The following is a 42,442-nucleotide window of genomic DNA, read 5'->3' on the forward strand; positions in this document are numbered from 1 at the left end:
TCGAAAATCGTGAAGTAGGTAACTTCAACGGTACGTATGACTTCTCATATCAGAACGCCTACACAGGCAACCCAGAAGATGCCGCTTATGACGCAGTACGTTACACGACAGCGCTGTATGTAGAAGATACTTTCTACCCAACAACTGACCTTGAGTTGACAGCCGGTGTTCGTTACGAGCGTTTGTCATCAGATGACAAGCCAACTTTGAACCAAAACTTTGTTGATACCTACGGTTTCTCTAACCAAGAAAACCTAGACGGTATGGACATCGTATTGCCACGCGTGAGCTTCAAGTACTACTTGAACGACGACGTTACTTTACGTGGTGGTTTAGGTCGTTTCTACGGCGGTGTGCCTAACGTTTGGTACAGTAACCCGTTCACTAAAGACGGTATCACGCTGGTAGCGGCAAACAGCGATTTCATCAACGATTACTTCGCTAACAGCTCAGATCCTGCGGACTTCACACAAGTACCACAAGCGATCCAAGACTCACTGCAGCAAGGCGCAGGTAGCACCAACTACATCGACCCTAACTTTGAATTGCCAAGCGACTGGCGTGCACAGTTAGCAGCTGACTACAGCTTCGATATCCCAATGGTGGGTGACGACTTCCGCGCAACAACGTCATTCTTGTACGTGCGTAAGCAAGACGAGTCAGTATGGTTGAACACTGCGTTGACGCCTGTTGATACAACAGCAGACGGTGAGCGTGTTATCTACGAAAGCATCTACAGCGGCAACCGCTCAGATAACTTCGATATCATGATGACCAACGCAGAAGAGCATGGTCGCAGCTATATCTTCACTCAGTCTTTGGCTAAGCAGTGGGATAACGGTCTTAACTTGACCATGAGCTACACGAACCAAGACGTTGAAGAAGTATCACCAGGTTCTTCATCACAAGCAGAAAGTAACTACAAGCACTACGTAGTTAAAACACGTAACCAGCCGTTCTCTGCACGTGGTGATTACGAGATCGAACACAGCTTCAAAGTAACCTTAGGTTACGAAAAAGAATTCTTTGATGGTTACAAAACTAACATCAACTTATTCTATGAGCGTCGTTCAGGCCGTCCATTCAGCTACACTATGAGCATGTACCAAGATGGCGACTTCGGCGATACCGTTGACTTCTACTCGCAGTCAGCTTACCTCGCTTACATCCCATCAGGTCCAAACGATCCAAATGTAGATTGGGCGAACTCAGTATCTTGGGACGAGTTGAGCGCAGTACTTGACCGTGCCGGTATCGCACCAGGCGGTTACATCATGGACCGTAACAGCGGTACTCAGCCATGGATTACTGATATCGACTTAAGCATCAAGCAACAGATCCCAGGTTTTGCTGAAGGTCACCGTGGTACCTTGTACTTCACCATCGACAACTTCGCTAACTTGCTGAACAGCGACTGGGGTGTTGAAGAGCGTTTAGGTTACCCGCAGGTCAACCTGTATGACTTCGGTGGATTATCGGATGATGGTAAATACCAAATCGATCGTCTGTTCAATGGTTATGCTCCGCAGAACTATGACCAGTACGACATTGGCGCATCATCATGGTCTGTCAAACTCGGCGTACGTTACGAGTTCTAAGGCTCAGAGCCCCTCAATTTTGTTGAGGGGCTTTTTTTTAGTCATGTCACAGAACTGACATGATCGAGATTTACACTTCACGGACTGAATCACATAACAACAGTGTTGAACTAACGGGGATGAACACACATGTTTAATTCAACTTTTAAGCGCACCGCATTGGCAGCCGCCATTGCAATGACTGTATCAGGTGCCGCGCTTGCACAAGACACCTCATCGAGCATTCGTGGTGTTGTCACTGCAGAATCAGGCACCATCATTAGCGGTGCAACTATTCAGTTGCGTGATGAACGCACTGGCTCAGTCAAAACCTTAACGACTAACGCACAAGGCACGTTCTCATCACGTGGTTTGCCTGTCGGTGGTCCATACACTTTGATGGTTAAAGGTCCTAACGGCCAAAGCCAAGTCATCGAAAACGTTTACCTCACGTTGGGTGACTCAGAGACCGTGAATGTGGTACTTGAACCGCAAGATATCGAAACAATCAGCGTGACCGGTACAGCACCGACTAACGCGTTGTACGGTAGCAACAGCCCTGCGGCAAACTTCAACCTCGAAGATTTGCAAGACGCCCCGGCTGCTAACCGTGACCTAAAAGACGTAGTACGTATCGACCCACGTATCTACATCAACGAAACCAACGCAGGCGACATCCAGTGTGGTGGCGCAAACCCGCGTTTCAACAGCTTGACTGTTGACGGTGTGCGTATGAACGATAACTTCGGCTTGAACTCAAGCGGTTATCCAACAGAGCGTATGCCTTTCTCTTATGATGCAATCGAACAGGTTGCAGTAGAATTCGCACCGTTTGATGTGCAGTACGGTGGTTTCACCGCATGTAACATCAACGCTGTTACCAAATCAGGTGACAACGAAATGTTCGGTGGTGTGTTCTTTGACTACACCAACGATTCATTACAAGGTAGTGAGCTTGAAGGCGATACTATTAACGTAGGCGCATTCAACGAAAAACGTTACGGCTTTAATGTCGGCGGCGCTATCTTAGAAGACAAATTGTTCTTCTTTACCTCATACGAAAAACTTGAAGGTTCTGACACCTTTGACCGCGGCCCAGAAGGCACCGGCGTAGCATCACCTGTATTGGGTGTGTCTGCAGCAGACGCAGAACGTATTCGTCAAATCGCGATCAACAACTACAACTATGACCCAGGCACGTTCCCTGCGAGCTTGCCAGTTGAAGACGAGAAGTTCCTTGCTAAGTTAGATTGGTACATCAATGACGCGCACCGTGCATCATTCACGTACAACTACAACGACGGCTTCTCAATTGCCGAATCAGACGGCGATGCTGATGAGCTTGAGTTCTCAAACCACTTCTATGAGCGTGGTTCTAAGTTCACTTCATATGTCGGTGAGTTCTTCTCTGACTGGACGGATAACTTCTCAACCGAAGTACGTGTCGGTTACTCAGAGTTAGACGCACGTGTTAACCCATTAGGCGGCACCGAGTTTGGTGAAGTTCAAATCGGCGTTAACGATGCAACCGTATACTTGGGTGCAGATGACTCGCGTCATGCAAACAAATTGAAGTACGACACGACGTTCTTCAAATTAAAAGGTACTTACCTTGCGGGCGACCACATCATCTCTGCCGGTATCGAGCAAGAGAAATACGACGTTTACAACTTGTTCGTACAAGAAGCACAAGGTGAATACCGCTTCGGTTCTATCGATGCGTTTGAAGCCGGTACACCAAGCCGCGTAATTTATGAAAGCGCAGCAGGTACCAACAACCCAACGGACGCGGCAGCAGAATTCTCTTACGCTGTAAACACGGCGTACGTTCAGGATGAGTACTACTACGCACCAATGGACATCACCTTTACTTACGGTTTGCGTTATGACTGGTACACCAGCAGCGATAACCCAGTAAACAACCCATTGGTAGAGGACCTTTATGGTTTCTCTAACCAGCAAAACATGGACGGCCAGGACTTACTGCAACCACGTTTTGGTTTCAACTGGTTTGTGAGCCCACAGTTAGAAGTACGTGGTGGCGTTGGCTTGTATTCAGGCGGCAACCCGAACGTATGGATCTCTAACAATTACTCTAACAACGGTGTCACTCAGTACGAAGCGAACCTATTTGATGATTTCTTCGCAGGCGGTAACACCTTATTCAACATTCCTCACACAGGTGAAGGTCGTCCAATCTACGACATTCCACAAAACCTGTTTGACGAAGTGGCCAATGCGAACGGTGAAGGTCCAATCAACACCATGGATCCTAACTTCGAATTGCCAAACGAGTGGAAATACGCGTTGGGTGCAACTTACACGTTCGATAACGACTACGTGTTATTGGTTGACTTCTTACACACCGAGAAGAAAGACGCAGCGGTCATCTACAACCTTGGTTTAGAGCAAACGGGCACCGCACCAGATGGTCGTCCTATCTTCAGCGAACTGTCTACTGACGGTCGTGACCAAGGCGATGACTTCTTGTTGACCAATGTTAAAGGCGATTCAGGTTCACAAACGACCGTGTCATTGGCATTGAACAAGTCATACGACTTCGGTTTAGACTGGAGCTTCGCATACGCTTACAACCGTGCAGAAGACGTGAACCCAATGACCAGCTCAGTGGCGTTCTCTAACTACACTAACTTAGCAACAGCGAATCCACAGAACCCAGGCGTGTCGACCTCTAACTACGAGATCCCACACCGTTTCACGTTCCGTGCAACGTACACTTCAGAAATCATGGGTTACGAGAACACCATGACCTTATTCGCAACGCGTAACGAAGGTCGTCCATACTCGTTCACGATGTCTGACGGTGCATTTGGTGATGTTGCTTACCAAGGTCGCCAGTTACTGTACGTACCAACCGGTGCTGATGATCCTAACTTCGTAGCAGGCATGGATGACGACGGCAACCCGTTTGATACTCAAGCGTTCTTTGACTTCATCAACTCACAAGGATTAGGTGAGTACGCAGGTGGTATCGCACCACGCAACGAGTTCAACTCGAAGTGGTGGACCAAAGTTGATTTCCGTATGGAACAACAATTACCAGCATTCAGCAGCGACCACGAAGCGTCAGCCTTCTTCGTTGTTGAAAACCTCGGTAACTTGTTGAACGACGACTGGGGTGTATTGTACGAAGCAAGCTTCCCACGCGCTGTGACAGTGGCTGATGTCAGCATCAACGACCAAGGTCAGTACGTATTTGAAAGCTTCCGTGACCCACGTGTTCAATCACGTGCAGGTGCGCCTTCATTGTGGTCAGTACGTGTAGGCTTCGAATACAAATTCTAAGCACGCGTTATAAAACAGCTAAAAAGGCCGCTCATTTGAGCGGCCTTTTTCTTTTCATATCTTGCCGCCTACCGCTAATTCCGCTAACCTCGCTCAATCACTTATTAGATAAAAGCCACTATGGAACTGAGCTGGACCAGTTTACTACCCTCACTACTTGCCATCATTTTTGCCATAGTGACGCGACGCGTTCTATTGGCACTGATTGGCGGTATCTTACTCGCTAATATCATTTTATTTTGGCCGTCCATCCAAAGTATGGCGCAAGGGATCGGGTGGTCGAGCTGGAGTACCCTGACCGACAGCAGCAACATGCTGGTGTGGTTCTTTACATTGGGTATTGGTGCCTTATTTGGCGTGCTAGAAAAGGGCGGTACCTTTAAGCAGTTTGTGCAAAAACTGGAACAGCGTCAGTGGGTTGAAAACAAACGCCGCGCACGCATGATGACGTGGGTACTGGGTGTCGTAGTATTTATCGAATCCAACGTCACAATCATGATTGCTGGCACGACCTCGCGTCCGCTCTACGATCGCCTGGGTATTTCGCGCGAAAAACTCGCCTACATCGTGGATTCCACCTGTGCTGCAATTTGTATTTTGATTCCACTCAACGCATGGGGCGCCTTTAATCTCACACTGATCGCTAAACAAGGCGTTGAAGAACCCTTATGGGTATTTATTCAGTCGTTAGGCTTTAGCTTCTACGCTATCTTCGCAGTCCTGTTGGCGCTTTTAGTGGCGTGGTTTGACTGGAACATCGGTCCGATGAAAGCGTTCGAGCGTAATGCACAGCCCGACCGCGTATCTAAACATAATTGGGGTGAAGAAGGTAAAAGCAAACCGAGCTATGGTAAAGGCACGGCTGTCGTATTAACGTCGCTGTTGAGCCTCGTGGTGATGGTACCGGTGATGTTATTAATTACGGGTAACGGCGTTCTGGTTAAAGGCGATGGCACCTTAAGCGTGTTTATTGCTATCTATACTGCGCTGGCGATTGCCATCGTGGGTACAAAATGGGTACGTAAAACGTCGCTACTCACCATCATCAAAGCTGCCTTGCAGGGCGCATGGAACATCTTGCCACTCGCGGTAATTTTGTGGCTGTCCATTACCTTAGGTGGTCTAACGCGTGATATGGGAACGGGCGAGTTTTTAGCCTCGATTCTGGATGGCAGCATACAGGTTTGGATGTTGTTACCGCTGATATTCGTGCTGGCGGCATTAACGGGCTTTTCTATTGGTTCAAGCTGGGGTACCTTCGCCATCATGTTGCCATTGGCGATTCCTATCGCAATGTCGCTCAATTTGCCGTTGGCACCGTTTATCGCGGCAGCGATATCGGGTGGTATTTTCGGTGATCATGCATCGCCGATTTCGGACACCACCATCATTGCCTCCATGGCATCTGGCACCGAGCATATCGACCACGTACGTACGCAACTACCTTATGCGTTACTGGCGGGCGGTGCGTCAATCGTTGCCTTTGCTATCACCGGCGCTGCTATCGGTTGAGGCCTTCTTTCGGCGAGCTCTGAAAAACTGGCGCAGAATATCGCCGCAGGGCTCCGCTAACACGCCCGACGTTATCTCAACGCGGTGGTTCATTGAGGCATGATTAAGGACTTCAATCGCCGTGCCTGCTGCGCCGGTGCGCGGATCGGGCGCACCATAAACCAAGCGTCTAACGCGCGCATGAGTAATGAGTCCCGCACACATTGCACAGGGCTCTAGGGTAACGTATAAGGACGAGTCGACCAGACGGTAGTTGTCGACGTTTTTACCTGCCGCACGAATTGCTTGCGCCTCGGCATGGGCACTGGGGTCCGATAATGTGATGACCTGGTTGTAGCCCTCGCCAATAATCGTGTCATCAAGCACCAGTACCGCACCGACTGGCACTTCATCCTCGTCAGCGGCTTTTTGCGCCAACTCAAGGGCGCGTTGCATGTAGATTTCATCAGTTGTCATGGCAGCGATTTTAGCGCAGACTAAGGTTAAAGACATCCAAATTTTGCGGCCAACCCCCATCACAGGGAGAACAACAATGAAGAACTGGGCATTTGCACTGACAACGGCAGCGGTAATAAGCGCTTGGGCGCTACCAACGCACGCACAACAGCAATCACCGGTGATGATTGATAGTAACCTGGAGCAACAAGTGATTGATTGGCGTCGTCATATTCACGCCAATCCTGAATTGAGTAACCGTGAATACGAAACGGCTAAGATGGTGGCTAACCATCTGCGCGAACTTGGATTAGAAGTTAAAACCGATATCGCTCACACCGGTGTGGTGGGTCTATTAAAAGGCAGTGGTGATGGCCCCACGGTGGCATTACGGGCTGATATGGATGCCTTACCGGTCACTGAAAAAACCGATGTGCCATTTAAATCAACCGTGAAGTCAACCTATCGCGGCAAGGAAGTCGGTGTTATGCACGCGTGTGGACACGATACCCATGTCGCTATGTTGATGGGAGCAGCCGAGAAGCTCACCAGTATGCGTGATGAGCTTAACGGCAATGTATTGTTCATTTTCCAGCCCGCAGAAGAGGGTGCGCCCGAGGGCGAGGAAGGCGGCGCTGAGTTAATGCTAAAACAAGGCCTGTTCAGTGATGTATTTCCTGACTATAAGCCTGAGCGTGTATTCGGTATTCATGTTTGGGCGGGTTTCCCGACCGGGCATATTGGTTATCGTAAAGGCCCATTAATGGCGTCATCGGATAAATTTGAAATTACCGTCAAAGGCAAACAAACCCACGGCTCGCGTCCATGGGCAGGGGTTGATCCCATTGTGACGTCAGCACAGATTATTAATAGTGCGCAAACGATTATCAGCCGCCAAACGGATATCACTAAAGCACCTGCCGTCGTATCCTTTGGTATTGTCGAAGGGGGCGTGCGCAATAACATCATTCCCGATGACGTCACCTTAATAGGTACCATCCGTAATTTCGACATGGATATTCGTGCGGATATTCACAAGCGTCTGACGCACACTGCGGAAACTATTGCCGAGGCGAATGGTGCTGAAGCGGACGTAGAAATCGATTTAGGCTATCCTGTCACGGTGAACAACCCTGACCTCGTTGACGAAATGCTACCGATTACTCGCGAAATTGCTGGCGCAGACAACGTGAAAGAAGTGCCATTGGTTACCGGCGCAGAGGATTTCTCATACTATGCGTTAGAAGTCCCAGGGATGTTTGTATTCTTAGGCGTAACGCCCGAAGATCGGGATATGGCGTCGGAGCCGAGTAATCACTCGCCGTATTTTTATGCCGACGAAGATGCATTAAAAACCGGCGTTAACCTATACGTTAACTGGACACTTGAGTCACTGTAGATGAAGTCAGTGGTAGTAAAGTGGTGTGGTGCGGCGCTGTTAGTAACCTTTTTACTTGGGTTGCAAGGCTGTACGCCGCAGCCTACGCCCAACCAACTGCAAATCGTTAAAGAGCGACAGGTGTTGCGGGTGGGTACACTGATGAACCCCACCAGCTTCTATTACGATCATGAAGTCGAGCAGGGGTTCGAGTACGAACTCGCACAACGGTTTGCTCGTCGCATGGGCGTTGAAGTGCGCATGGTGCCTCGCTTTGATGTCGCCGATCTGTTTGCGCTATTGCAGCGTGGCGAGGTCGATATCGTCGCCGCAGGGCTTGATGAAACCGCTAACCGACGTGAGCTATTTAGATTTGGGCCACCCTACGATGAAATCAGTCATAAACTCATATTTAAACAAGGCTCAAGGCAACGGCCACGCGACTGGGCGCAAGTCGACGATGGCGAGATAGTGGTCGTACAGGGCAGTTCCCATGAAGAGTTTTTACGTTCCATTGAAGATGAGTTCCCCGAGCTAAACTGGCGCTCGACCAGTGACCATGATGCCGTTGAACTGATGCGCATGGTTGATCGCGAGGAAATCGACTACACCATCGCTGATAGCAACCAACTCGAAGTACAACGACGTGCGCATCCGGGACTGAGCGTGGCATTCACCACGCAACGTGAGTTACAAGTCGCTTGGGCATTAAAAAATGCACCCGACGACTCACTGTATGCCGCAGTCATTGAATATTTTGGTGAAGTGCGTGATAGCGGGCGTTTAGCGTACCTGAAAGAAAAGCACTTTGGTCATGTAAAACAGTTTAATTACGTCACCACGAGCTTATTTATTGATGCAGTCGAGCAGCAGCTTCCAAAATACATCGATCTGTTTAAGCAACATTCGGGCGATCTCGACTGGCGTTTGTTAGCGGCAATCTCGTATCAAGAGTCGTTGTGGAATCCTCGCGCGGTATCGCCCACCGGTGTGCGCGGTATGATGATGCTGACACTGCCAACTGCTAAAGCGATGGGCGTTAAGAGTCGGCTCAATGCAGAACAAAGCATTCGAGGTGGAGCGCGTTATTTTGAGCGTATGCTGCAGCGAATTCCTGCTCGCATTCCAGAGCCCGATAGAACCTGGTTTGCCTTAGCGGCTTATAACATTGGTTTTGGTCATCTTGAGGATGCGCGAGTGTTAACAGAGCGACAAGGCGGCAACCCCGATCGTTGGCTAGATGTGAAACAGCGCTTGCCATTATTAAGACAAAAGCAGTTTTATCGCCAAACCAAATTTGGCTTTGCACGGGGTGATGAACCGGTTACGTATGTAGGAAATATACGCCGTTTTTACGACACACTTAAATGGTTAGATGATCAAGGGCGTTTATAAACGTATTAATGCAGTTGCAGCTCATTGTAGGATAGCGAGGCTTTCACTTCCTTTTGCATCCACTCGAGTAAGACAAAACAGCGTGACTCGCCATCGAGGCCAATGACTTTTGCCATAAATCCTTTAAACGGACCTTCGTTGATCTCCACCTGATCGCCAATTTTAGGTGCTCGAGTTTCCGCCAAGGCATCCTTGCCTTTAAAGGTGTCTATCCATGACTGCGGAAGCTTTGGGATTCTGTCGCCAAACCGCACGAGCGAGTGTACCCCATACGTACTGCGCAGTTTATAAAACTGTTCAGCTAGCTCGTCAGATTGCACAAAAACATATCCAGGGAAGAGTGGCTCCGTGCGCAAGCTGCGCTTGCCACGAACAATGCGTTCGACATTTAACTTAGGTCCGAAACATTTAAAGCCTTGGCGGTTGAGATTTTCCAGTGCCCGGTCTTCCTGACGCGGTTTCGTTTTAAGCACATACCAACCACCGAATGTCTGCGTGTCCATACGAGACGCCCCGGTTGCTTAATCTGACGAAAGGAAGTTTATCGCTGTAACAAGTGAATTTACAAAAATTTAGAGTAGATATTCTTTAACGTGAAAAATTGACGTCAAAGACTGTAAAAAATACATTTTGAATGTAGTATAAATTCTATTAATAACACTTCACGATGTGAAATGTTGAAAATGCTATAACTTTCTTCATATAAAAACGTAAAAAGCTAAGCCGAAGCTTAGCTTTCTATCTTGGGTGAGCCTTCCTTTTTCACCAAGCGGAACCATTTTTCTCGGCGCTCGATAATTCGTTTACGGCGAGCACGGACAACAGCACGGCGACGAGCGTCATTGGCGGTCTTATTAATTCGGCGTTGTGACATAAAAGACTCCTTTGCAGGTGGAACTTGATCCTAGCAGATCAGTTCCTAAGCTGTCACTTAAAAAGCCAAAGTCAAACATGGCAGGCAGAGGGATTTTTCGATATAATCGCCGCGCAAATTTTACACAAGCGTTGGAGACTGTTGTCGTGGAAATCTTTCGTGGTTCACCTGCCTTATCGGCGTTCAAAATTACAAAAAAGCTTGAACAACTCAAACATGCGGGGATCCCCATAAAGAGTTTATATGCGGAGTATCAGCACTTTATTCACCTTCGCAACACACTCTCCGACGCGCATCACGACATTCTCAAGCAACTGCTAACCTACGGCCCCACCGCTCAACAACAATCACCCAGCGAATCCAGTACGCTTATTTTGGTCGTCCCACGCCTTGGCACTATTTCGCCTTGGGCATCAAAAGCAACCAACATTGCCCATAACTGCGACATTAAAGAAGTCCATCGTATTGAACGCGGCGTTGCGTACTATCTGGAAGGTGATTTATCAGCGGAAGAGCAAAAGCAAGCCGCATTACTACTGCATGACCGCATGACCGAGAGCGTGCTGTATCACATGAGTGATGCTGAAAAGCTGTTTCAACAAGCTGAGCCAGCCCCCTTATCCAACGTTGATATTCTGGCCGAAGGCCGTTCAGCGCTAGAAGACGCCAACGTATCGCTCGGTCTGGCGCTCGCGGATGACGAAATCGATTATCTATTAGAAAACTTCAAGAAGTTAGGGCGTAACCCCAACGACATCGAGTTGTATATGTTTGCCCAAGCAAACTCGGAGCACTGTCGCCATAAGATCTTTAACGCAGACTGGACTATTGATGGCGAAGCACAGCCAAAGTCGCTATTTAAGATGATCAAAAACACCTTTGAAGTGACGCCAGACTATGTGTTGTCGGCATACAAAGACAACGCCGCGGTGATGGAAGGGCACGAAGCAGGGCGCTTTTATCCGTCACCTGAATCAACCACCTACAGCTATAGCCACGAACCGATTCATATTTTGATGAAGGTCGAGACGCACAATCACCCGACAGCGATTGCCCCTTATGCCGGCGCAGCGACCGGTTCGGGTGGGGAAATCCGTGATGAAGGCGCCACCGGTATCGGCTCAAAACCCAAAGCGGGTTTGGTGGGCTTTAGCGTATCCAACTTAAATATTCCAGGCTTCAAACAACCGTGGGAAGAAAACTACGGCAAGCCTGCGCGTATCGTCAGTGCACTCGATATTATGCTCGAGGGGCCACTCGGCGGGGCCGCATTTAACAATGAATTTGGTCGTCCAGCGCTAACGGGTTACTTCCGTACTTACGAGCAAACCGTGAACAGTCATAACGGCCGAGAGGTACGCGGTTATCATAAGCCGATCATGATTGCCGGTGGCTTGGGTAATATCCGCGAAGCCCACGTGCAAAAAGACGACATCCCTGTGGGTGCCAAACTGGTGGTGTTAGGTGGCCCGGCGATGAACATCGGTCTGGGTGGCGGCGCTGCGTCGTCGATGGCATCGGGCGAGTCAGCAGAAGACCTTGATTTTGCCTCAGTACAGCGCGATAACCCTGAAATGGAACGGCGTTGCCAAGAGGTCATCGATCGCTGTTGGCAACTCGGCTCAGATAACCCGATTGCCTTTATTCACGACGTAGGCGCGGGTGGCTTATCCAACGCCATGCCAGAGCTTGTCAGTGACGGGGGGCGAGGCGGTCGTTTCGAACTGCGTGACATACCCAATGACGAACCGGGTATGACACCGCTGGAAATCTGGTGTAACGAATCACAAGAGCGTTACGTGATCGCCATCGCGCCAGAAAACATGGCGCGTTTCGAGCAAATCTGTGAGCGCGAGCGTGCCGAGTACGCCGTGATTGGTGAAGCGACCGAAGAACTCACCATCTTGTTAAATGACGCCAAATTCAATAACCAGCCGATTGATCTACCACTCGACGTGCTACTCGGTAAACCACCGAAAATGCACCGTGACGTCAAACGTCAGCAAGCGGCTGGCGAAGCGCTTAAACTCAACAGCATCGATGCTAACGAAGCTGCAGAACGCTTGATGCGCTTACCAAGCATCGCCGAGAAGACGTTCTTAATTACTATTGGTGATCGCTCGGTCACCGGCTTGGTCGCACGCGATCAAATGGTCGGTCCGTGGCAGGTGCCGGTCGCCGATGTAGCGGTAACCGCGGCCTCATACGATACCTATCATGGTGAAGCCATGGCGATGGGCGAACGCACGCCATTAGCCTTGCTAAACTACGGCGCTTCTGCGCGCATGGCGGTCGCTGAGGCATTAACTAACCTTGCAGCCGCCGACGTTGGTGAACTAAAACGCGTTAAATTGTCCGCGAACTGGATGGCCGCCGCCGGTCACCCCGGTGAGGACGCTGGTTTATACGAGGCGGTAAAAGCCATCGGTGAAGAACTTTGTCCTGCATTGGAAATTACCATTCCGGTAGGAAAAGACTCCATGTCGATGAAAACCCAGTGGCAAGATGAGGGCGAAGACAAAGCCGTAACCGCACCACTGTCACTGGTGATTACCGCCTTTGCTCGAGTTAACGACGTACGTAACACCGTGACGCCGCAACTGCGTCTAGATAAAGGTGATACCCACCTGATTGCTATCGATTTAGGTCAAGGTAAGAATCGGTTAGGCGGTTCTGCGCTGGCACAAGTGTATAAGCAACTGGGTGAGCAAACACCTGACTTAGACGACGCAGCGCAGTTCAAAGCATTTTTCGAAACACTGCAACAGCTGATAGCCGAAGGACGTATTCTTGCGTATCACGACCGCTCTGACGGCGGTTTAATGACGACCTTGGCTGAGATGGCGTTTGCCGGCCACTGTGGTGTCCATGCAGATTTGAGCGACTTAGGTGATAACGCGTTAGCGGCACTGTTCAGTGAGGAGCTCGGCGCGGTCATACAAGTGACGGACGATCAGCGTAAAAACGTGCTCTCAGCATTCCAAAAAGCAGGGCTCGAGAATGCTATCCATGTCATCGGTCAGCCCACCGAGCGAGATGAGATTAAACTGACTTTTAACGGTGACACCGTTATTGACTCATCGCGCACGCATTACCGTACGTTGTGGGCTGAAACCACGCATCAAATGCAGCGGTTACGTGATAACCCAGTCTGTGCTGATGAGGAGTTCCAGCTTAAACAACGGGTCGACGATCCAGGCTTGCAAGCCGATTTAAGCTTTGATGTGCATGAAGATATCGCAGCCCCCTACATTGCTAAAGGCAGCGCCCCGAAAGTGGCTATCTTACGTGAGCAGGGTGTGAACTCGCATTATGAAATGGCCGCGGCTTTTGACCGTGCTGGTTTTGAAGCTGTAGACGTGCACATGAGCGATATTTTAACAGGCCGTGTCACCTTAGATGAGATGCAGGCACTGGCCGCCTGTGGTGGATTCTCCTATGGCGACGTGCTGGGTGCCGGTGAAGGTTGGGCTAAATCCATCCTATTTAATCAACGCGCACGTGATCAGTTCGAAGCGTTCTTTAACCGCGACAATACGCTAGCTTTAGGCGTGTGTAATGGTTGTCAGATGCTTTCAACACTGAAAAGTCTGATTCCGGGTACTGAACATTGGCCGCGTTTTGTCACCAACCGCAGCGAACGTTTTGAAGCGCGCTTTAGTTTGGTCGAAGTACAAACGACCAATTCGGCGTTCTTTGACGGGATGCAAGGTTCGAAAATGCCGATTGCCGTCTCTCACGGTGAAGGGCGTGCTGAATTTGCCGCAGTCGACCAGCAAGCACAACTTGAGCAAGCCGGTCAGGTAGCACTGCGCTATATCGACAACTGGGGCGACGTGGCAGAGCAATATCCTGCCAACCCGAACGGCTCGCCGAATGGCATTACCGCTGTCAGCAGCCGCGATGGCCGTGTGACGGCGATGATGCCACACCCAGAGCGTGTATTCCGCACTGTTGCGAACAGCTGGCATCCCGATGAGTGGGGCGAGGATAGCCCATGGATGCGCATGTTCCGTAATGCACGTACACGCTTCTAACGTGTACGTTGAGAAAAAAGAGCAAGCCATTGAGCTTGCTCTTTTTTTTGCCTTTTCAAAACCTTTACGCCTGCGAGTCTAGCCAAATATCTGAGGAACCGCATAATAGAATTAAGACTCAACAGGAGGCAGTATGATGAAACGTATTATAGCACTCACAGGTATCCTAGCCGCATCGGTTGCGCTCACTGCACACGCAGAAGATCGTAACTATGTCAGCGGTGGTTACAACGATTTTGGTGATTCAGACTTTTACATTAAAGCATCACGTCAAATCGATTCACATTGGGTGATTGAAGGTGAGGCGTTTGATATTGGTGATTTTGGTACGCGTTTAGGCGGCCAGTATTTGCTGAGCAACAGCCCGTTGTTCTTGAAAGGCGGCATGAGCCATTACGATTTTGGTAACACCGACGACACGGGCGGCTACGTCGGCATCGGTACTGAAATTGGTTTGAGCACGCAAGCAACAGCCATGTTTGATGCGACCTACGACTCAGCACTAGACGGTTATGCGTCAGTGGGCGCCAAAGTACGTTATAACTTCGATCAGCGTTTCGCTGCCGATATCGGTTTCCGTGGCAACTTCGACGATATCGACAACGAATTTCGCGTAGGTATTACCTACAAATTCTAAGGTTTCCACTCCGAGCAAGGTGGTTTGCGGGGCTTAACGGCCCCGCTTTTTTATCCAACCTTGTTTGATTCCACCTAAGCCTGCCAGCAATAGCAGCATCAACCAACCGGTACTACCACCACTGCTGCCGCCACCTGAACTACCACCCGTTGTGGTCGTTGGTGCCGCAGCAACATCGATAGTCTCCTCAAAGGTATCCGTGTTACCGGCGGTATCAGTGACGGTGACCGACACGGTATAAGTGCCTTGCTCACTAAAGCTTAAGCGTGCAGAGGTGAGGTCCTCGTTACTAATAGTGACGGAGCTATCATCCACTGACCAATCAGTGGTAGCTAAATCCAAGTTACCCGAGGTCGTAATCGTAGCTGTCGTTGCACCTCCTGCGCGCACGCTCGAAGGCGAGAAACTCATCGCATCAACGACAATCGGCTCGATCGCTTCAACCGAGATACTGATGGTATCCATGACCGAATTACCGTTGCCATCGTTAACACTGGCAACAAAGTCATAAGCGCCCGAGGCTTGCCCCGGAATATCAAACTCAAACACGTTGCCATCGCTACGAGTCGGCTCGAACACCACATTATCGCGGCCTGGTAAACGCTGCTCTACGGTCAGCGTATCGTAGAACGAGGTATCGCTCGGCTCATTCAGCGTGACGGTCAAAGTAAACGGCTCATCCTCAAGAATGGTGTCGCTACTTGCGGTAAAGCTTAAAATCGCAGGCTGGTTGTTACTATACGCACGAATCGGAATCGTCACATTCGGTGCACCTTGAACGCCTAAGTCAGCAACAATAGTCACTGTACCGGTATCGGTGATGCTTGTTGCATCGCCTTCAACACTGAGGGTAATGACGTCACCTTGCGGTGTCGTGGTGCGGTTGGTTTGAGTCACCACTAGGTTATCAATACTGACATCACCACCGATAGAATAGGCCGGCGTGACATCTGCAGGAACATTGACTAACTCAGCAGATAGGCTAACCGACTCGTCCGATATAATTTCATATCCCTGCGTAAGGTAGCCGGTGACAGGCGTCTGACTATTCGCTGGACCTTCCCACCAAATCATGCTCGATACGCTGAATTCAGAGAAGTTAGTGTTCACTACACGCAGCGGAAGCTGAAACACGTTGCGTTGGTCGGTATCCGCCAACTCAGCCGCAATCGCCGCCTGAGAACGCTTCGGTGTAATAGTCAGCGTACGTTCAGCACCGCTGCCCGATACTGACACATCAAACCATTCACTCGCCTGGGCAATGCCTTCATTGATACTCGGGCGACCCATTGACTCATCAAAGTACGTCGCGAGCTCAATGTTTGAGTTAAGAATACTATCGTCGCTGAGCAATACCGTGAACGATTGTGCATCACCCACATCGGCGGTTAACACGTTGCTATCGGTAAAGATAAAGGCGTCATTGCCACCGCTTGATGAGACAGAAGCAGAAAACTCACCAATGAGCTGGTAACCGTTATCGTCAGAAGGGACTAATACACAAATACCCAAGTTGCCCGGTTCAATAGTGCCCGTGAGTGTCGAGCCGGTAATGGTCTCGCCGTTCTCGATCTGTTGCTGAGTGAAATAACGGTTACTATGACAATTACGGTTAACAACAAGATACTCACTGACAGAGTCATCCGGTAGTTGCAATTGAACGCTACCGCCGTCCAGTGCAACACCGACATTTAAATAATCATTCCAACGTTGGAAACGGCGCGTCCACGGCGTGGTTAAGGTCGTCGCTTTAGCCGCATTAGCCGCATCAACTTCCGCTTCGGACTTACCCGCAGGTGTGCCGTTGATATCTAAGTCGGGGCTGGAATAAAGCGCCTCGCGACTACAGGTGCCGTTAGGTGCTACTTCGCGACAGCTCGAGCCATACGCCATAATGGTGTAAAACTCACCATCAGGGTCAACATAGCCGTAAGGGATATGGTTATCGATTTGTGAGCCAGAGCCTTGCTCATTATTGTCCAACGTGTAGCGGTCGTGCAGCAAACCAATGTTGTGGCCTAACTCGTGAGGGAAAGTCCCGGTCCCCAAACATTGGTAGGTGGTAAACGCGACGTGGAAGTCCGGCGAAATGCCAAAAAAGGTATTATCAGCAGCGATATCCGAGGCAACATAGGCTTGTCCACACACATCATCGCTCACGCCAATATAGTGAATGACGTCAGCGTTATATTGATCACGCAAGCGACTCGCCATACCACTATTAACTAATTCATCTAAGATATCGGTCGAAGGCGCACCCACAAAATCATTTTCAGTGCTTGGCAACATGATAGGATGAGCGCCGACAATACGATGGGCGAGTGATAATTCTGACTGCTCGTAAACAAAGTTGGTGACGGCATCGGCATACTCAATATCTTCGTCAAATACGGCATCGTTCTCAGCCATATAGGCGGGTAAACGAGGGTCAAACAAAATCAAAGTATCAATACTAGAATCGGAAGCCGTATCAGTAGTTATCGCATCGGCCTGCATTCGTGGTGTTGATGGTTCACCGCGCCACTGAATCGCTTGCGTCATATCGACTGACTTTGCAGTCGCCGGCATGCGCAGCGGCTCAGGGTATTTATTATTGACTAACACAGTCTTGGTGCGATTGCCGGTCTGATAAACCTTTACCCAGTTGCCCTCGGCATTTTGCAAAGTATAAATAGTATGTTCAGGCGTATGGTAAATACTGCCTGCAAAGCGCTGTACCTTGCCATTACTAAGTGGCTTGTCCAGTACGTAAAACCCTTGCGTTGGTTGACTGCCTTCAGCAATAACATATTCAGCCGATATGTTATCCGAGCCACTATCAAAGGGTAGCGCAACCGATTGACCCAGCGAAAACTGCTGTGTTTGTAATTGGTTATGCAGCGTAGGCTGAGGTTCAACGGTTTGCGCCAGAGCACTGTTCAAAGCCAGTGACGCCACAATAGCGGATGTCAAAGATAGTATTTTCATATAATCAACTCTAAACGTTTAGATTATGTTAGTGTCGCCTAACTCAGGCTTATGATCAATGTTGTGAAAAAATCGTGTTAAAACAGTAAAATAATTTGCAAACTAAAAGAAACCTGATAACGTATTAAGCAATCATGAATGCGTTTTTTAACAACGCAAGATTGATTGGCCAATCGATTGAATTTTGTAGAACGTGTACACAGAGGTGTAATTATGAAAAAACTTTCAGCTTTGTTTGCTGCAGCTGCTTTAGCAGCGGCGCCAGGCTTGGCTTCTGCGCAAGACGCGGAACCAACTGGCTCTGAAGCTTCTGGTATTGGCGGCGTTAGCGCAACCACTATCGGTGTGGGCGCTGTTGCAGCGGGTATCGCAGTAGCTGTCGCTGCTGACGGTGGCGATGATGAAGATCCAGGTACAACCAATCCTCCAGGCACGGGTACTGAAACCGCGACTGGTACAGGCACTGGTACAGGCACCGGTACTACAACAGGTACTGGCCAGTAATTGGTTAACACTTAACTAAGTGTTTACAAAGCCGCCCTCAACATGGGCGGCTTTTTCGTTTATAGTTGTTTACCCATAGATAATTCCTCGGCGTCGAATGACAACAAAAACAATGCACCACAGCCGTTTATTTCTGCCCAGTCTTGCAGCAGCCGTCCTGCTGTCAGGATGTATGAACCGCGTTGAGTCGATGAAAGAGACACTGGCGTTTGCTTGGTCAGGCAATCAAGATGTGACGGTCACGCAAGAGCGATTGGACGAAATTAATTACCCCATGATGTATGCACGCTTTAATCAACAGCGGCGTATTGCGTTAGGGCTTGGCTTTGATGATAACGACCAATACAAATGGTTGTCAGGCGATCAAGAAGTGGTCGTCACGCGTCATGGTCGCGTGGTACAAACGCAGGGCGTCTCGGGTAATTTAAATGAACTGGCATGGGTCAGTAATCTTCGCAATGATCCGCTTAAATGTCTCACGCAACTAAATAGTCAGTGCTCACTCACATGGCAAGCTCAAGTGCAGTCAGGCGTTGCACAAGAGGCATCTATTCACGCGATTACCTCGCAATTTTCACGTATCGGCTCAGAAACGCTAGAGCTCCCCATTAATCGTTCAGTTAATACGGTGCATTGGCGCGAACAAATAGCCCAAGATAACGGTACCACGTGGACCAACGATTATTGGTTATCCACCGAAACCGGACGGGTGGTGAAGTCGTCGCAACAACTGACCGACGCATTACCACGCGTGGTGACCGAAGAGCTCAAACCCTACAAAAAAGATCTACAAAAGCCGGGCAATTCGAACAGAGGGGCAAACTAATGCGCGTATTCGTTGGATTGCTTTTTGTTGTATTTATGAGTGTTAGTCAGATTGCTGCAGCGCAGGTTAAAGTAAACGTTTACTTGCATCAGAATCCAGAACAGCCGGGCGATGTCAGTTGGCAAAAAAGCTATGAACTGAGCCAACCCGAGCGTATTTCGCAAGTCTATGAGCGTATTTTAAGCGATATCAATGCTGACGAACTCGCCCAAATTAACTGGTCAGCGAGCCGCCTATCCAGCGACTTTTTACAAGCCAGGCTGGAGCGTCACCGCGAGCGCATGGTTGAACAGCTCGATCAGCTGGCGCGTCACTGGAGTCGCCAAGATGAACAACAGGTTGCCGATAGCATTAAGCGTCTGGCAGCGCAGGTGAGCCGTTGGCCACTGCAAGCCACCTACAGCTTTAATTTAACACCGGACCAAACGCGTCTTATTCTGCAGCAGAACCCACTGTTAACACGTGCCGATGGCCGCGTGTTTAACTGGCATCTCTACAGCTTTCCTCATAAAGCGCTGACATTCGGTCTACCTGAGGATTTAGCGGGTGTCGATAATGATTTCTTATGGAATGTGCTACCTAATGGCACCGTAGCAAAGCAGCCCGTTGCTTATTACAACCAGCGTTTGCCCGCTGCGTGTTACCCACACGATGAACGCAGCCCGATGCAAACTGTCAACGCTGACCAAGCTCAGCGCTGCGCCATTAAGGGCAACCTAATTCACAGCGTGCGCTTACTTTCAGAGTATTGGCTTACCGACGAAACCGAGCAGTTGGATCTCGAACTCATGTTATTGGCAAAATTTATTCTGCCTAACGGAGGTCAGTCATGAAAAAGTTGAGTGTTTATACACTGACCATGGCTGCGTTAGGTTATTTATCCAACGTGTCTGCGCAAGATATCAGTGCCGATCGTATCTATCAGCCTACGCAATCCGATATCGGTGGTGCGGGTTTAATGCAAACCCCGACCGGGCGTATGAACCGCGATGGTGAGTTCTCGGTACTTTACTACGACAACGACGAATACCGTCGCATGGCGTTGAGTCTCCAGTTGTTCCCGTGGCTGGAGTCAACCATTCGCTACACCGATGTGCGAACGCGCCTATACAGTGACTCAGAAGGTTTTAGTGGCGACCAAACCTATAAAGACCGTGGGCTTGATGTAAAGTTTAGATTGTTAGAAGAAAGCCGTTGGCTGCCCGAAACCAGTTTAGGCTTACGTGATATCGCCGGAACTGGACAATTTGCATCCGAGTACATTGCGGCAAGTAAGCGCTTTGGCCCTGTCGATGTGACGTTAGGTATCGGTTGGGGTTACTTAGGTCGCTCAGGCAATATCGACAACCCGTTGTGCGACATTGCGGATCGTTTTTGTGATCGCGCCAACGAGCTCAGCGGGCAAGGCGGTGAGTTCGAAATTGGCGACTGGTTTACCGGTAACGCAGGCGTATTTGGTGGGATTGCGTACCAAACGCCCTGGGATCCGCTTATTGTCAAAGTTGAATACGATGCCAACGACTTCTCGCGTGAGTCTTCGCGCACGCCAATCATTCAGGACTCCCACTGGAATTATGGCCTGCACTATCGGATGAACGATAACGTCAACCTCAAACTGAGTTACGAACGGGGCAATACCTGGATGTTCGGGTTTAGCTTCCGTACGAACTTTGACGATATGACGCAATACAAGCGTACCGATCCGGTACCGGCACCCACCGAGCCGCAACTCACCTCAATGGATCAGCTGGACACCGATGAGTTGCGCAGCAAGTTGCGTAAAGCCAGTGGCTTTTATCTCAAGCGCTTTTACCTCAGCGACAACGGCAAAAAAGTCACGTTGGTGGGTAACCAAAGTCGCTATCGCTATGAAACGATGAGTTTGGATAGAGCCGCAGCGGTGCTGGCTAATTATTTACCGGCTTCGGTCACCCAGTATCAATTTGTCGATGATGTGCTCGGCATGCCTATCGCACAGGTGAATGTCGATGCGCCCACCTTTAAACGGGCATTTTACCGCGCCGACTTTACCACGCGCTACAAAGATAGCTACAAACTGGTTAACGTTAATCAAGATGATGACGACCAACTGTTGTTTGAGCGCACCAGTGAACTGGGACTACCCGATATTGGTTTCCGTCCTTTCTTAGAGCAGTCGTTTGGTGGGCCCGAAGCGTTCTATATGTACAAGCTGCGCATGGACGGTTATTTTAATTGGGTGCCGACCGAGAACTTCTTAGTCAATGGTGTAATCAGTGGCACCATCGTCGATAATTACGATAAATTTAATTATCTCGTTGAGGACGGCGAAGCACCGTTGCCGCGCGTGCGAACCTATGTGCGTGAATATTCAACGCAATCGGACATTGTACTCACACGTGCACAGGGTACCTATGTCAAAGAGTGGCAAGACAATCTTTACAGCTCCTTTTACGGTGGGTATCTTGAGCGCATGTTTGGCGGTATCGGGACCGAATGGCTCTATCGCCCGCTCGATAAACCGTGGGCGGTGGGTGTCGATATCAATTATGCGCGCCAACGTAGCTTCGAAAATCACCTCGGATTTAGAGATTACGACGTGCTAACCGGGCATTTAACGGGTTATCTGCGCACGGATTATTTCTTTGACAACACACTGTTGACCGTGTCGGCAGGGCGTTTCCTTGCAAAAGACTGGGGTGTAAACGTCAAATTTGAGAAGAAATTTGATTCAGGTATTATCGTCGGCGCTTTTGCGGCGAAGACAAACGTATCAGCGGAAGAGTTTGGTGAGGGGAGCTTCAATAAAGGCTTCTTTATCAGTATCCCGTTTGATCTATTACAAATTAACCACAGCACCGGTCGCGGCGCCATTGGATGGACGCCGCTCACCCGTGATGGTGGACAAATGTTGCAACGCGCAGCGCATTTATATGGTATTACCGATGCGCGTAGCCGATTTTATAATGAGTGGTAAGGACAAATAAGGTAGCACATGAATAAGTTAGCGCTAATAGGGGTGCTCGTTTTTGGTATGAGCGGCTGTGCAAGCCAACCCGAAAAAGATAATAACAGTGACTGGCAGGGCACGCACCAAAGTGTCGATTATATTTTATCACCTAACTATGATGCCATCGCTAGCGCCGTGCCAGGACAGTCACTCAGTTTAACTACGCGCAGCCAACGCAACTATAACGTAACTATCGTTAAACGATATTTCGCAGCGAGCGGACGCGAGTGCCTCGAGGCCGAGACGCAAACCAATACGGTGGTGTTGTGTGACTACCGCACTGAATGGGGTTTGAGTCGTGCTTTTGAGCAGTTTTAGCAGCGCTTTAACTAGTTTCTAAAGCACGGTGCGAGTGGTAAACTACAAAAAGTTTAACGAGTGAATAATGAATACGATAGATAGTATGGTTAACAGGGGCAGCAAATGAAAGGAACAAAACAAGGCATCGCAGCGCTGCTTTTGTCGTTAGTGAGCGTAACCGCTTCGGCTCAGAGCATTTCAGATCTCTCTCCAGAACAAAGAGAACAGCTTGAACAAAGAATGGGAGCGAGCGGCTCAGATTCTACTCAAGCTCCAGCAAATAGTATGTCGCAGAGCCAAGTGTTTGGTGATGTCGATCCGCGTTCACCGCTTTCGACCCAATTTGCCGAACAGCAAGTGCGTAGTAGTTGGAGCACAGGCACTTACGGTCCGGTGATGGAAGAAATGCTGTCGCCCGAAGAACGCAACCAAATTCGTCCGTTCGGTGCTGAAGTGTTTGATGGGGGCTTTCGTGTAAAACGCTCAGATGGCCTTAATCCACAGTACCGCATTTTGCCCGGTGATCAAATTACCTTGCGTGTATGGGGAGCGACGGAGGTCGACTCGGTACTTTCTGTCGATGCGCAAGGCTTTGTTTTTATTCCATCAGTCGGGCCCGTACAAGTTCAGGGTGTCACGGTCGCTCAGCTTAATTCAGTGATAACATCTGCGATTAAAACGACCTACCCCAAGAATGTGAACGTCTATACTAATGTACAAGGTGTTCAACCTGTTGGTGTGATGGTCTCGGGTTTTGTCGAACGTCCCGGCAAATATGCAGGTGTACCCAGTGATTCAATTCTTTACTTTTTAGACCAAGCGTCAGGTATCGATAACAAACTGGGGTCGTTTCGTAACATCGATTTAATCCGCAATGGCGAAGTGATCAAAACCTTCGACCTGTACGATTTCCTCATTGACGGTGAGCTTAACCAGCCACAACTGCAAGAAGGTGACACCCTGTTAGTCAAATCGCGCGGTCCGCAAGTCACTGTTTATGGTGATGTTGGGCGTGCTTACCATTACGAGTTAAAATCCGAAGGCGTTAAAGGCAGTAAAATAGAGTCACTAGCCCGCTTAAACCCAGGCGTATCGCATGCACTCGTGGTGGGCACACGCATGGGTAACCCCGTAGCAGACTACGTCACCATTGATCAGTTCGCCGATGAGTCACTAGCCGATGGTGATGAGGTTGCATTCTTCGCCGATAAGCGCGCCGACCAAATCGTGGTGCAAGTCGAGGGTAAATACTTAGGTCAGTCGTATTTTGTGCTACCTAAAAACGCGCGACTGATGGAATTTTTGAATACAGTCGCCGTTGACCCACAAGAAACCGACTACAAAAATATCTCGATTCGTCGCCAAAGCGTCGCAGAACGTCAAAAGAAAGCGCTAGAGGAAAGCTTAGATCGCTTAGAGCAAACCTACTTAGGGGCGCCATCATCCACCGCCGAGGAAGCGGCAGTGCGCGCACAAGAAGCGGAGCTTATCAGCCAGTTTGTGCAAAAAGCGCGTAACGTGAAACCCAGCGGACGCTTGGTTGTTAGTAACGACAACCAACTCGTGGATATTCGCTTACAACACGGCGACGTTGTGACGTTACCTGCTAAAACCGACTCAGTACTCGTGAGTGGCGAAGTCTACGTGCCGCAATCAGCCGTGTATGTTGATGGCAAGTCGGTTGAGGAGTACATCAATGGAGCGGGTGGATTTACTCAGCGTGCGAACGAAGATCGCATATTGATCGTCCGCCAAAACGGTGAAGTGATTGAATCAAATAACACCGATTTGCGACCGGGGGATGAGGTGCTGGTGCTGCCTGCAGTCAGCTCGAAGAACTTACAAGTCGCGCAGTCGATTACACAAATCATTTACCAGATTGCTGTAGCAACCAAGGTGGCGTTGGATCTCTAGATGAAAGACCAGAATCCAGCAAGCTCGGTGCGCAGCCCCTATTTAGTAGCATGGCACGTTTGGTCAGCGTTGTTTATGCGTGAGTTTGTCTCGCGCATGACAACGGACCGATTTGCGCCGGTGTGGCTGTTCCTGCAACCTGTTTTACATGTGGTTATTTTGGTTGGAGTCCGTGACTTTATCGGTAGCGGGCGTTTGATACCCGGGGCTGAGTTTATTCCGTGGTTGGTAATAGGTATCTCTACTTATATCATGTTCCGCACTCTGTGGATGCAAGGTATGAACGCGATTCAAGCAAATAAGGCGTTGTTTGCCTACCGCCAAGTACACCCTGCTGATACTGTATTGGTGCGCTGCGCGATGGAGGCGAAATTACAATCTTTTGTGCTGATGATTATGGTGTTTCTATTCACCGGGCTAGGCTACGATATGATTCCCGATGCGCCCCTCGAAGCTTTGGAAGTATTACTGGCAATGAGCTTTATTGGGTTGGGTATGGGGTTAATCACTTCCGTATTAGTCAGCTTTTTCCCAGAGTCGTCCAAAATAGTTAATCTGATTGCGTTTCCACTTTATTTTTTGTCGGGGGTTATTTTACCGATTCAATTTATGCCACACGGTATTCAGGAGTATTTGCTTTACAACCCATTACTACATGCGGTCGAGCTTATTCGAGCAGAATTTTTCAGCACCTATCACCCTGTCCGAGGCGTCAGTCTCTGGTACGTCTATCAGTGGGCGATCTGTACAGTGTTATTTGGTCTAGCACTGCACGTAAAATTTAAGGTAAGAATGGTGGCGCAGTGATAAATAAACAAAGTGAACCCGCCATGATCGAGGCAAAAGATGTCTGGAAGCGCTACCACGGCCCGTTTGGCGGCGGCTGGGTGCTCAAAGGCGTAGATTTTAAAATACCGCGCGGCGTATCCGTCGGCTTAGTGGGTAAAAATGGCGCGGGTAAGTCTACGCTGTTACGGCTTATAGGCGGTATGGATTCGCCCGACAAAGGTGAGATTATCGAGCGCTGTCGCGTTTCTTGGCCAATCGGCTTAGGGGGCGGCTTTCAGGGTTCCATGACAGGACGTCAAAACGTAAAGTTTGTCGCCCGCATTCACGGTGGTAATGCCGACATTGATCGCATTATTGATGAAGTGCAAGAGTTTGCCGAAATCGGACCGGCATTTGACCAGCCCATAAGGACCTATTCGAGCGGTATGCGCTCGCGTTTAGCGTTTGGGTTGTCTTTAGCGTTTAATTTCGATATTTACCTATCCGATGAAGCGACAGCCGTGGGTGATGTGACCTTTAAGCAAAAAGCTAAAAAGGCGTTTAAAGAGCGAGTCGGGCAATCAAGTCTGATTATGGTGTCTCACTCAACAAAAATTCTAGAGGATTTGTGTCAGTCAGGTATTTGGCTACACGATGGTAAAGCCATTTGGTTTGATGACCTCAAAGATGCTATCGACGCTTATTACGATAGCGTAGGGCATAAACCGAACAAGAAAAAAGCGAAGCAAACTAAATGAAAGACTTTTTTAAAAACCAACCGCATTGGGCTATTGCAGCAGTCATTGTCATTGTTGGCGCAATTTATTGGGGGGTCATGGCAACGGACCGATATGTATCACGTGCACAAATCGTGCTCGAGAGCCCCGAAGTTAGTATGTCCTCAATGAACATCAGCTCGCTGCTATCCGGTACGCAGGGCTCCGGCGATCTGCTTCTACTTCGTCAGCATTTGTTGTCGGTGACCATGTTAAAAACGCTACAAAAAGACCTCGACCTAAGAAGCCACTATTCGCAAGACTTTATCGACTCATGGTCAGCGCTTTCAGAGAAAGGTGCACCCATCGAAGTGTTTCATCAATATATGCTTGAGCATATGTCAATAGAGTTTGACGAGTACGCAGGGGTCCTACAGATTCAGGTGGAAGCGTTTGATCCAGAAATGGCGCAGGCTATTGTTCAAACCCTGCTAAAAGAGGGCGAGCGTCACATGAACAGCATGGGTCAACGACTCGCCGAAGAGCAAGTAAAGTTTATCGAAAAGCAAGTCGCCAACTTGGAAGAGCGCCTGTTTGAGGCGCGTGATAATTTACTGCAGTTTCAAAATGAGAACGGCCTCGTGTCACCCTCGCAAACCGTACAAGCTATTTTTGCTACGGTATCGCAACTACAAGCACAGCGTGCAGCCCTCGCCGCACGTAAAACGGCACTGCTTGACTACCAAAGTCGCACGTCACCACAAGTGATGGAAATAACTCGTGAAATTCGTTCACTCGACGAGCAAATAACTGAGGAGCAAGCCAAGTTAACCCGTGAAAGTGGTGACGCACTCAACAGAACCTCAGCAGAGTTTCAAACGTTACAGTTACGCGCTGAGTTCGCCTTAGAACTGTATTCGAATGCCATGGTGGCGCTTGAAAGTACGCGTATTGAGGCAGCCCGTAAGTTAAAGCAAGTATCTATACTGGAGTTCCCGTTGTTACCTGAATATTCAACCAAACCCGATAGACTCTATAATTTTGTGGTGTTGCTGGTATTTACCTTGTTCATCGCGGCTATTGTTCACTTAGGTAGAGCCATCGTGCGCGATCACAAGCACTAATCCTATGGTTTATATTGTTGGCACCCGCCCGTATTGGCGCAAATCGTGGCTTCAGTTTTTTAACGAACTGGAGCCTGTTTTTGTTGACCAGCCAGAACAAGTGCCAGGCGGCGAGACCGCGTATATTTGGGGTATCGATTACGACTCAGCGCGGTTTAATAAAGACGTTAACGTGGTCCACGTCGAAGACGGGTTTATTCGCTCTATAGGTTTAGGTGCAGCATTGGAGCGACCGTGCTCTTGGGTCTGTGATACCCGAGGCATCTATTTTGATGCGACACGCCCATCCGATCTCGAATCATTATTGAATACGACTGAACTTAACGAAACTGAGCGCGAGCGCGCCAAAGCTTTAAGACAGTTGCTGATCGAAAACAATATCAGTAAATACAATACGGGCAGCAACAAAGCCATTGAGTTACCCAAGAATAAAAAAGCGATTTTAGTGCCAGGTCAAGTCGAGACTGATGCGAGTATCAAAAAGGGCTCACCCAATATAAAAACCAATTTGGAGTTGCTCAAGCAGGTTAAAGCAACCAACCCTGATGCGTATATTATCTATAAACCGCATCCTGACGTTGTCGCAGGCTTGAGAAAGAGTCAGAACATCGCGAATGATGCGCTGGATTACTGCGATGCGTATATCACGGATATCAACATATCAACAGTACTGGAATGTGTAGATGAAGTGCACACCATGACGTCGTTGTGTGGGTTTGAGGGACTGCTGCGAGGCAAACGCGTGACCTGCTATGGACAGCCCTTTTATAGCGGCTGGGGTTTAACGTCTGATAAGAGTCCTAATGAACGACGTACAAAGCGAGTGGATTTGTCTACGCTTATCTACTGCACACTGGTTTTATATGCGCGTTACGTGGATCCAGAGTCGGGATCAAGAGTAACCCCCGAACAAACGGTTCAATTACTTGCAGAGCGTCGAACTCAGCCAACGCGTCTTAGCGCAAAATTAAAGTTGTTATTACGCAAAATACAGACCCGCATAAGCGGGAGGAAGTAACATGCAACGTATCGCTGTCGTGGGCAAAGAAGTACATGTGATGCTGGGCTTCCGTGGGGAGCTGATGAAGCAAATGGTGGCGCGCGGTCACCGTGTATACGCATTTGCGATAGACTATACCGAAGAGTCAGAAGCCTACGTGCGTGGCTTAGGTTTTATCCCGGTGCGTTATCAACTAGACGGCTACACGTTGAATCCACTGCACGAATTAAAAGTGGTGTGGGCGTTGTACCGCGCATTTAAACGTCTCGAAATTACAGTGAGCTATTGCTACTTTGCTAAACCGGCGCTCTACGGGACTTATGCCGCATGGCTCGCTAAAGTACCTCACCGGGTTGCAAAACTCGAGGGACTCGGCAGACCGTTTACCGAAACCGAGGGTAAGAAAAGCCGCCGACTGATACTCGCAAAATGGTTTCAGAAACGATTGTTTAAATGGATATTGCCTAAGGCGACCATGTTGGTTCTGCTCAACCACGATGACGAACGAGAGATTGCGCATATTTGTGGGGCTAAGCAACCTAAAACAACGTTACTCGGTGGCATAGGCGTGTGTTTGGACAAGTTCTCCGCGTCAGAACCACCGGTATCGCCCGTACGGTTCATCTTTAGTGGACGGCTGTTGAATGAAAAGGGTATTCGCTATTACCTTGAGGCGGCTGAGCAGGTAAAGCAACGCCATCCAAGCGCGGAGTTTTGGGTGATGGGTTTACCCGATGCGTTGCATGGAATCAGCCAACATGAGTTGAACGTTTATATCAAAAAGCGTGTTGTGAACTACTTTGGTCACGTGGATAATGTAACCGATTATCTACACAAAAGTAGTGTATTTGTGTTACCTAGCTATTATCGAGAGGGATTGCCACGTAGTAGCCAAGAAGCCTTAGCAATCGGTCGACCAATTATTACTACCGACGCGCCGGGGTGTAGAGAAACCGTCGATCATGAAGTCAATGGTTATTTGGTAAAGCCACACGACACGCATAGCTTAGTAGAAGCGATGGAAAAATTAATTGGTAATCCCGATTTGATCGTCAGTATGGGACGAGCGAGTCGGCAGTTGGCCGAAAAGAAATTTAATGTCATTGAAGTCAATGAGCGCATGCTCGAAGTACTTGAGCTTTAGGTGAGTGAGCCAAATGGAAGAGAAAATATTTTTAGTCACAGGCGGCGCAGGGTTTATTGGCTCAGCGGTTATACGGGAGTTAATTTCGCAGACGAACCACAGGGTAGTGAATGTCGATAAGCTCACTTACGCAGGTAACTTAGAGTCACTGACAGAGGTTTCTGAGAACAAACGCTACCATTTTGAGCAAGTCGATATTTGCGACGCGGCTGAAATAGCGCGCGTACTAAATAAATACCATCCCGATTATGTTATGCACCTGGCTGCCGAGAGCCATGTCGATCGCTCGATTGATGGTCCCGCAGAGTTTATCAATACAAATATTATGGGGACCTATACACTGCTTGAGTGTTGTCGAGCCTATTGGAGTGAGCTCAAGTCGGTTGCGCCAGAGAAGGCGTCGGACTTTAAATTCCATCATATCTCGACCGATGAAGTGTATGGCGATTTAGAGGGTACTGAGGACCTGTTTACAGAGACCACGCGCTACCAGCCAAGCTCACCTTATTCGGCGAGCAAAGCGAGCTCAGATCATTTGGTACGGGCGTGGTATCGTACCTTTGGGTTGCCTACACTAGTGACTAACTGCTCAAATAACTACGGCCCCTATCATTTTCCGGAAAAACTGATTCCGTTAATGATTTTAAACGCGCTAGAAGGCAAGCTACTACCCGTGTATGGTGATGGGCAGCAAATACGCGACTGGCTCTTCGTTGAGGACCACGCACGCGCACTGATATGTGCGGCACAGCAAGGTGCAGCGGGTGAAACGTATAATATTGGTGGTCATAACGAAAAAGCCAACCTAATAGTGGTCGAAACTATTTGCGACCTGTTGCAGGAGCTTTTGCCTCAGACGCCGGAAGGCGTTGAACACTATCGTGATTTAATTACGTTTGTAACGGACCGCCCAGGACATGATGTTCGTTACGCAATCGATGCAGGGAAGATAGAACGTGAGCTAGGATGGCGCCCACGCGAGACCTTTGACTCAGGGATACGTAAAACAGTCATTTGGTACCTCGAGAACAAAGACTGGTGGAAGCGTGTTTTAGATGGTAGCTACCAAAGTAGAAGACTTGGGGTGCTTCAAAACTAATCTTTAGGTGATTAGTCACATGCAGATTAAAGAAAGTTTCTGTAAAATTGACTAGTTGTATCGTGCATTTTTATGATTGGTGCAAATTAAAATCTAACGAGTATGGGTAAACCTTAGATGACAAAAATAATGAGCGTTCACGTATTTGATGACTCGGCAACGCCAGCCACTGCCAAACAGATAGATGAACAAGTGAAAATCAGTGATGGACCAGTGTACGTATTTTACAGTCATCCGAGTATTTATGTGGCGTACGGGCTGGAAAAAGGGATCGCAAGCAATGAGCTTTTTGATGCATGGCTTGTTGGGCTTAATGAGGCACTCGATGCGCAACGTAAAAATCGGCGCAAAGTGCGGTTGCTTTGCATACAAGATGCTCTAGAGCAATCAAGAGAATTGTTCAAGAAAAGTAGTTTGAAAGTTGATGAATTGACTGAGTTTAAGGTAACTCCAGATCAATTTATGCTGATGGTCGGGCATCAGCTTGTGCTTCAGAACGGTAATATAGGCAACTTTTTTGGTCGTTTAGAAGCATGCACAATGTATTTGTCAGATCACGTATATCAGTTAAAAATAGATGTAGAAAGTGCGCTCGAAAAGTTTAATAATGCCGTGGATTGCGCATCCGACGCAAGTAGAGAGTTAGCACTTATTAGAAGCTTATTTCAAAAAGGTAAAGATGAAAATGAGCTTTTATCATTGCAGTTGCAGCAAGTACAGGAGGACTTTGAACAGCAATTTATCGAAAACAGAACACTTAAACAGCAATTGGCACAATTAGAAAAGAGAAGTGAAAAATTAGTAACTAGTGCTTTCAATGAGTTTGACGAGAAAAAGTCCGTACAAACGGAATACGAACACGAAACATACAAGCATCGTAATAAAGAACTTGAAAAAGAAAATAAAGTATTGCTGGAGCATATTCAACAGCTAAAAGATGAACAGAAGTCATGTAACTCCCCCGTTTATACAAGTTCTCGTAAAGAGGTGATCGACCCTGCAAAGTTGAAAGAAATGGAAGAAGAGAATGAATTTCTTCTATTGCATTTAAAACAACTTCAATGCGAGTGTGAAACTTACCTTGTAAAGTATCAAGATAGTGAAAAAAGGCGAGCTCAAGAACTGTTTAAGAGTAAACAGAGTGCGAAATTCATGACTAAAGATAAGCTGTTGGCTGAGAAAGATTTAGAGATTGCCAAGCTTAATCAGCGGCTTATCAAGCTACAGTTAAAAAGCCCTAGCGGAGATTTAAGTTCTTCCAAAGACGCTCCCAAAGCAGCCGATGGGACAAAAAAGACGGTGAGATTGGGCTTATTGTCGCGCATAAAAAGACGCCTCAAGATTGGACAGCGACGAAAAGATAAAGATGCTTGGATAAATGAGCAGATTGATCATTTGAATCAAACAGATTACTTTGATAGTGAATGGTACTTACAAAAGTATCCCGACGTAGAAGAAGCTGGTGTTAATCCAGCAGAGCACTATTTGCGTTTCGGCGCTTTTGAGGCTCGTAACCCGAGCACAAAATTCAACAGTGTTTTTTACCTTCAACAAAACCCAGATGTTGCTAAAGAAGGTATTAATCCCTTGATCCACTATATTTTATTCGGAGAGGCAGAAGGACGGTTGCCAAAACCTCGGATTAAAGACATTGAACAGTAGCGAGGTAATGAAGAGGTGGTCGGTAAACATCCATTCGCAAAGTTAAAGTTCGTAAACGTCATTTATCTCGGCGCTGGCAGAGGTGACGAGTTAAAAAAATTGACTGCGCAACTAAACAGCAAACATTGGCACTTAGTTGAGGGGGACGCTACAAAATACAACTCTCTGTGGCAATCTATCAAGTTGCTTGAAAACTCTGACAATATAACTTTGTATAAGAATGTAGTGTCTAACAAAGGAGGAGAAAAAACTTGGTATAGCTACAATTATGATGGGTTTAGTGGTATCAAAAGGTCAAAGTCTCTTAATAATTTATTTCCTGGATTGAGGCTTACAGAAACGTTATCTGTTAAAACTGACTCGTTAGCGAATTTTCTGAATGGTCTAGAATTAAGTAACGAAGAAAATAATTTGTTAGTTATTGATTTGCCTGGCCAGGCATTGGAATTGTTAGAGTCTATTTGGAAAGAGGAACATAGTATTTTATTCTCTAAATTGGCTCTGACAGTTACTAAAGATAGGGTGTTTGAACATGGCGACACATTGATAGAAGTTAAAAACTGGCTTGAAGAAATGGGTTATCATACCCGAAATGAACCATATGACGATCCTGACTTTCCCATGATATATTACTCGCTCGATAAACATTCACTAGCACAAATAAATGAGCTTAAAAAAGAGCTTGAAAGTGCTTTGGTTAATGCTTCGAGTGCGCGTCAAAGATCTATGCAGTTAGAAGCTAAATTAAATGAAAGTTTAGAAGATAATAATAAAGCCCTGTCAAAAATCACGCAGCTTGAGCAGCTTATAATTGAGAGTGAAAACGAAAATAAAAGGTATATTGATTCAATACGTAAGCTTGACAATAAAATGTGTGAGTTGAGAACGTCCCGAAATAGTGCTCAAGCCAAGATCAGTCTAATAGAAAGGAAATATAAAGACTTAGAGTCTAAACTAGGAAAGGCTGAAGAGCTAGTTCATAAGAAAAGCACGAAATATAAAGAAGTAGTCAACGAGCTCGAACACGCTAATGAAAGCTTGAATTCACTGGAACGATCACTTAGGAATAAAAATACAGAGTTGGAAACTTTAAGTGGCCAGCTAGTAGACAGTGAAAAATCAAAAAATATGCTTACTAAAAAGATAGAGTCGAAAGAAAGTGAAATAGAGCAGCTCCAACAGAAAAATTCTGGATTAGGTTTAGAAAACCTGCGTTTGATAGCTAGGAATGATGAGTTAAAGAAAGAAAATAAGATGTTATCTGAAAGTGTCCGTCGCGTTGAGATACAGATGGGTTTGTTGAATGATTTAATTCAAAAAGATTGATAGGGATTTTAAATGTCAAAAGATGCTTTAATTGGCAAATTGAGAACTCGTAGTGCTGTTATTGGTATTGTAGGGCTGGGTTATGTAGGGGTACCTTTAATGTTGAGGTATTCTGATATAGGCTACAAAGTTATCGGTATTGATATCGACGAGTCTAAGACTAAGGAACTTAATAGCGGCAAGAGTCAAATAGAGCATATTCCTCATGAGCGAATAAAGGATGCAGTTGCAAAGGGCTTCGAAGCAACTGCAGACTTTTCTATGGCTGCACAGTGTGATGCGCTAATTATGTGCGTGCCCACTCCATTGAATAAATACCGTGAGCCAGATATAAGCTTCGTAGTTAATACGATGAGTAGCCTTGCACCTTACTTGCGTGATGAACAAGTTGTTTCATTAGAAAGTACTACGTATCCAGGTACCACAGAGGAGGAACTGCTACCAAGAGTTGAGGCGCAAAACTTATCTGTGGGTAAGAATGTGTTCTTAGTATACTCACCCGAAAGAGAAGATCCTGGAAACCCTAATTTCGAAACACGCACAATCCCCAAAGTTGTTGGTGGACATACATCTGCGTGTTTAGAAGTAGGGCAAGCGCTCTATGAGCAAGCTATCGACAAAGTGGTGCCAGTCAGTTCGACGAAAGTCGCTGAAATGACAAAACTTCTTGAGAATATTCATCGTGCAGTGAACATCGGTCTCGTCAATGAAATGAAAATTGTCGCAGATCGTATGGGAATCGATATTTTTGAAGTCGTTGATGCTGCGGCAACCAAACCATTCGGATTTACTGCATATTACCCTGGGCCTGGGCTTGGCGGTCATTGTATACCAATCGATCCATTCTACCTGACTTGGAAAGCTCGGGAGTTTGGTTTGCATACTCGGTTTATTGAGCTATCTGGAGAAGTAAACCAGGGAATGCCACGGTATGTGGTTGATAAAACTGCAGATGCATTGAATAAACATGGTAAGCCGTTAAATGGAAGCAAGGTTCTAGTGTTGGGAATTGCTTATAAAAAGAATGTAGATGACATGCGCGAGTCACCATCAGTCGAGATAATGGAAATACTGCGTGATAAAGGCGCCTTGGTAGGATATTCGGATCCCCATGTTCCTAAGTTCCCGACGATGCGCGCTCACAAGTTCGACTTGAATAGCCAGCCGTTGACGGCTGCTACCCTTGATAGCTACGATGCAGTTGTTTTAGCAACTAACCATGACAAGTTTGATTACAAACTTATCTTGGATAAAGCAAAGCTGATAGTAGATACTCGTGGTATCTTCAGAGAGCCTAACGACAAAGTCATAAAAGCCTAAATAAATAATTCAGAGGACATAGAAATGAAGAACTTTGCGTTAATTGGTGCCGCGGGTTACATAGCACCACGTCATATGAAAGCGATAAAAGAGACAGATAACAATCTCTCTGTTGCGTATGACATCAATGATTCAGTCGGAATTATTGATAGTATTTCTCCCAATAGTGAATTTTTTACGGAGTTTGAACGTTTTCAAGAGCATGCATGGCGATTAAAGCGTTCCAAAATAACCGAACTCGACTATATCTCTGTTTGTTCTCCCAACCATCTTCATCACTCGCATATTGCTGCAGGATTGCGTTTGGGATGTGATGTGATTTGCGAGAAGCCGTTGGTACCAACGTTAGAGGTGTTGAATGAACTGCGAACTGTTGAGGAAGAAACGGGTAAGAGGGTTTATAACATACTCCAGCTCAGACACCATAAGGCTATTCTAGACTTGAAGAAAGAAGTTGATGCTGCGCCCAAAGGAAAAAAGTTTGATGTTGATCTCACTTATATCACGTCAAGAGGGAAATGGTACTTGGAAAGTTGGAAAGGAGACCCGCGTAAGTCCTTTGGCGTGGCAACAAATATCGGCGTTCATTTCTTCGACATGTTGCACTTTATTTTTGGGAACCTAGAGAAGAACGAGTTACATTACAGTGATGAGCTAAAGGCTGCAGGATACTTAGAGTATGAAAAAGCGAGAGTTCCTTGGTTTTTGTCTATTGATGCGAATGATCTCCCAGAAAGTGTTGTAGGTAAACAGACAACTTTTCGTTCAATATCAGCTAATGGAAAGCAAATAGAGTTCTCATCTGGGTTTACTGAATTACATACAATTAGTTATCAAGAGATATTGGCAGGGAGAGGCTTTGGTATTGATGACGCAGAGCATTGCATCAGGACGGTTGAAAATATTCGAGATGGAAATACGGTCAACGCCATTGACGGCTACTGTCACCCATTTTTAACTAAATTTCTATAATTGATAGGACTAAACATTATGGACTACACCGTTCACTCCTCAGCAATCGTTGACGATGGCGCAGATATTGGAAAAGGCAGTCGAGTTTGGCACTTTGTTCATGTTTGCGGTGGAGCGAAGATTGGAGAAAACGTATCCTTGGGACAAAACGTTTTCGTGGGTAACAAAGTTTCAATTGGGAGCGGATGTAAAATTCAGAACAATGTCTCGGTCTACGATAACGTTTATCTGCAAGATAATGTTTTTTGCGGTCCAAGTATGGTATTCACAAACGTCTACAATCCTCGCTCACATGTGGAGAGAAAAGACGAGTACTTAAATACTCTCGTAAAAGAAGGAGCAACACTAGGAGCCAACTGTACCATCGTCTGTGGCATAACAATTGGAAAGTTTGCTTTTGTCGGTGCAGGAGCTGTAGTGAATAGAGATGTTCCTGACTATGCTCTTGTCGTGGGTGTACCTGCTAAACAAATTGGCTGGATGAGTGAGTTTGGTGAGCAGCTAGATTTACCTGTAAAAGGCGATGGAGAGGCTGTGTGTGAGCATACTGGTGTAAAATACATATTAACTCAAGGTATCTTATTTAAGAAGGACGAAACATAATGCAGTTTATTGATTTGGCTGCTCAACAGCTTCGAATAAAAAGTGAAATAGATACAGGTATCGCAAAAGTACTTGAACATGGTAAATACATTTTAGGTCCAGAGGTTTCTGAGTTAGAGGACGCCCTCATTCAATATACTGGAGCTAAGTATTGTATCACCTGTGCTAATGGTACCGATGCATTACAAATTGCCCAGATGGCTCTTGGAATAGGCCCCGGGGATGAAGTTATTACACCGGGATTTACATATATCGCAACCGCTGAAACGGTTGCACTACTAGGCGCAAAGCCTGTCTACGTAGATGTTGAAGAAAAAACATACAACATTGATCCTCAAAAGCTTGAAGCTGCTATTACGTCTAAAACAAAGGCTATAATACCGGTTTCTTTGTATGGCCAATGTGCCGATTTCGATGTTATTAACGAAATTGCAAATAAGTATGGTATTCCTGTCATTGAAGATGCTGCACAAAGTTTTGGTGCGACATACAAAGGGAAGAAATCTTGCAATTTGACGACAATCGCTTGCACGAGTTTCTTTCCAAGTAAGCCATTAGGCTGTTATGGAGATGGAGGTGCCATCTTTACAAGCGATGAAGAGCTTGCCAAAGTTATAAAGCAAATAGCCCGTCATGGACAAGATCGACGTTATCATCATGTGCGAGTTGGCGTTAACAGTCGCTTAGATACTATCCAGGCTGCAATTTTGCTCCCCAAACTAGACATTTTAGACAGCGAGATTCAAGCACGAAACCTAGTAGCGGATAGATATCGTCAATTATTCGATTCCGAAAAAGGAGTTATCTCTCCCAAAGTTGAATCTCATAATTATAGCGCTTGGGCGCAGTACACGATAAGAGTAGACTCCCGTGAGCATGTTCAAAGCTATTTAAAAGAGCAGGGAATTCCAACGGCAGTACATTATCCGGTTCCATTGAATAAGCAGCCTGCTGTTGCTGATAGCGAGGCAAAATTACCGGTCGGTGATATGGTAGCGGAGCAGGTTATGTCATTACCGATGCATCCATATATGACAGAAGACGATTATCAAGCAATAGCTTCGAGCCTTCAAAGCGCTTTATCACTGTGATAGTAAAGTATCGAGAAGCATGCATTTATGAACCAGTCTGAAAAATTCTTTCACCAAAAATTCAAACTTCTTTTTTTTAATTGGTTAGTTGAAGACTGGCAAGGCTGCAAGCAGGAACTAAAGCGGCTCATTGATGAACCTGAACTTCAAAATAGAAGCTTTATAAAAATAATTCAGACATTAATTTACTTAGAAAAAAATAATCTAACTCGCCAAAACGAGCCTTTTTTTACAGGTCAAGGGCTCCAGACTAATACTTTGCTAAAAGTTTTGTTAATAGCAAGTATTGAAAAAAATATACTCAAAGCTAAAGCTCAATCGGGCTTTGAAGTAACTGGTGCTCGAGTACGCAAGTTGATACAGATGTTTACTGATAACCTGCCAACAGCTAGGTTAGTTGAACTAGTAATGCAAACAATCACAGTTCAGCAACGCGTTTTGAATAGTCTGTCAACGTCTAACTCGGTCGAAGCATGGTTTGCGGCTTTACAAAAAAATGAGGTCAGCATTGGAAATGATGAGTTGGTTCAAGTCGAAACTACACTTAATTCGCTTCATTTGAGTGAAAAAGAAACGCGAAAATATAGAATAGCGTTAGCCGATAAGTTTATGACTTTAGAAAACTTTCAGTCTGCTTTGCGGATGTACGAAGCTATCTTAGCGACTAGCGAGGAGACTGAAGCTATAGTTGTAAAATATTGCCGAGCTCAGAGGAATTTAGGGAACCTTAAGGGTGCGATTGAAACGTTAGAGTCCAGTATTAAAAGGTTAGGTCGAAAACCATTATTATTGCACGTGTTGGCTGTGTATTACCGAGATAAGCAGTGTTTTCAGACTACTCTTCGGCTCGTTAAGGAGGTAATTAGTAAACATCATGATTACTCATTAAAAATTGGTTTTGCAAGCTTTGCAGCTGATATGCTCAGGAAAGATGCAGATTACATAACAGCCTATGAACACCTTCTTAAAGCAACGGAGCAGCTTAAAGGTCTAAAGTCAGATATTCCTCTTACTGTCGAGGCGATGCTTGCGGAACTTAAAGTAAATGTAGCTGATGGACATAAGACTTTTTTTGAAGTGTCTTCAGTCTTTTACGATAGAATTTACATGGAATCTGACAACTATGCTCTTGAAGCTTCTGAGTCTATATATCAGCCGATATGGGACGAGGTATGTAATTTAATTGAAAGAGAAAAAGTAGAAAGAGTAATCGATATTGGTTGTGGGCCAGGTCAGTTTTCTGAATATTTGACTGATAGATTACCGACTGCGGACTATTTAGGTTTGGATTTTAGTGAAACTGCAATTAACTTAGCTAGAAAACGTTGTCCGATGCTTAGTTTCGCTTGCGAAGATGTTAGGAATTATACAAGCGATAGCGGAGATATAAAAACTGTTTATATCATGCTAGAAGTTTTGGAACATATTGACGATGACATTAATTTATTAAAGCTGTTTCCTTCTGGAGCTAATGTGATTTTTTCGGTTCCAAACTTTGACTCATTTGGTCACGTAAGGTTTTTTAAAACAAGCAACGAAATTAAGAAGCGTTATAAATCGGTTTTTCGAAATATGAATGTGAAAGAAATTAATTTAAGTAGAACCTCACGCATTTATTTAGTTAACAGCATAAGATGAACTAGGAGTAATGATCAGTTATGGAGAATTATCTGTATAAGAAATTTAAACTAAATTTAAAACTAGCGCAGTCTAATGCTTATTTTGGAAAGGTGAGTGAGAGTTGTTCATACTATAAGAAACATCTTAACGATAACCCGTACGATTTAGTCGCCTTCAATGATTTTTTAGATATAGCAATAAAGGAAAAAAATGAAAAGGTTGATATTAATTTCTTAGTAGCTCATAAGGAAAAGATTTTAAAACACTTTGGTGATAGACAAACATCATTTGAACTAAAGGAATATGCGGCATCTATATCATCTAAAATAATGAGTATAATCATTAATCATCATAGCGATTGGAGCCTTCCAAAAGATACTACAGATGAAAAGCCCAAGGAGCGAGACGAGATAGTCAAGCTGGTTATACTCACGTGCGTTTGGCAACGGCATGACTTAACTGAGGTCGTTTTGAGTTACTACAACCGATTAAGCAAATCTCTTGCAGCTGCCATACAACTTGATGTTGCAGTAGTCGGGTCAGAAGGGGATGCTAGTAGGCGCATCGCTGAGAGAAATGATTGCATCTATATGGAATATCCAAACCTACCATTAAATGAGAAGTGGGAGTTTGGACTTAATGAGTTAAGAAATCATCACCATGATGCAGTAATAATAGTTGGTTCTGATGATCTTTTGCCCGAAAAGTTATTTTATACGTATAAGCGATTTGTGGAAGATGGCGTCATGGCGGCTGGATTAACAGATGGGTACTTCATGGATATATCAGACACGGTTGAATCTATCTACTGGGGTGGCTACGGAGGCATGTCTCGAAATGCGGGTATGCCTTGGAGGCTTAATGAGTCTATGGGGATGGGGCGATTTTATTCATCAGAGCTTCTTTCTATTTTGAACTATTCGCTTTGGAAAGGTAAGGCAATTAATAGAGGACTAGATGGTAGGGCGCGAGAGAATGTAGTAGATCTTGGGCTACTGCCCGTCACAGAGTCTAAACTATTGGACGTACATATCAATGGAAAGGTCGTCAAGTTTGGTCAGTTAGGTGTATCTTTAAAAGAACTAGGAATTTTTGCGGTAGATGTAAAAGTTCCCGAGTCATCTGTAACACCAATGACTAATTTTTATAGAAGCCACAATAGTGTGAGACGAATTCATAATGTTTGGGATTTAATTGAAGAAAATTTTGATACGCACTTATTAAACGATCTTAAGTCACTTCACAGTAAATACAAAAAGGAAGGAGCGCTTTAAATGGACTTTCACGATATTCGAAAGCTCAGCGACGAATACATATACGACTTTCTGTTTGAGCAGGTTAATGTCATGTTCAATAGAACAGATCATAATCTGTGTGATGGGGAAAAGGGTCGATTGTTTGGTTGGTATTGGGGCTACTACGGGCGGGCCATTCTCGATATGTATAGGGCTACGGAAGATATAAGATTTAAGGAACTTTTTCTGTGGTCAGTCTATAGGTTGCTCGAGGTAAGAGATGATGTGTTGGGACTAGTAGATGAAGAGCGTAGCAGATTAGTAGCCGGCTGGGGTTCACGCTTTAAGAATGGAAAACGAGCGTGTGAAATTACAACTACAGGATTAATAGTTTTACCTATTGCCGAGTACGCGGCTTTATATGGTTCTAAATTACTTGAGTCTGAGACTTTTGTAATGCTGAACGAGTTTATTTCAGAGTTCAAAAAGTCAAAGGAAGGAGGTTATTTTTTCCATCTGTCTGACGATATAGTTGAGGCATTGAATCATAGTCACTTATATGGTGCAGCCTTAGCGCACGCTTCCAGAATTGAAAGCGCTCCCGATAACTATAAACGAGTATGTAAATTATTACTCAAGTACTTCAATTCGTTCACCAGCAGATCAAGCGATGGCTTAATCAAATGGCCTTACTCCCCATCTCCGGGTGAGATTGCAACGAAATTGTCGTCAGAAGCTCTATGGAAAGCTGGCGCGACGGTTGAGTTGCCCGTAGCCATGCTTGAATCAAGAATTATTCTTGACGACAACGAACTGTTGACTGATTTAGTGGATGTTTTAAGGAAGAACAAAGCCATTACTAGCTCTGAAATCCCTCAGTTTATTGATAGCGACAGGGAGATTAAGATGAATGAACGGTTCTGGGGTACTAGTAGTGCTGGCTTTATTAGTTCATGGGTTCAATTTAATAACTTGGAACTTAATGAAATCATAATCGATCTGGTAATGAAGAAGAGAGAGTACTTTCCTAACGGATGGCTTGGCGAAAGGTACCCAGATAAAGGCGGTAGTAGGACTATGATAATGGCGTTCGCTCATTTAAGGAGAACGTTCCCTCACTTAACCTCATAATTATTCATTTGTAGAATTATTTTTATGTTAAGTACTCTTTGTTCAGCTTAACCTGAGCTAGCTTTATTTCACTAAAACCGCTAATTAGACGTTTAAGCATTTAGTAGAGGTTGAATTATTGTGTATGTTATGTTGATCACGTTTGTCAAATATAGTTAACCGTTCAAGGTGTTTAGACTCAAAGAAATTAAGTTTACAAGGCGTCAAATGGATAACTTCATTAGATTTAAAGACCTATACTTTGAAAGCCGTCAAATTCGACGTCAAAAACTAACTGCACAAACTGTTAGTGAGTATTCGCAAGAGCTATCTAAACTATTAAATACCTTTAAGGGCGGTTCGCGCTTTCTACTTCCATTTGTATCCCGAATTAAACGGAATTTAATTTTGGGAATGAAACCTCTACCTGACCTGTCTCAGGAAAGAATCAGTAGAAGAGTTCCCAAGTTCGTTGTTATAACAGCAGTATGGAAGCGCGAGAAGTTAACTAAAATTTTTTATGACTACTATTTGAAACTAAAATATCAGCTAGAAAATACTTGTGAAATAAACCTGCTAGTCATAGGTTCGGAAGGTATAGCATCCGCGTCTGCTGTCGATAGGTTTGGAGGTAGGTATATCGAAGCGCCTAACTCACCATTAAACGAGAAATGGCAAGCGGGGGTTGAAGTATTACGAAAGCAGAGTTTTGATGCTGTAATTATAGTAGGGTCTGATGACTTCCTATCCCCGTCGGTATTCAAAAGTTATGCCGAACTTTATAAACAAGGCGCAAATGTCGTTGGGTTTATTGATGGTCATTTTTTCAATACTTCGACTAACGAAATGCTTTTTTGGGGAGGCTATGGGGGACCTAAGCGCGACTTGGGCATGCCGGAGCGTGTTGGTGAAAGTATCGGCATGGGTCGATTGCTTTCTCGAGAAGTGCTGGAATTACTTGATTATAATGTTTGGACAGGCGAGCCGATAAATAAAGGGCT

33 protein-coding genes are annotated in these 42,442 nt (G+C 46.4%); 29 read left to right on the forward strand and 4 right to left on the reverse strand.

From position 1 onward, the window contains the following. The 3 genes from B2X00_RS00675 to B2X00_RS00685 form a co-directional block, all read left to right on the forward strand. Nucleotides 1-1,598, forward strand: a 1,598-nt coding sequence (locus B2X00_RS00675; RefSeq protein ID WP_290485697.1) for a TonB-dependent receptor domain-containing protein, incomplete at its 5' end; no start/stop codon positions are given. Nucleotides 1,599-1,727: 129 nt separating this feature from the next. Beyond that, nucleotides 1,728-4,883, forward strand: coding sequence for a TonB-dependent receptor (locus B2X00_RS00680; protein ID WP_071463188.1), 3,156 nt, complete (start codon nt 1,728-1,730; stop codon nt 4,881-4,883). A 120-nt stretch (nt 4,884-5,003) separates the two neighbouring features. Further along, the gene (locus B2X00_RS00685; RefSeq protein WP_290485698.1) at nt 5,004-6,395 is read left to right on the forward strand and encodes a Na+/H+ antiporter NhaC family protein; all 1,392 of its coding nucleotides are present in this window, start codon (nt 5,004-5,006) and stop codon (nt 6,393-6,395) included. On the opposite strand, the gene tadA is transcribed toward B2X00_RS00685, so the two are convergent. After that, on the reverse strand, nt 6,354-6,851 hold the full coding sequence (gene tadA, locus B2X00_RS00690) for a tRNA adenosine(34) deaminase TadA (protein WP_290485699.1): 498 nt from the start codon (nt 6,849-6,851) through the stop codon (nt 6,354-6,356). The genes B2X00_RS00685 and tadA overlap by 42 nt on opposite strands. A gap of 76 nt (nt 6,852-6,927) precedes the next feature. Between tadA and B2X00_RS00695 the strand changes: the two genes are divergently transcribed. Both B2X00_RS00695 and mltF read left to right on the forward strand, forming a co-directional pair. Further along, nucleotides 6,928-8,229 carry an amidohydrolase gene (locus B2X00_RS00695; protein ID WP_290485700.1) on the forward strand — a complete coding sequence of 434 codons (1,302 nt, stop codon included), beginning with the start codon at nt 6,928-6,930 and terminating at the stop codon, nt 8,227-8,229. Beyond that, a complete protein-coding gene (gene mltF / locus B2X00_RS00700) occupies nt 8,230-9,603 on the forward strand; it encodes a membrane-bound lytic murein transglycosylase MltF (protein WP_290485701.1) in 1,374 nt (457 codons plus the stop codon). 5 nt (nt 9,604-9,608) lie between these two features. Here the strand turns inward: mltF and rfaH are convergent, their stop codons facing one another. Beyond that, nucleotides 9,609-10,106: a transcription/translation regulatory transformer protein RfaH gene (rfaH, locus tag B2X00_RS00705; RefSeq protein WP_071463190.1), complete on the reverse strand. Its 498-nt coding sequence runs from the start codon at nt 10,104-10,106 to the stop codon at nt 9,609-9,611. Nucleotides 10,107-10,333: 227 nt separating this feature from the next. Next, complete coding sequence (locus tag B2X00_RS00710; RefSeq protein ID WP_171903946.1) at nt 10,334-10,477, reverse strand: hypothetical protein; 144 nt, start codon at nt 10,475-10,477, stop codon at nt 10,334-10,336. Between the two features lie 146 nt (nt 10,478-10,623). Between B2X00_RS00710 and purL the strand changes: the two genes are divergently transcribed. Continuing rightward, entirely contained in the window at nt 10,624-14,514 is a 3,891-nt protein-coding gene (gene purL / locus B2X00_RS00715) for a phosphoribosylformylglycinamidine synthase (RefSeq protein ID WP_290485702.1), read from the forward strand. 133 nt (nt 14,515-14,647) lie between these two features. Beyond that, nucleotides 14,648-15,151: a hypothetical protein gene (locus tag B2X00_RS00720; RefSeq protein WP_242603679.1), complete on the forward strand. Its 504-nt coding sequence runs from the start codon at nt 14,648-14,650 to the stop codon at nt 15,149-15,151. Between the two features lie 33 nt (nt 15,152-15,184). Here B2X00_RS00720 and B2X00_RS00725 read toward each other — a convergent pair whose 3' ends face one another. Beyond that, nucleotides 15,185-18,118, reverse strand: a complete 2,934-nt coding sequence (locus B2X00_RS00725; RefSeq protein ID WP_290485703.1) for a zinc-dependent metalloprotease family protein — start codon at nt 18,116-18,118, stop codon at nt 15,185-15,187. Nucleotides 18,119-18,331: 213 nt separating this feature from the next. Between B2X00_RS00725 and B2X00_RS00730 the strand changes: the two genes are divergently transcribed. The 22 genes from B2X00_RS00730 to B2X00_RS00835 form a co-directional block, all read left to right on the forward strand. Continuing rightward, the gene (locus tag B2X00_RS00730) at nt 18,332-18,622 is read left to right on the forward strand and encodes a hypothetical protein (RefSeq protein WP_290485704.1); all 291 of its coding nucleotides are present in this window, start codon (nt 18,332-18,334) and stop codon (nt 18,620-18,622) included. A 97-nt stretch (nt 18,623-18,719) separates the two neighbouring features. Further along, on the forward strand, nt 18,720-19,448 hold the full coding sequence (locus tag B2X00_RS00735) for a YjbF family lipoprotein (RefSeq protein WP_290485705.1): 729 nt from the start codon (nt 18,720-18,722) through the stop codon (nt 19,446-19,448). Further along, on the forward strand, nt 19,448-20,281 hold the full coding sequence (locus B2X00_RS00740; RefSeq protein WP_290485706.1) for a capsule biosynthesis GfcC D2 domain-containing protein: 834 nt from the start codon (nt 19,448-19,450) through the stop codon (nt 20,279-20,281). The genes B2X00_RS00735 and B2X00_RS00740 overlap by 1 nt, the downstream gene beginning before the upstream one ends. Beyond that, nucleotides 20,278-22,404, forward strand: a complete 2,127-nt coding sequence (locus B2X00_RS00745; RefSeq protein ID WP_290485707.1) for a YjbH domain-containing protein — start codon at nt 20,278-20,280, stop codon at nt 22,402-22,404. Before B2X00_RS00740 ends, B2X00_RS00745 begins: the two co-directional genes overlap by 4 nt. Before the next feature lie 18 nt (nt 22,405-22,422). Then, nucleotides 22,423-22,755 (forward strand): hypothetical protein, encoded by a 333-nt coding sequence (locus B2X00_RS00750; protein WP_290485708.1) that lies wholly within the window; start codon nt 22,423-22,425, stop codon nt 22,753-22,755. A 105-nt stretch (nt 22,756-22,860) separates the two neighbouring features. After that, nucleotides 22,861-24,651: a polysaccharide biosynthesis/export family protein gene (locus B2X00_RS00755; RefSeq protein WP_290485709.1), complete on the forward strand. Its 1,791-nt coding sequence runs from the start codon at nt 22,861-22,863 to the stop codon at nt 24,649-24,651. After that, the gene (locus B2X00_RS00760; RefSeq protein ID WP_290485710.1) at nt 24,652-25,458 is read left to right on the forward strand and encodes an ABC transporter permease; all 807 of its coding nucleotides are present in this window, start codon (nt 24,652-24,654) and stop codon (nt 25,456-25,458) included. Then, the gene (locus B2X00_RS00765) at nt 25,455-26,177 is read left to right on the forward strand and encodes an ABC transporter ATP-binding protein (protein ID WP_290485711.1); all 723 of its coding nucleotides are present in this window, start codon (nt 25,455-25,457) and stop codon (nt 26,175-26,177) included. Before B2X00_RS00760 ends, B2X00_RS00765 begins: the two co-directional genes overlap by 4 nt. After that, nucleotides 26,174-27,259 carry a hypothetical protein gene (locus B2X00_RS00770; RefSeq protein ID WP_290485712.1) on the forward strand — a complete coding sequence of 362 codons (1,086 nt, stop codon included), beginning with the start codon at nt 26,174-26,176 and terminating at the stop codon, nt 27,257-27,259. The genes B2X00_RS00765 and B2X00_RS00770 overlap by 4 nt, the downstream gene beginning before the upstream one ends. Nucleotides 27,260-27,263: 4 nt before the next feature. After that, nucleotides 27,264-28,277 (forward strand): hypothetical protein, encoded by a 1,014-nt coding sequence (locus tag B2X00_RS00775; RefSeq protein ID WP_290485713.1) that lies wholly within the window; start codon nt 27,264-27,266, stop codon nt 28,275-28,277. Between the two features lies 1 nt (nt 28,278). After that, complete coding sequence (locus B2X00_RS00780; RefSeq protein ID WP_290485714.1) at nt 28,279-29,403, forward strand: glycosyltransferase family 4 protein; 1,125 nt, start codon at nt 28,279-28,281, stop codon at nt 29,401-29,403. A 13-nt stretch (nt 29,404-29,416) separates the two neighbouring features. Further along, a complete protein-coding gene (gene rfbB / locus B2X00_RS00785; RefSeq protein WP_290485715.1) occupies nt 29,417-30,502 on the forward strand; it encodes a dTDP-glucose 4,6-dehydratase in 1,086 nt (361 codons plus the stop codon). A gap of 117 nt (nt 30,503-30,619) precedes the next feature. Then, on the forward strand, nt 30,620-32,164 hold the full coding sequence (locus tag B2X00_RS00790) for a hypothetical protein (protein ID WP_290485716.1): 1,545 nt from the start codon (nt 30,620-30,622) through the stop codon (nt 32,162-32,164). Nucleotides 32,165-32,179: 15 nt separating this feature from the next. After that, nucleotides 32,180-33,490, forward strand: a complete 1,311-nt coding sequence (locus tag B2X00_RS00795) for a hypothetical protein (RefSeq protein WP_290485717.1) — start codon at nt 32,180-32,182, stop codon at nt 33,488-33,490. Nucleotides 33,491-33,502: 12 nt separating this feature from the next. Further along, on the forward strand, nt 33,503-34,810 hold the full coding sequence (locus tag B2X00_RS00800) for a nucleotide sugar dehydrogenase (protein ID WP_290485718.1): 1,308 nt from the start codon (nt 33,503-33,505) through the stop codon (nt 34,808-34,810). 24 nt (nt 34,811-34,834) lie between these two features. Next, complete coding sequence (locus B2X00_RS00805) at nt 34,835-35,782, forward strand: Gfo/Idh/MocA family oxidoreductase (protein WP_290485719.1); 948 nt, start codon at nt 34,835-34,837, stop codon at nt 35,780-35,782. An 18-nt stretch (nt 35,783-35,800) separates the two neighbouring features. Further along, entirely contained in the window at nt 35,801-36,385 is a 585-nt protein-coding gene (locus B2X00_RS00810; RefSeq protein ID WP_290485720.1) for an acyltransferase, read from the forward strand. Beyond that, entirely contained in the window at nt 36,385-37,476 is a 1,092-nt protein-coding gene (locus B2X00_RS00815) for a DegT/DnrJ/EryC1/StrS family aminotransferase (RefSeq protein ID WP_290485721.1), read from the forward strand. The genes B2X00_RS00810 and B2X00_RS00815 overlap by 1 nt, the downstream gene beginning before the upstream one ends. Before the next feature lie 27 nt (nt 37,477-37,503). Next, nucleotides 37,504-39,114 carry a class I SAM-dependent methyltransferase gene (locus B2X00_RS00820; RefSeq protein WP_290485722.1) on the forward strand — a complete coding sequence of 537 codons (1,611 nt, stop codon included), beginning with the start codon at nt 37,504-37,506 and terminating at the stop codon, nt 39,112-39,114. Between the two features lie 20 nt (nt 39,115-39,134). Continuing rightward, nucleotides 39,135-40,370, forward strand: a complete 1,236-nt coding sequence (locus B2X00_RS00825; RefSeq protein WP_290485723.1) for a hypothetical protein — start codon at nt 39,135-39,137, stop codon at nt 40,368-40,370. Next, nucleotides 40,371-41,462, forward strand: coding sequence for a hypothetical protein (locus tag B2X00_RS00830; RefSeq protein WP_290485724.1), 1,092 nt, complete (start codon nt 40,371-40,373; stop codon nt 41,460-41,462). A 207-nt stretch (nt 41,463-41,669) separates the two neighbouring features. After that, nucleotides 41,670-42,442: hypothetical protein (locus B2X00_RS00835; protein WP_290485725.1), on the forward strand; the 773-nt coding region annotated here is incomplete at its 3' end.

Source organism: Idiomarina sp. UBA3162 (genome assembly GCF_002364475.1).
Taxonomy (GTDB): domain Bacteria; phylum Pseudomonadota; class Gammaproteobacteria; order Enterobacterales; family Alteromonadaceae; genus Idiomarina.

Coding starts and splice junctions, on each gene's coding strand:
- rfbB (WP_290485715.1), top strand. CDS start 29,417: ATGGAAGAGAAAATATTTTTAGTCACAGGCGGCGCAGGGTTTATTGGC.
- B2X00_RS00710 (WP_171903946.1), bottom strand. CDS start 10,477: ATGTCACAACGCCGAATTAATAAGACCGCCAATGACGCTCGTCGCCGT.
- B2X00_RS00805 (WP_290485719.1), top strand. CDS start 34,835: ATGAAGAACTTTGCGTTAATTGGTGCCGCGGGTTACATAGCACCACGT.
- tadA (WP_290485699.1), bottom strand. CDS start 6,851: ATGACAACTGATGAAATCTACATGCAACGCGCCCTTGAGTTGGCGCAA.
- B2X00_RS00685 (WP_290485698.1), top strand. CDS start 5,004: ATGGAACTGAGCTGGACCAGTTTACTACCCTCACTACTTGCCATCATT.
- B2X00_RS00755 (WP_290485709.1), top strand. CDS start 22,861: ATGAAAGGAACAAAACAAGGCATCGCAGCGCTGCTTTTGTCGTTAGTG.
- B2X00_RS00740 (WP_290485706.1), top strand. CDS start 19,448: ATGCGCGTATTCGTTGGATTGCTTTTTGTTGTATTTATGAGTGTTAGT.
- B2X00_RS00725 (WP_290485703.1), bottom strand. CDS start 18,118: ATGAAAATACTATCTTTGACATCCGCTATTGTGGCGTCACTGGCTTTG.
- B2X00_RS00720 (WP_242603679.1), top strand. CDS start 14,648: ATGATGAAACGTATTATAGCACTCACAGGTATCCTAGCCGCATCGGTT.
- B2X00_RS00680 (WP_071463188.1), top strand. CDS start 1,728: ATGTTTAATTCAACTTTTAAGCGCACCGCATTGGCAGCCGCCATTGCA.
- B2X00_RS00780 (WP_290485714.1), top strand. CDS start 28,279: ATGCAACGTATCGCTGTCGTGGGCAAAGAAGTACATGTGATGCTGGGC.
- B2X00_RS00810 (WP_290485720.1), top strand. CDS start 35,801: ATGGACTACACCGTTCACTCCTCAGCAATCGTTGACGATGGCGCAGAT.
- B2X00_RS00760 (WP_290485710.1), top strand. CDS start 24,652: ATGAAAGACCAGAATCCAGCAAGCTCGGTGCGCAGCCCCTATTTAGTA.
- B2X00_RS00695 (WP_290485700.1), top strand. CDS start 6,928: ATGAAGAACTGGGCATTTGCACTGACAACGGCAGCGGTAATAAGCGCT.
- B2X00_RS00830 (WP_290485724.1), top strand. CDS start 40,371: ATGGACTTTCACGATATTCGAAAGCTCAGCGACGAATACATATACGAC.
- B2X00_RS00770 (WP_290485712.1), top strand. CDS start 26,174: ATGAAAGACTTTTTTAAAAACCAACCGCATTGGGCTATTGCAGCAGTC.
- B2X00_RS00825 (WP_290485723.1), top strand. CDS start 39,135: ATGGAGAATTATCTGTATAAGAAATTTAAACTAAATTTAAAACTAGCG.
- B2X00_RS00775 (WP_290485713.1), top strand. CDS start 27,264: ATGGTTTATATTGTTGGCACCCGCCCGTATTGGCGCAAATCGTGGCTT.
- mltF (WP_290485701.1), top strand. CDS start 8,230: ATGAAGTCAGTGGTAGTAAAGTGGTGTGGTGCGGCGCTGTTAGTAACC.
- B2X00_RS00745 (WP_290485707.1), top strand. CDS start 20,278: ATGAAAAAGTTGAGTGTTTATACACTGACCATGGCTGCGTTAGGTTAT.
- B2X00_RS00820 (WP_290485722.1), top strand. CDS start 37,504: ATGAACCAGTCTGAAAAATTCTTTCACCAAAAATTCAAACTTCTTTTT.
- B2X00_RS00815 (WP_290485721.1), top strand. CDS start 36,385: ATGCAGTTTATTGATTTGGCTGCTCAACAGCTTCGAATAAAAAGTGAA.
- rfaH (WP_071463190.1), bottom strand. CDS start 10,106: ATGGACACGCAGACATTCGGTGGTTGGTATGTGCTTAAAACGAAACCG.
- B2X00_RS00735 (WP_290485705.1), top strand. CDS start 18,720: ATGACAACAAAAACAATGCACCACAGCCGTTTATTTCTGCCCAGTCTT.
- B2X00_RS00730 (WP_290485704.1), top strand. CDS start 18,332: ATGAAAAAACTTTCAGCTTTGTTTGCTGCAGCTGCTTTAGCAGCGGCG.
- B2X00_RS00750 (WP_290485708.1), top strand. CDS start 22,423: ATGAATAAGTTAGCGCTAATAGGGGTGCTCGTTTTTGGTATGAGCGGC.
- B2X00_RS00790 (WP_290485716.1), top strand. CDS start 30,620: ATGACAAAAATAATGAGCGTTCACGTATTTGATGACTCGGCAACGCCA.
- B2X00_RS00800 (WP_290485718.1), top strand. CDS start 33,503: ATGTCAAAAGATGCTTTAATTGGCAAATTGAGAACTCGTAGTGCTGTT.